Source organism: Streptomyces cynarae, assembly GCF_025642135.1.
Lineage (GTDB): Bacteria > Actinomycetota > Actinomycetes > Streptomycetales > Streptomycetaceae > Streptomyces > Streptomyces cynarae.
In genome coordinates, this window is the sequence record NZ_CP106794.1 from 230,687 (window position 1) to 288,357 (window position 57,671).

Genomic DNA, 57,671 nt, shown 5'->3' on the forward strand with positions numbered 1-57,671 from the left:
GGGTTCCCGGGTGGCACTCTTGAGCGATGCAACCCGGGACCCCCGCCACTGAGAACGACCTGCGGCACCTGCTCAATGAGTGGGACCCGATCGGTGTAGCCGACGTTGTGCAGGACGAGTACGACTGCATGCTCGCCCCTTTGCTCCAGCGGCTCCGTGGTGGCGCTGACCAGACGGAGATCGGTGACTTCCTGCGGCACGAACTCGGGGATCACTTCGGCCTTGACCCACTGGCTTCGCAGCCGGAAGCAATGGCAGCCCGCGTGATCGCCTGGTGGACAGCTGTCGGCCGAGCCGATACCCCAGGCAGCATGTAGCCGCTCCCTGTTGGCCCTTGAGAGCCCGCATCACTACCTGTGGTCCGCCGGCGACTGATCCCCGTCGGCGGCCCGATGTGCCAGTCTCGGAGCCATAATCGGATGGTGGCCAGAGTGATGGTGCCGCCGAAGACTAAGGGCTTGCAGATCATCAACATGTCGTCTTGATCTTGCTGGTGGGGGCGTCTTTTAGGGAGACGACCTGGGCTCGGAGGACAGCGAGGGCGGCCGGTGGGGTGGTGGCCGGTGGGACGCTGATGCCATGCGCGTCGAGCAGTCTCCTGGTCTTCAGCAGGGTGCGGTGCATGGCGGTCCGGCTGCTGTTGAACAGTACGGCGAGGGGTTCCGCGGCCAGGTTGACGCGCAGGTGCAGCACGGTGGCCAGGACCTGGTCGGGGAAGGCGAGCCGAGGCGGGCGACCACGTCGCGTATCGCCGTCCGTGGCCAGGGTCTGGGTCAGATCGTCCAGCTGATGTAGGGACAGCCCGGTCAGTGCGGGATCGGACAGCAGGGCCGGGTCCCATGACGGTGCGGGTGTCTGAGGGGCTCGGGGTGTGGGGATGGCCGCGGTTGGCTGGGGGTGCAGGGCGTAGTTCCAGTCGCCGTGGAAGGCGTGGCGGGTCAGTGGCAGGGCCGCCATCTCCACGTCGTCGATGGCGACTCCGGTCGGATAGGTGTTGGTGTCCAGCTGGGCGGTGACGCGCAGTCCGGTGCGGGTGGTGGTCGCGGCGATGGTCTCGACGATGACTTCGTGGCTGGTCAGCGGTCGGCCGCGCCAGTTCATGGTGATGTGGGAAAAGAGCCGGTGCTCGATCTTGTTCCACTTCGATGTGCCGGGCGGCAGATGGCACACCGTGATGGTTAGGCCCGTCTCGGCAGCGAGCCGGGCGAGTTCCAGCTTCCAGGCCCGGGTGCGGTAGCCGTTGGAGCCGCCTGCGTCCGCGCTGATCAGCAGTCGTGTCGTCTGCGGGTAGGCGTTCTGGCCCTGACCGTGCCACCAGCGGCGGATCGATTCCACCGCGAATGCGGCGGTGTCGTGGTCGGTGCCGACGTTGACCCAGCCGGTGTTCGCCGCCAGGTCGTAGATCCCGTAGGGGATGGCCTTGCCCAACTCGGGATCAGCGAAGTCGTGGATGTGCACCGGTGCTGGCTCACCGGCAGGCCGCCACTGCCGGCCGCTGTTCTTGAACTCTCCGACGAGCTCTTTCTTTTTGGTGTCCACGCTGATCACCGGCTGGCCGGCGTCCCGGTGCTCGCGGGCCTGCTCGTTGAGATAGCGGAACTGGGCATCGCGGTCCCCGTGCTGGCTGCCCTCCAGGGTTTTGGCGTTGGCCTGCAGGCTGAAGCCTTCCTCCCGCAGCAGAGCGGCGACGGTATCGGCGCTGACCTTGTGTCCGGTCCGGGTCAGCTCCAGCGCCAGGGTGCGGGTCGACTTCACCGTCCACCGCAGCGGCGACATCGGATCGCCCCGCTCATCCGGTTCGACCAGCGCCAGCAGTGCGGGGCGCAGCCCTGGATCGAGGTCCGCGACCCGCTTGCGGCCTCCGCCTGGCCGCCGCACCCGTCCCAGCGGGGCCTCGCCGGCCTCCAGCTCAAACACGCCCTTGCGGACCGTCGTCTCGCTCACGTCGGCCGCCCGTGCGACGGCCCGGATGCCGCCGTGTCCCAGCAGCCGGGCCTCAGCTCCCATCAGCAAGCGCCGCTGCCGCTCGTCGAGATGCGGGAACAACACATCAAACTTCACTGCGAGTTGGGCACGAGCCTCGTCCGGGATGCGCATACCACACCAACGAGCTCCAGAACGGGAAGCAACACGTTGATGATCTGCAAGCCCTAAGGGCTGTCTCGCAATGATCACGGAGTCCGTGGCAGAGCTTCCCGATGGGCTGAGGACAGGGTCAGCCGGTGGCTTGTGAAGTACTCAAAGAACGGGCGAAGTCGGCGAGAGTCCGGAAGTCATCCTCGCGCAGGCCGATCCGCGGGTTGACGTGGTGCAGAAGGCCACGTGCGCGGTGGTGGGTGGTCACGTACGCCTGGTCCAGGTCGCTCTGTTCGTCGTCCACCCACGCGAAGGGGCGGCCGTTGGCGTAGTCGACCAGGGGAGCAGTCTTCCAGTGAACTCCGTCGGGGCGGTCTTGTAGCAAGACGTCACCGAAGTCGACGAAGGGGAGTTCGGGGAGGCCGAGCACCGGGGCAATCCATCGATTGGCATCCGCCATCCATGTGGTGGCCCAGCACAGCTCGTAGTCGAGCCGGAGCAGGTCTCGTCCGTGCTCTGGGTTGAGCCAGACCCGCAGGGGCCGCCGACGGAATGAGAGTGCTCGATGTTCCTCTGGGGTCCCGCCGTCTTGGGGCACTCTGAGGGTGGTGTAGCCGGCGGGGCGCTTCTCCGGCTTGCCCGCGTAAGGGTTGAGGGGCCCATCCACGTCGAGGAACAGTAGTGGTCGGCTCACGGTCTCCCCCTTGCCATGCTCATCATCGGCTGCGCCGTTGGAAGCGTAGCTGCGGCGATGGTCTCGTCAACGCACCTTGTCCGATGTGGTGATCACAGGATGGTGGGTGTGATCACGGCCTCGGAGCCGTCCTAATCCGTAGTCGTGCGCGTCCCGATGGAGCGAAAGCATCTGGGAATGTTCGAGTAGAGGGCTGCGATGCCTACGGCGAACCGGGTCTGCTGAGACCTCCGCATAGACCGGCGCGCGGACGGCACTGACACATCAGGACACGCAGAACCATGGAGGGATCTTCCATGAACGCCGCGCTCGCCCGCCTCACACAGCTGATCCCCCCGCCGCCCGAACCGAGGAACACGGACTGGGACACGGCGGAGGGACAACTCGGCGTGGTCCTCCCCAGCGACTACAAGGAACTGATCCACACCTACGGAGGCAGCAACTGGGACGACTACCTCTACCTCCTCGAGCCGGGCTGCCCGAACGACAACTACGACCTCATCGAGTGGGAAGACCAGCAGACCGAAGCGCTTCAAGGACTCTGGGAGTTCGAGAAAAAGCCGGACGAACTCGCGGATACCGAAAGCCGGGTCACCCCCTGGGCCACCACCGACAACGGTGAGTGCCTCTACTGGCTCATCCGGGCAGGCCAAGATCCCGACCAGTGGACGGTCATGGTCAACGAGGCCGGCGGCGACCGCTGGGAGCACTACTCGATGAACTGCACGGAGTTCCTCGTCGCCGCCCTCACGGGAGACGTGCAATCCGCAGTCCTCTCCTCGCGCTTCCCGTTCGACGAGCACACATTCCGGCAGCTGGTAGCCGTCTGAGCCGTTCACGTAGGGGCATGAGGTGGGCGTGCTTGGTAATGGGCCGGTCACATAGTGGAACCTTTTTGGCGAAGGCCAGCACCCCGTACGCCGACCAGACCGAGAGCGACCACGTCGCCGCCGGGAAGAAGCCAGAGGCCGCGCACCGGGCTGGTGCGTTCGACCGCAAGGCGACGGTCACGGGTACCGATCTCGAGTTCCGGCCGCAGCGACCCTGCAACTCCTGTGAGCACTCGGGGACGGGGAGGCGGAAAGCCATCACCACCGGATCAGATCACGCGGGTGCGTGTGGATCCTCGCGTCCCAGCACGTCGGCGAGAGAGGCCCCGGTTCGTGCCGCTGTGATTCGACGTGCTCGCACCCGGGCCCGGCTACGGGGGCGGAACTTGGGGTCCTTGCCGCAGCCGCAGGGTTCGCGGCCCTCGTAACGCAGCCCGGCGTCCAGCACTGCTGCTACGACGGTCCACGCCTTGGTGGCTCGGCGTCGCGGTGCCGCGAAGTCATGGCCAGCACAGACCATTGGCTGGGAGCATCGGGGGCATCGGTGCCCGCCGGGCCCGGGGTGCCGCTTGAACGTGACGCGGCAGGGCGCGCACACGTAATGCAGCTTGTAGAGCTTCTCGGCGTAGTGACACACGAGGTGAACCTACCCGGCATTGTGGTGGCTGGCGAGACCGTTTCCATAGCGCCGCTCATGGCTGGATGACGATGCGGGTTCGCAGGAGTCCTGAACGAGGTTGGGCCTACGCCCTCGTCCACGGGTGCCTCCCTGGCCTTGGCGTCACTTACACGTCAGTCATCGACTGTCGCTTCCAGCTCGGGAGTTATACCAGTGACCGTTACGGTCCTGCCCTCGGCGATCACGGGGCCATATTCCGCGCCCTGCGCGAACTCCGCACCCTACGATCACCCGGTACAGCTGCTGGAGGGGGCGCAAATGCTTGAGGACATCGAGGACGCGACAGCGGCAGCGATGCTGCTCGCGGGAGGTGCGTCGCTGCGCAGCACGCTTGATGTCGCAGACCCCAGTGACTGGCTTGCGCTGGACGCAGGGGTGCGTGAGGTGGCCTGGTATCACTCGCAGTTCCTGCCGGAGTGGGAGCGCTCTGCCCCGCTGCCCGCCGACTTGACTGAGCTCGGCGAGTCTCGACTCGCACTCGCCCTCTGCCACCGCGACGGGCGGATCCGTCAACAGGCGGTGCGCCAGTCTGCCCGATACCCCGGTCTGCTGCCGTTGGTCGTCATCCGCTGCGCCGATTGGGCCGGCCCGGTGCGCGAGCGCGCCCGGCAGCTGCTGCACGAGGCCCTGGATGTGGACTTGGCCCTCGGCCTCGCGCCGCTCATCCTCCGCGTCGGCCGCCGCGACAGAGGTGCCTTCGGCGTCGAGGTGCTCGGTCAGGTCCTGCGCCGGGCATCCCCCAGGCAGCTCGATGCTCTCTTCGCTGACCCCGACCGCACCGTCCGGCGGTTCGCGTACCGGCTGGCCGTCGAGGGCGGGCTGCTGCGTGGCGGTGAGCTGGCACGCGCGGCTGCCCGGGACGAGGACACCGTGGTCCAGGACCTCTGCGCCACAGCGGCGCTCAAGGCTCTGGGGGATGAGGAGGCGTACGAGGATGTGCTGCCTCCACTGCTGTCCGCGCGCAACCCGCGGACCCGTTCGGCCGGCGTCACCGGACTGCGGCGGGCAGGGTGGTCACAGCAGGCGGAGTCGTTTCTCAGTGACCGGTCCGCGCTCGTGCGTGCTTGCGCCCGGTACGTCGTACGACAGCACGGAGGCGATCCGGCGGCCTGGTACCGGGACCGCTGCACGGCACCGGACGCCCTCGAGTTGACGGCCGGTGCGGTCATCGGACTGGCCGAGTGCGGCAACCGCGCAGACGCCGGACTGCTGCGGCCGCTGCTTGCACACCCGGCAGCCGGGGTGCGGGCGCGGGCGGTGGCAGGACTGCGGGCACTGGACTGCGTGGATGCCAAGCAGTTGCGGCCGCTCCTCGACGACCCTGCCGCTGGTGTCGTGCGCGAGACGGCCGTCGCCCTGCTGCCCTCGGCATCGGAACTGCCCACCGACTGGCTGCTGGAGCGCACTGGCTCCGATCAGCCGCGGCACGTCCGCGTCGCCGCATTCCGGCTGCTCGACGCGCGTGGCGGCATCGTCGCGCTACGGGCCGCAGTCGGTCTGTTGGAAGACCCGGATGTCAAGTTGCGCACCTGGGCCGGGCAGTGCGTGCAACGCTGGCATCCGTCAGCGGACATGCGGCGCGGCGACACGGAGGTGGGGGAACTGCTCGACCGGAGCCGACGCCTCTTCAGCGACCACATGCTGCGCCGGCGCAAGTGGGAGGCCGGGGCGGACACCTGAGTACGCCTGAAGGCTCACAGGGATCAGCAAGCCCCGATAGGCAGCAATGCTGGATAGCCGGTGCTGCCCGAGGCCACTTCATGAAGATGCCGCGCGAACTGCTCGGGGCATGGCACAGTTGCTCCCGCCGGGTCCGTCACTCCCCCCGTGGTGACGGGCCCTCTTTACGTTGGGCTGCCCGACAGGTGACGGCATGGCTGAGGCGGTGCTGCCTACGGAAACACAGCGCTGACACCGCGTCCCTACGGAACGACCGCGGCCGCGTCGTCGAACGCCGCCTCCTCGAGCCACGACCTCCGGGGCTGGCATCGCCACTGACCTCACGGCCGGTGCCGGATGACGCCAGCTGTCCAGAAAACCTGCAGGTCGTCTCCCCGGTAGCCGGGGGAGAGCACCTGCGGCGTGTGGCGGACTACTTAAACCAATCGCGGACGCCGTGGTGGTGGGAGCAGGTTCCCTCGGAGTGCCGCGAGTAGGACAGGGAAGCGTCGTTGCACTTCGCGGTCTCGTACTTGTCCTTGGGCCTTTGCTGGTGCGTCCAGCCACACAGCCCGGTGGCGTGGTGGATGCAGTGGTGAGCGGTGTTGGTGGACGGCAAGGTCGCTGCTGACGCCGCTGGTGCGCTGAAGAAGACACCGGCGAGAGCGACAGCCACCGCCGAGGCAGCAAGACGTACGCGCAAAGGAATCCCCCCTTTGAAGTGGAACAGTGCAGCGGGAGTTATAGCGGTTTGAACGACATGCCCCCCACTTCGGACAGTCGGCCATCGACCCGGTGCGGTCCACGACCGTCGGCCTGAGTACTGGGCCGCCGCCGGCCAACAAGACGAGGGGCACAGTCCCGGCCAGCGTTAGTTTCGCGAAGGGACGGCCGGAAATGCTCGCAGGGGTGGTGGGGGGCAGTGGCGGGGTGAGGGTGAGACCAGAGAGCGTTGACACTGGCTCTCCCGTTGGAGCCACTTCCCGCCTGGCGGGCACCTGAGAAAAAAGTTCCGGCGCTGCTCCCGCCTGGCGGGACGTAGAGGCAGCGCGCCTTGGTAGACGAGACACGTTCGTCGCCGATGGTTCGGGGAGCCGAAGAAGGAAATAGGGCCGCGCGGCCGTCGCCGCGGCACATAACCTGCGCGGATGGAGCGGATTCAGCGGGCCGCTGGCGCGGTCGTCGGCTCAGCGGTGGGTGACGCTCTGGGCGGCCCCTTCGAGTTTGGTCCCCAGGGAGCGTTCTCCGCGTGGTTTCCCGTGCCTGGTGCCGGTGGCGAGATGTGCGGAGGCGGTGGCTGGGACCCCGGCGAGGCCACTGACGACACGCAGATGGCCGTCCTGGTCGCGGAGTCGCTGCTGGAGCGGGGCGGACTGGATCTGCCGGACATCTTCGCTCGCTTCCAGAGGTGGGCGGCATCAGAACCAAAGGACATCGGCTTGCAGACCGAAGACGTCCTGACCAACGGCATGCCCTGGGACCTCGCCGCCGCGATCCATTTCCAGGTCAACCAACGAGCAGCAGGAAACGGCTCCTTGATGCGGGCATCGACCTCTGCGGTCTACTTCGCATCCGCCGGCCAAGAAGCCACCATGGACGCGGCCCGCCGCATCGCCGCCCTCACCCACGGTGACCGCGCGGCCTGGGAAGGCACCGCGATCTTCCACGAACTCATCCGCGTCACGCTCGAGGAGACCGACCCCCTCACCGCGCTCCCGGACATCCTCGCTCTTGTCCACGCCGACCACCGCGGCCGCTACGCCACCGTCCTCGCGCCCGACTGGCACCCCGATCAGGCAACCGAGTTCAACGGTGCCGTCTGGCCCTGCCTGGGCTCCGCCGTCTGGGCCCTGCGCACCACCACCAGCTTCGAACACGCGATACGCGCGGCGATCGACCTCGGCGGCGACACGGACACCGTCGCCGCGGTCACCGGAGCCCTCGCGGGGGCGCACTACGGGCTGGACGCAATCCCCGCCCACTGGACCCAGCCCCTCCACGTCCCCCTCCCAGGATTCGACGGACGGGTGCTGCATCTGTCAGATCTGCTCCACCTGGCACACCGCCTCGCAGAGCGCCGTTGATGAGACAGGTGTGGTAGCCCGCATAAACGGCGAGGCCGTGATCTACGCCCAAGGGAAGATCGATTTCGCGGCGGCGAAGTCGCGCGCCCTCTCCCCCCCCAGCCCGGGCGCGCCGTCTTGCCGAGGACCTGCCCGCCTACTTCGTGGCCTGGGACGTCCTGCTCCGCCCCGAGCACGGCGATGTACGAGCACGTCCGTACGACGATCCGCTTGCTCTGCTCGTCGACCTGGTGCAGGAGTACGACGTCCAGCCGCCGCTCCAACTGGTCCCGCTGACCGACGACCCCACGGTGGCCATGACCTGGCACCAGCAACTCCCGGAGCAGGGCATCGAGGGCATCGTCGCCAAACCGGCCACCTCCGACTACAAGTCCGGCAGGATCTGGAAGAAGATCCGGCATGCCGAAACCGTGGAGGCCGACGTCGTCGGCTACGCCGGGCCGGCGGCGCGGCCGCGGGCGCTCGCGGTCCGCCTCCCTGCCGGGCGTATCGCGCTCAGCCAGTCCCTGAAGGCGCCGCTCGCCGCCCAGATCGCGGTGCACTTTGCGGCCAGTGGGCCGTCCCGAACCGCACGGACCAGAGCGGGGGAGGCCTACGCAAAGACTGCTCCCGGGCTTGTGGTTGAGGTCCTGGCCGGGACGACCCGGCACGCCGTGGTGACGGTGACCCGACTGCGCAGTCCGTTTCAGTACGCTGGCCTTTGTGGGGCTGGACATCACGGTGCTGATCGCGGACTGGTCATGGCTGGAAAAGGCGCCATCGCGAAAGCGGCTTGAGCGGCTGCGGGATGCCTGGTACGCCGACGAGACGGGGCTGTGGGACTACGGCGCTCCAACGGTGGAGGGCGACTGGGTTTGGCCGCGGGGACGGAACGGTGCCTTCTTCGGCGTGTACGAGTTCCTGCGCACTTGCGGTTCCTTCAAGGCGCACTTCTGGGCCGGGGAGCGGTGGGAAGCCTTCCGCGACCACGTCGACCCGCCGTTGCGGGCCGAGTTGGACACCTTGCTCATGGGGCTGATCTGGAACGGGCCGGACAACGAGGCGGAGCACACGGATCCGGGCTTCTTCACCGACAACCCCAGCATCTTCTACGGCGTGCTGCTCGCACGGTCACCGGAAAGCGTGCGTCAACTGGCCGCCGCCTGGGGTCGCATACGGCCGCGTCTGGACGAGATGCGCAGGCCTTTCGCCGAGCATGCCGCCAGCCACGGGGGATGGGTCGGCACCTTCGACTCCTTCACCGACCTGTTGGAGGACTGGGGTCGTGTCCTCACCGAAGCCACCCGACGGGGCTGGGGCGTGGTGGGACTGAGCGAGTAAGACACCGTTTCTTATAGTGCGTCTGAACACGCGCGCTGGAGGACGACGAAGGCCGCGCCGGCGGAGTCGGCAGGGAACAGTCGCAGGACGGTGGCCCGGTTCGGCGTCGTGATGACGTAGTGCCGAGCCAGGTAGGAAAGATCGCCCCAGCTTTCTCGGGCATGGGCGCGCATGAGGATCTGGCCGCAGTTCGTGCAGCTGATCCAGGGGACGAGGACGAGACCGGCCAGGTCCTGTTCGGCCGCACCTATCGCCTCGGGGACGGTACTTCCGTCGCCTTCGATCAACTTCATGGGGCCCGGTGTGCCTTCATCACGGCACTGAAGGATCTGGGGTGTGAGGACCTCCCGCTCGCCCCAGGTCTCCGCGAGTACGGAGATCTGGGCCCTGACCGTCTCACTGACCGGCACCTGGTAGCCGAGGATGCCGGAGACGAGCAGGCCAAGCCCCGCCTCCTGTTCTCCGATGTCCCAGCAGTCTTTGACTTCCTGGGCTTCGGCCTCCGGTAGCAAGGCAGCGAGCCGGTTCCAGATGACGGCGTCGTCGGTCACCTGGCAGACGCTACCGGCTGGCTGGGCGCTTGGGTTCTAGCGGTCGTTGCAACACTCTGGGGTTGCGAAGCTCCTAGCCAGTGCCGCATGAGGTGACGGTGCCCTGTAGTCCGGACCGCGTCTACGAGTGGTCGTGGTCGGGGAGGGCGGGCGCTCGCTCGCTGAGGTGGATCCAGATGAGGCAGTCGTGCCAGGAATCGTGTTCCGTGTTCTCGGCTGACCACTCTCGACAGTGCCGGGGAAGGCGTTGTTCGAAGTGGTAGCCGACGCGCTGAGCAAGGTGTAGCGAGGGCTCGTTGCGGGGATTGATCTCCAGCCAGATCCTGGCGGCGTCGAGGGCGTTGTGTGCCCAGAAGGTGACCGCGTGCACCGCCTGTGAGGCGATGCCACGGCGTCGTTCCTCCGGGCGGATCCAATACGCCATCTCCATGCTTCTGGGGCCGTCCGGCATCAGTCCGACAGCGCCGAGCAGACGTCCTTCGCGCAGAATCCCTATAGAGAACTGTCCTTGTGCGGCTGGGTCCCACAGCGACAAGGCGGCCTGCGCGTCCTGAAACGCGTAGGGTCCCACGGGTCGGGCTGCCCACAAGGACGGTGCCGTCTCCCGATGGGTGGCTTCGACCAGCAGCGCTGCGTCGTCCACGGACAGGATGTGCGCGTGCAGGCCATCTCCGAGGCTCAGATCGAGGTCCATGGCCTGTATCCAAGCTCGACGGCAGTGGCTCGGGCGAGCAGGTTTCCCCGCTCGCATCACGCCGCGAGAAGCCTAGCCAGACGCTCGGCTGGAGTTTCCCAGTCCAGCGTTTTGCGCGGGCGTGAAGCGCTCCGGGTGTGATGGAGGCTCGATTCCTTGAGAGGATCGAGTCATGGCACGTCCGTCTCCCTATCCGTCCGAGCTTCGTGAGCGTGCGGTGCGCATGGTCGCGGAGATCCGTCCCAACTACCCGACCGAGTGGGCCGCGATGAAGGCAGTCGCAGCCAAGCTGGGCATCGGTGCGGCTGAGACGGTGCGGACCTGGGTCCGCAGGGCCGAAGTCGACGCCGGCCATCGGCCCGGCACGACGTCCGAGGAGGCCGCGGAGATCAGGCGGCTGCGGGCCGAGAACGCCGAACTGCGGCGGGCCAACGAGATCTTGAAAGCGGCGTCGGCTTTCTTCGCGTCAATGACAGTCTCTGGGACACGGGCCTACGGGTGGTGACACAGTGACAGGCACCGGCGGGGCTGGCTCGTTTCTTTGCTGCCCCAGCGATGGTGGCTTGTCGGCGATGTGCCGCCCCGCCGGCCCGGGCCTCTGCCCCGGAGTGGCCTGATAGGAGCGTGCCGCGCGAGCCCGATTGAGGCGTGCCCCCGCGGTGGAGGCGTCGATCAACTCTCCACCGGACTGCGGAGGTTCCCTTGCACGTTGTCGGCATCGACGGTCACAAGAAGACGCATACGCTGGTCGCGGTCGACCAGCTGGGACGCAGGGCGGACGAGATCACCGTCAAGGCCACTCCGTCCGGTCATGTCCAGGCGCTCAAGTGGATTGCCCGGTTCGGGCAGGTCCTCCTGGCTATCGAGGACTGCCGCCATCTGACCCGGCGGTTCGAGGCGGATCTCCTGCTTGCCGGCCATGCGGTGGTGCGGGTGCATACGCGGCTCATGGCCGGGGCTCGACGCTCGGCCCGGGAGCGGGGCAAGTCCGACCCGATCGACGCCGAGGCGGTCGCACGGGTGGCCCTGCGAGAACCCGAGCTGCCGCGCGCCAGCCTCGCCGGACCAGCGCGGGACGTCAAGCTGCTGGTCGACCATCGCCGGCGCCTGGTGCGGAGCCGGACCGCTGCGGCGAACAAGCTGCGCTGGTTCCTGCACGAGATCGAGCCGGAGCTCCCGGTTCCTTCCCGGGGATTACGCCGCCTGTGCGTGTTCGACATGCTGGCTGCGGAGCTCGACGGTCGCGCGGGAGTCGTCGTGGAGATCGCCCGTGACCTTGTGAGTGAGTGCCGCAGGCTGACCGAGCAGATCAACGGTCTGGAGGCACGCCTGCGCAGGCTGGTGGAGACGCTGGCGCCCTCGCTGCTGAATATCCCCGGGTGCGGGGTGATCAGCGCGGCCGTCGTCATCGGTGAGACGGCCGGTGCCGCCCGGTTCAAGTCGAAGGATGCGTTCGCGCACTTCACCGGCACGGCTCCCATTCCCGTGTGGTCGTCGAACAAGGTCCGCGTCCGCCTCAACCGGGGCGGGAACCGTTCGATCAACCATGCACTGCACATGATCGCGGTGACCCAGGTCCGGCGCGGTGGTGAAGGCGCCGACTACTTCGCCAAGCAGCTGGCTCGCGGCAAGACCCCCAAGGAGGCCGTCCGCCTGCTGCGTCGTCGCGTCTCCGACCGCGTCTTTCGGGCCCTGCTCGCCGACGAGGCCGTCAGCCAGCCCACCGTGACGCATGCCGACCTGCCGGTTTCTGCCGCGGCTTGACATAGGAGCATCGCCGAGCTCGACCGGCCGTCGAAACGCTCGTAGCGTTCATCGACGCACACCGCCAGGTGTTCGGAGTCGAGCCGATCTGCCGAGTCCTGACCAGCCACGGACTGTAGATCGCAACGAGCACCTACTACGCGGCAAAGAACCGCACCCCCAGCGCCCGGTCGGTCCGGGACGCCGAGCTGAAAACGCAGATCAGCCGCGTCAACACGGACAACTTCAGCGTCTACGGGGTACGGAAAGTCTGGCGGCAACTGCACCGCGAAGGCATAACGGCGGCCCGCTGCACCGTCGCCCGATTGATGCGCGATCTCGGCCTGGAGGGCGCCCGCCGCGGGAAGAAGATCCGCACCACCATCCGGGACGACGGCCAGGAACGGGCTGGTGACCTGCTGCAACGCGACTTCACTGCGTCCCGTCCGAACGAGCGGTGGGTGGCCGACTTCACCTACGTTGCCACGTGGTCCGGAATCGTCTACGTCGCGTTCGTCGTGGACGTGTTCTCCCGCGCGATCGTGGGCTGGTCCGCCGCCACCAGCAAACGGGCTAAGCTCGTCCTCGACGCCCTCGACATGGCGCTGTGGCGCCGAGACCGTGCCGGAACTCCTGCTGGACCGGGCCTGGTTCACCATTCGGATGCGGGCAGCCAATACACATCTTTCGCGTTCACCGCCCACCTCCTCGATGCCGGCATCGACGCCTCGATCGGCACCGTCGGCGACGCCCTGGACAACGCGCTCATGGAATCCCAGATCGGCCTCTACAAGACGGAGCTGATCAAACCCCGCAAGCCCTGGCACGGCCTCTCCGACATCGAACTCGCCACCGCGGAATGGGTCGACTGGTCTAACAACCAACGCCTCCACACCGCGATCGGAGACATCCCGCCCCACGAGCACGAGACCAACTACTACGCTCAACACCAGCCCCAACCGGTGGCTGGAGTCAACGCATAGAGCCTCCACCGATCCCGGAGCGGTTCACTCGGGCAGGATGAGCTCTCATGACGGGTGGGAGAGACAAGCTCATGGAGCTGCTCCAGCGGGCTGGGCTGGAAATAGCGGGAGACTGGAGGACTGAGGAGGTACTGCCGCCCCGAGCCGCGTGGCGCCTGATCGTCGCGGGCGAAACCACACCGACCGTGAGCGTGCGGGGAGACCAACCTGACCTGGTCGCCGAGCTCAATGGCCAGTGGCACCGACTCGCAACCGAGAGCGGGATCCTCGGTGAGGACGGCGTGTTCCTCATCGACGTTGCCGGCGACTGGACAGGCTGCGCGCCACGGCGTTGGACGCGGGTGCGACTCACCGGCCGGTGGGACCTCGCCGGAGTGCTGGGCGAGCGGCCCGGGCAGCCGGAGTTTGTCACCGTCTCGATGGACGGGAACACATTGCTGGGGGCGACCACCGAAGAAGACGAGATCTGGCTGATCGCCGTGGACCACATCCGAGAGCGGCAGAAGGCGGCCGCGCAGGTGGCGGCCCAGGAAACCCGGCAGGAGCGGGCAGCCGCTTGGGCATCGCTGCTTCAGGGGCCAGGGCCTTCTAAGAGGTTGCGTGAGATGTGGGCGCACGGGCTGGCTCTCAACCCGGCCACCCCCGATGCCCTGCGCGCCGGCCTTCTGGGCTTGTCGCATTTCCTTCTGTGGCGCCGCCTGCCAGCGGCGGTCATCGAGGCGGCCATCGTCCACCCGGAGTGGAAGGTTCGGCAGTTGCTGGCCGAAGCCCAGCCGGACCTCGCAGCTGAGCAGTGGGCACGCCTGATCCTGGGTGAACAGGAATCCCGGCACCGCTGGATCCTCACTATGCTCGCGGCGGACCAGCGCGCCGAGCTCACCGACACCGCGTACGAGCAGCTCGCCGCCGATCCTTCCGCCCGGGTCCGTGAAGAGACGGCACGCCTTCCCGGACTGCCCATACGGATACTGACCGCCCTGGCTGCCGACGTCGATCCGTCCGTACGGGCCTCGGCCTGCCGAAGGGCTTGGCGTCATTTGGAAACCTCGGCTCAGCGCGAGCTTCTCAATGACCCGTCCGGCAAGGTCCGCGTTGAGGCGCTGCTCCAGTACCACCAAGAGGAGCCGATGACCCGATCGGTCTTTGACACCGCGGGACTCAAAGACCGCGCGGTAGATACCTGCCGCCTGGAACGCGGCCTCGCCGAATACCTGGTCCACCACGGCGAGCCAGCCGAGCGCCGTTCCCTCGCGGGCAACCCATACCTGGACCCGGACCTGGTCAACGTCCTCGCCCAGGACCCCGACGTGAACGTCCGTTCCTCGGTGGCCACACGCTCCGACCTCACCGAGGAACAGCGGGCTGGCATCCACATCGACTTCGACCCGCGCGGCCACTACAACCCGCTCAACTGGGTCATGGCGCTGCATGAGGATCCCAGCGCCATGCGCCGCTTGGCCGCCTCCTCCCACCCCCTCGTACGCAGAAGCGTCGCTCGAGCGCGGCATCTCCCGCCCGACGTCGTTGCACTCCTCGCACGCGACGACGACCGGGTCGTCCAGCTCTTTCTCGCGGAATCCTGCGACGACGCGCCCGCCGACATGCTGCTGCGGGTGTGGCAGTGGTGGACCGGCAGCCTCAGTAACCCCGACCGCCCCCACGGCCACCCCAACTTTCCCCGTCGCAACCTGCTCCGCTACGCCGACGATCCGAACGCGAGAATGCGCCAACTGGCCTTGGACGACCCAGAGTCGACGGCAGAACTGGTGGAGAGGTTCAGCTGGGACAGCGATGAGGAAGTACGGCACCGGGCTGCATCCGACCCACGGCTGACGCCCGAATCGGCAGTACGGCTGCTCGACGACCCGCACGAGCGCGTGCGCAGCGCCGCCGCTCGGCATCCCAGACTGCCCGCAGGGGCGTTGGTCCGACTGTTGCGGGACACCGACACCGCACAAACCGCGGCCCAGCACCCGGCGCTGCCCACCTCGGTCATGGAACACATGTTCCGGCGGATCCAGCCTCCGACCAGCGCCACACCGGAGCAGTGAGCCCGTAGACCGATGCCTATTCCGCAGCTTCTGATTGCCCGGGTTACCAATACTTACAGTGATCACCCAGCGCTTCCCTGACTCCGGTGGCCGAGTCGGCGCAGGTCCGCCGAGCGGGTGCTGGCGGGCAGCAGGTCGGCGTATGGGTGCAGGCGGGCTCCGGCGGTGCCGTCGGCGAGCGTGCGCTGCGGGGTGGCCGTCTGGGCCGGGGTGGGGGCTGGGCTGGTGCGGCCGAGGAGGTCGAGGGCGGCCTGGGGTCCGTGGTCGCGGCGGGTGGCGGCCACCTCGTCCAGGTCCCAGGCCATCTCGCCGACGACGGTGCGGCGCGGGCCGCGGGCCTCCACCGTGCCGCGTACGAGCAGCAGCCCGGAGTGGAACACGGTGTGCGCGACGTGCTCGTGGGAGTTCTCGAAGAAGGCGATGTCGACCAGGCCGGAGCCGTCCTCCAAGGTGCAGAAGATGATCCGCTTGCCGGACGGGATGGGAGGAGTCTGCGTGGAGGCCCGCACTCCGGCGACGAGGACCTTCTGTCCGGGCACCATGGCGCGCAGGTGGGCGGCGTCGGTCGCGCCGAGTTCGCGCAGCAGCCGGTGGTGGTGCTCCATCAGATGCTGGCTCACGTCGATGGAGAGGGTGTCGAGTTCGGCGCCGAGCTTGTCGCGGCTGGGCATTTCCGGCAGCCCGCTCGGTCCGGCGGTCACGAGCTCGCCGGCCAGCGGCAGCTGCCCGTCGGTGGCGGTACGGTTGCGGGATTGCCGGTGCAGTTCGGTGGCCTGCAGGAGCAGATCCCGGCGGGTCAGGCCGGGGGAGAGGGCGTCGAGGGCGCCGATACGGATGAGGCGCTGTGCGAGCGGGAGGGACGGGCGGGCGCGCAGCCACAGATCCTGCAGACCGGTGTAGGGCTGGCCAGCTACCAGGCGGGCGGTCTCCGCCTCGCTGATGCCCTTGACCGTGGAGAACGCCAGGCGCACCCCCCAGCCCTGCCCGGTCTTCTCCACGCTGTGCTGCCCGCTGGAGTGGTTGACGTCGACGGGCAGCACGCCAACGCCGTGGCGTCGGGCGTCGGCGACGATGACCCGGCGCGGCCACATGCCCGGATCGTGCTCCAGCAGCCCCGCGTACAGATATGCCGGGAAGTGCGCCTTCAGGTACGCGGACTGCAGGGCGGGGACGGCGAAGGCCACCGCGTGGGCGCGGCAGAAGCCGTACGCGCCGAAGGAGAAGACGGTCTCCCACACCTCGTCCAGCACGTCCTTGGTGTAGCCGCGCTCGCCGGCCGTGCGACGGAACCACGCCTCGACTTTGGGCAGCCGACCGGGGTCGGCCAGGGCGCGCCGGGCGACGTCGCCGGCGGCACGGTCACAGCCGGTCATCGTGGTGAGGATCGCGATGATCTGCTCGTGCCAGATGACCACGCCGTAGGTGTCGTTGAGCACCGGCTCCAGGTCCGGATGCGGGTACTTGGGGGCGGCGCCGTGCCGGGCGGCGATGTACAAGGCGGGCATGCCCCCGGAGACGGGGCCGGGGCGGAAGAGGCTGATGTCGGCGACGACGTCCTGCATGTGCCGGGGCTGGAGACGCCCCACCAGGTCCTGCTGACCGGGACTTTCGAGCTGGAAGAGGCCAACGGTGTCCGAGGCTCGGATCATCTCGAAGGCCTGCGGGTCGTTCAGGCTGACGTGGTCGGGGTTGTCGAGATCGAGCAGGCGTCCGGTCGTGCGGCGGATCTCGGCGACCGCGTACGCCATCGCGGACTGCATACGCACGCCCAGGACGTCGAGCTTCAGAAGACCAAGATCTTCGACGTCCTCCTTGTCGGCCTGCACCATCGGGTATCCGGCCCGTGTCGGTTGCACCGGAAGCCGGTCCAGCAGCGCCGCGTTCGACAGAATCACCCCGCACGGGTGCATGGCGTAGCCGCGGGGCAGCGCATCCAGGCCTTCAGCGAGCTCCCACAGCGGACCGAATTTCCCCGCCTTGGAGGCGAGTTGCCGAAGCTCCGGCAGTTCGGCCAACGCGCCGCGAATGTCCCGGGCCCGCAGGTGCGGAAAGCTCTTGGCGATCTCACCGACGACCTGCGGCGGAATCCCCAGGGCGAGGCCGGTATCGCGCAGAGCGTGCCGCGCCCGGTAGGTTTCGGGCATGCCGGTGACCGCGGTCCGCTCCCGCCCGAACCGCTTGATGATCGCGTCGTACACCTCCAGCCGACGCTCGGACTCCACATCGAGGTCGATGTCCGGCAACGACGTACGCCGCTCGCTGAGGAAGCGCTCGAACAGCAGCCGGTGTTCGAGAGGGTTGGCCGTGGCGACGAACAGCGTGTGGTTGACCATGGAGCCGGCGCCGGAGCCGCGCGCTGCGACTCGGATACCCAGTGCCCGGGTGTCCGCGACCACTTGGGCCACGGCCAGGAAGTACCCCTCGAAGCCCAGCCGGCCGATGACCTCCAGCTCGTAGTGCAGCTGTCGTACGGCACGCTCATCCCGCTCCAGACCGCGAGCGACCATTCCCGTCTCACACCGCTGCCGCAGCAGCCGCATCGCCGACCCGCTCTCTGGGCCGGCACCGACGACGGCAGGTTCGGGGAAGTGGGGCCGCCCGAGCCCGAGATCGACCGGGGTGAGGGTGCACGAATGGCCGGTGGCCTCGGTCTCGGCCAGCAGGCGGATCGCCCGGGTGGAGTCGTCGCCGACGGCCTGGGCGATGCGGTCGGCGGCCGCCGCCATGTCGTCCGGGTCCTTCAGCCAGCGTTCGCCGCAATCCAGGTGGCGGCGGTCGACGGGCCGCAGCAGCCGGGCCGCATCCAGCACGTCGGCCAGCCGGTGCTGGTCGGGGTCGGCGTAGCGGACCGCGTTCGTCAGCACCGTACGGACGCCGAGCTGGTCGGCCAGGCCCACGGTGCGCGCGGCCAGCCGCAGCGAGCCCGCGCCGGTGCCCTGCCGCCCCAGGTACACGGCTTCCAGCCGCAGCTGCTCTCCGGCCAGCTCCCGCCACGGCGCGAGCAGCTGCTCGGCAACGTCGGGGCGGCCAGCGGACAGGGCCCGCACCGGTTCGGAGGCCGGGCCGAGCATCACCACCAGGTCCTGGTCGGCGTACGCGCGCAAGACGGGCCAGGACACGACCGGCGCCGCGCCGCCGTCGGCCTCGGCGTGCGCGGCGGACACCAGACGGCACAGGCGAGCCCACCCGGCCGCGTTCTGTGCGAGCAGGGTGATCCGCAGCGGTGGCTCGATCACGTGCGCGCCGCCGCGCACGGGCGTACGCGGCCGTCCGGCGGCCCGATCAGGCGGGATGAGTGGGGCGACGGCGACGTCGACACCGAAGACGGGGCGGATACCGGCGGCCGCGGCGGCGGTGGCGAAGCGGACCGTGCCCGCGACGGTGTCCCGGTCGGTCAGCGCGAGCGTCGTCATCCCGCGCTCGGCAGCGCGCTGCACAAGAGCGCTGGGGAGAGAGGCGCCGTAGCGGGCGGAGTAACCGGAGGCGACTCGCAGATGAGTAAATCCACGGCTCGAACCTCCCGGCTGTCGTTCGCCCCTCCCTGACCTGTGTCCTCTCCAGGTATCCACCATAACGCGAAATCGCACACGCGTGCGAATGAGTGATTCGATGCTGTCCCAGGTCGCGCAGCGACTGCAAGAAGGGGGACGGCCTTGATTCGGTGGTCCGGGACGCACGTGTGACGTGCGTCTCACTTCTCGTTTCGGTCCTTAGGGCGGCCTGGTTCTCGGCGGAAGGGGTGAGCCCGGCGACCGTCGCTTGGCCCGGAAGGGCAGTGATGCCCCACCTGCTCAAGCACCGCGCGCTGCTCGCGGCGTTCATCGTTCTCACGGCGATCGCCTCACGTCGCTCGCTATCGACGCCGAGGACGAGCTCTACGTCGGAGGACAGACCGCTGTCACCGCTCGGGTCCATCGCCAGCCGCTACTTCGGCGGCTCCGACCTGGTCACTGGAGAGACATGGGGATGATCCGATGACCGAGGGGATCGATGATCCTGTGGTCTTGCGGTCAGGCTGTGCAGCCCGCCTTCAGCATGGCAGTCATCGGATTGGCGCAATTCATGACTGTGGCTGGGGGCGGATCCGTCGGTGGTTGAGCGCGCTTCGCGTGCGGCGTCAACGAAATGCGCGGGTAGTGGACAGCACCAGCGGTTCCGAGTCTCGGGTGGTGAACGCCGCGACGCTTCAAGAGTCAAGGCGTGGTTGATCTGAGTGGTGGGTGTCGGCGGCCTCCGTCCGTCCGTGCGTACGTCAACGACCGTAGGGGCTGGCTTTCGGTGGCACAGGTGGGACATGGGATGTGGGGTGCAGCGCCAGGTGTTCGGGCACAGGCCCAGGTCGGTCCTTAGCCCCTTGTGAGTGGCTGGGTAGGTCGGGGTGCTCTTTAAAAAGAGGCGCGCGGGTTTTTTGCGCCTCTGACCTGCGCTTCTGGGGGATCCATGTTGCTTCGGGGCGCACATTTGCGAGCTCAGAATGTCACTACGGCGCGCACATCTTGCTCCAAAGATCCACCCAGGGTTGATTTTTGGAGCGCAGGGGTGCGGATGGGGAAGTCGCAGGTCACAGGCGTGCGGCCTGAGCTGCCGAGTGGCCTTCTTGAGTGCGGACCGCGCGACGAGTGTGCCGCAATAGCGACACAAGAAATCAACCACAGCTTGATGTCAGGCGCCTGGAAGCATCAAAGATCAATCTGTGGTTGAGTTTCTGGGTCGAGGCGAGGCAGGGTGCCCCGTCGCGAGGCGTCGTCGGCGCGTCGTCTGACCAAAAGACAAGCGGTGATTGATTTTTGGGCTAGTCTCTGGAGCGCCTGAGTAACAAAGGAGGTTCCGTGACATCTGATCCACCAGCACGTCGGCGGCCCCGAGCCGTCCCTGATGCGGCATCCGACGAGGCTGGCTTCGACGATCTGCTGCACATCTTGGGCGAGCAACTCGGGGAAGCCAGCGAGAGCGCCGACCCGCGTACCCGCCGCAAGCTCAAGAACGTCACCTTCGAGTTCGAGCCGGACCGTACGGCCGTGCACGACATGGCAGGGGACGCCGGCTACAGCCTGGCCTCCAACTGGTTCACCCAACTCCTCGCCCAGCTCGCCGTCGCCAATTCCATCACCAAGTCGCAGCTATGCGTGTTTCTGTACGTCGCCGGCGGCCAGGACCGCGGAACCGGCATCGCTCAGTACACCCAGCAGGAGATCACCGACGGGCTGAACCGTCTGGCTGCCAAGAAGGGTGGCAAGCGCATCACCCGTTCGACCGTGAACCGCGCGATCCGTGCACTCGTCGGGTACAAGTGGGTCGAACAGCTCGGCAACGGCATGATCCAGCTCAACGTGCGGCTGTGGTTCCACGGCAACAGCAACGCCCAGCATGCCGTGCTCGAACAACTCGCCGTCCAGCACGACCGCGATCCTGAAGCCTTCCCCAACTCCATCGGACCCGACGTCCACCAAGAGGAACTCGACCTGGGCGTCACCCAGCCCACACACTACGAGAGAGGGAAGCGCACCGGGTGATACACCTCCGACCGCCCCGCTGCACATCACGAAGGGATACTGATGGCTGAGGTCATGTCGCCGGTCGTGTCCGAGCGCATCTGGGCCCTGCCGGTCTCCGGAGCTTCGGTGAAGTTCCTCCAGTACCTGCTCTACCGCTCCGACTTCGGTGGCCAGCTACCGATACGGCAAAAAGACATGGCCCGCGAGTTCCGCGTCACCCCGCAGGCCGTCAGCAACCTCATCGCCCCGCTATGTGAGCTCAATATCGTGCTCCGCCCGCGGAACGAAGACGGCCGCAAGAGCAACTCCTACCGGCTGCACCCCCTCGCGGCCAAGTACGCCAGTCCCGAGGACATGGAGGCTTCCTTCCGGAAGGCCATCGCCAGCATCAAGGCTGGCGACCTGCCCACCCTCAAGCTGCCCGCCTACGCCGCCGTACCACCCGCCGCCGACGGGCGCCCAGACCTGCATGTCGCCTGACCACCAAAACAAGGGCCCCACCGAGATCGGCGGGGCCCTTGTGCCTGAGTAAGAGGTCGTGCTTCCACTATACCCACCTTTCTGGTTCCACACCCGATGAGAGTGACCGCCCCGCCCGAGCGAACGGTGACGGCGGCAGCCTTCGACCGCCACCGCAGACCAAGACGTGGACGGCCTCGGCCGAATGCTCGCCGACTACCTCACAAAGGAACTTGATCGCACCGGTCACATGGTGCCCGGCCTCGCCGTCGCCGGATTTTTGTGGACCGCGATTGTCAAGGTTGGCGGCCAACCCCCTGGGTTCGTCTCTATCGACGGCAAGCGTTACTCCATCGAGGTCATCTACGTGACCCCAGAGCACCGCGGTCACGGCGTGGCCACGATGATCCTGGTCGGCGTGGCCCGTGCGTGTCCGCAGCAGCTGGCCCTCAAGGCACCGCTGAGCCCGGGCGGAGAAGCCCTCGGCGCCCGCCTCGGTCTGCCCAGCGTGGAATCCACGCCCGAGGAGATCCGTGAGATGCAGGAGACCATCCAGCACGCGGAGATACCATGGCCGACCTCGGCGGGCCGGAGGGGCTCATGCCGGAGGAGTTCCTGACGGCGATGGACGGCTACAAGCAGCGAGATCCATAGATGGCGATCCTCCTGTCCGCGATCAAGGCGACCGTCAAGGGCGGCATTGGCAAACTGACGGAGCGCCCGCGCGGCGGCGGATGGCGCCCCGGCCGGCCGTGGCCGGCACTGTCCCGGCCGACATGGCGCCCCGACATCCGCGCCGCCGTCATCTCCCGGGCCCGCATCAACATGCACCGCAAGATGCTCGCCCTCGCCGCAACCACCGGACGCTACCCGGTGGCCGTCCTGTCTGACTGCGCCGTCTACGCTGCAGACGGTCCCAGCCCGCTGGACGTCCTGCCCTACCAGGGCGGCAAGACCGTGCCCGGCAGCTCCCGGCTCGGCGTCCTGCCGGGGATGGTCAAGCATGAAGGCTCGCAGACAACCCTGTGGGCCGAAGCAGCGCGCGAGCAGTACGGCCCGGACCAAAACCTCGCCCGCTACATCAAGGATGGCCACATCACCGCCACTGACGGCGAAGAGTAAGAGAGGGACGGGTCGATGGACACGGTCGGGGACGGCCTCGAAGAGGCCCTCCAGAAGGCGTTTACCCGCCCGATCCCCAGGAGCGCGGGCGCGCAGATGCGCTACCTCGTCAAGCAGCTCAAGGGCACCAGACCGGTGGCCGAGCTGCTCGGCATCACCCAACGCACCGTCGAACGCTACGTCAAGGACCAGATCCGCAAGCCCAGACCAGAACTCGCGGAGCGGCTCGAGCGCCAAGTCCGCGGACGGTGGCAGCCCCAGGTCCGCGCCCGGGCGAAGAAGTTGGCGGCCACCACCACCGGCATCGTCATCGACACCCGCGCCCGCTTCGGCTACACCGCCGCCCCCGGCACCACCGACGACCCCCGGCTGCGCCACCTCACCGTGGCCCTGCCCCCCGAGTACGCCGCCCGCCTCTTCGACGCCCAGGAAGCCGGCGCCACCGAACCTCAGCTACGCGACATCGCAGCCGAAGGCCTCGGCGAGATGTACTTCCGCGACCGCGGCCGCCGCGCCCAAGGCCTCGATGTTGAGTTCACCGACGTCGAGCACGTCGAGTTCGACCTCTGAGCTTGTTCTTTATGGTCTGAGCTGCCTTGAAAGCGTGTGACGAGGCCCGAGCAGACGCTGAGTAGGGTTGTGGCCATGGCCAAGGGAATGGGGCGGCGGCCCAAGGTGGACCTGGACAGCGGCGTCGAGGACTCGACGCCGCTCATCTTGGAATGGCTCGGTGAGCAGGGTGTCGGTGCCATGATCCGGGTCGACGCGGAGCGCATGCGTGACGGTCAGCCGGCGTGGACTTTTGCCGCTTCTGGTGGGCCGCTGGACGGTGGGATGAGGGCCGACGGGGCCTCGGTTGCCGAGTGCATGAGCAGGGCACTGCTTCGATTGCGGGAAGCGGGGCTGGCCGTCCCCTTCTGAAGCCGTGTTCAGCGTCTGAGTTGATCGCGTTCGGTGATGCTTTCGGGGCGTCTGGTGGTCTTGCCCACGTCGTAACGGGTGGCGAGGTGCCGGTTCCTCAAGCCAAGTGGGCGTCCTAGACCTGGAGTTGAGGGTTTGGGCGCACGGGCGGGACAGTGCAAGTGGGGGCGGATGTTCCTGAACCCACGGCGGACGCGGGCTGGGGTGAGCCGTGCGGGCTCGACCGGCTTCTCCCAGGGCCGACGGAGGTCGGCCGCGGCCTCTCGAGTGAGGCGGAGCTGAGTGTGGGCGGCGATGACGATCCATGTCCATCGGTCCGCCGCCTCGGGAGTACGCAGCTTGGGACGCGTCCAGCCGAGCGTCTGCTTTTCAAAGCGGAAGGTGTGTTCAAGATCGAACCTGCGGAGGAAGGCTTGCCAGCGCAGGTCGACGTCTTCGCTGGTCATGCCGGTCTTGGAGGACCACAGCCACAAGGGCAGGGGCTCACGGTCACCGGGCAAGTGGTCGACCTTCAGCCGGATCAACGTTCCTTCGATGACGGGGAGTTCACCGTCGTGGTCGATCCACGCGGAGCGGGTGGTGAGGCGAGGGTGGATGCGGTCCCAGGCCATCGCCTGTGCGGTCCCGTAGCGGTCGGTGACCTGCACCGTTTCGGCGTCCGGGGCGCCCCAGGTGTCGGGCTTGGCGAAGCGGAACTCCCTGCCGTGCTTCGGCGGTCGCCCGCCCTGGGGGTAGGCCAGGGCGTACTCCTTGAGCGAGGGTGTCGGACGGCGCATCACCCGGTCCGAGCGCATCCGCCCGAGCACCTCGACGGGGAGCCCGTCGAGGAGGTAGGCCATGCGCGGGGCGTCGTAGCCGGCGTCGAAGACGACCATGACGTCCGGGTCCCCAGCCTCCCACTGGCCACCGTCGATCAGGTCGGTGACGACACGGCGGACCTGGGCCGCGGTGACCTCGGCGACATCATCGTCGGGGCCGAGCCGGACCGCATCCAGCAGCTGGCACCACGAGGTGCGGCCCGTCTCCAGGGCGGCGACGACGAGTACGGCCAGCCGGGAATGAACTGGTCCGAGGAGCGCCCCGAGCGTCCGTAGACATGACAGAACAGGCGGTTGGGGCTGGTCGGCGCGTCGGGCCGCAGCCACGCGGAGACATCAACGGCCAGAACGATTCGGTTGTCGGCGGCCTTGGGCTGCGGCAGCACGGCCAGCGCCTTGCGCAGCTTGTCCGCGTCGATGCGGCCCTGGTTGAGCGCGTCGTACATCGCTCCGTGCCCACGTCGGTGCTCGGCCAACAGCGTCAGGTCGACCGGTGAGGTCACCGGGCCGTCCTCGCAGAGCATCGCGTCCGTGAGCTCGAACAGCGTGTCACCACGTGCGGTCAGGCACGTGTAGAAGTCTTCCCGGAAGTGTGACGTGAAGTCGAACGCATCCCGCCGGGCATCGTGGTCCAGCACACTCACCTCTGCGGCCTTCGTATGAACGTGATTCCGTGGCGGAACGCATGGTCATACGAAGGCCGTCAGCGTGCCCGGCGAATCCCCAGATGAGCGAGCCTGTACGAGGCAACGTTCGAGGCCAGAGGTAAAAGAACAAGCTGAGTAGGTGTCTTTCAACCCGCTTCCTTGTGCTGCGTCCCGCTGACCTGCGTGGACTAGATTTGGTGAGGGGCGTGGGCTCGGTTCGTTGAGACAGACGACAGCTGTCCGTCTCACGTGATCTCAGTTGCCCCCGGCTTGGGGACCGGCGTCGATAGAGTGTCGCCATGCCGTATTCGCCGATGCCGCTCCAACTCGACACCGCTCGGCTGACGTTGCGTCCGTGGACCGAGCCTGACATCGACGCCCATCGGGCGCTCGTCGCCGAACGGGGTGGTGGCATGCCGTCGATCGAGGACAACCGGTGCATGATCGAGGATCAGCGCGCTGCGTCGGCACTGACAGGGATTGCTCTGCTGCCCGTCATCCGCCGAGATGTGGGCGACTTCATCGGGTATTGCGGGCTCACTGTCAGTCGGGCGTCCGTTGACGAGCCGGAGATCGCCTACGAGCTGTTCCGGCGCGTGCACGGACAGGGCTATGCCACCGAGGCGGCGTCCGCGGTACTCGACGCGGCGATCGCGACTGGGCGGAAACGGCTCTGGTCGACGGTGCGTCCCTGGAACGCGCCATCGTTTCGCGTCCTCGAAAAGCTTGGGTTCCAGCGCGCCCACGCCACGACAGAAGACAGTGGCGAACTGGTGTGGCTCACCCGTTCCCTACCGTAAGAGACGCGCTGCGGTCAGTCCGAAGTGGCTCGACAGTTCCACCCAGGAGCTCGTGTACGTGGCCGGGCACGCCCTCGCCATCGCGGTGGCCACCTGGTCCTCCCCAGCCGCAGCCCTGGCCCTGGCCGCCGCCGCCACACTTGGCGGGACCTTCGCCTTCGCCTTCGCGCCCCCAGTCCGGACCTAGCGCGCAGAACCCCGCCGCCACGACCGGCTCGGCGCACTGCGCCCGCCTGCCATCAGGTCCCTGCTCACCGCCCTGGTCGCACTCGGCGCCGCCGTGGGGGCACTCGACGTCGCCGCGATCGCCGCGGCCACCCACCACCACGCCGCCTGGCTGGCTGGGGCCCTGCCCGCCGTCTTCTCCGCCGCCGGACTCCTCGGCGGCGTCCTGTTCTCGTGACCCGCTGGCCGCGGCGGGTACGCAAGGGACTGATCCCCGGCACCGGGCGGGGACTGACCAACTCTCAGTCCCTTTCGTGTTTTTCCAGGTCAGCGCCCATCTCTGCGCATCCGTAGGGACTCAAGGGACCCAACTTTCCAGTTATGACGCAGCCATACGCCTGCTCTGTGTATGCGCCCGCGCGTGTGACACACATACTTGGTTCAGCTCATAACTTTCAACTTCCGGTCCCTTCAGTCCCTGCATTCCAGCGGGCAGGCTCCGGAACTGCGGTGATGCCCAGGGGCTGGAAGGCCGCGCCCGTCCCTGGGCGGGGCCGAAGACAGTCCCTGCCCGGCGGCCGCCCCCGGCTGGGCACTGCGGTACGGCGTCTGCGCGCCCCGGAATCCGGGTCCCTCCGGTCCCTGGGCAGCAGCTCTCGCTGAAGCTGCTGGTTTCGCGGATCAAGTCCCTACAGTCACTCGCAAAAACCCCAAAACGGGCAGAGTTGCGGTGCCCCCCGCCCCCAGGCAGGGGTTGAAGGGACTCAAGGGACCGAAGAAAATGAAACACCGGCACGCTGGGGAATGTGACGGGCAGGGTTCCCGAAGGGGCCTACACTTTCTGCGACCCAGTCCCTTCGGTCCCTGAGGTGGCATCATCCAGGCGCGTGGCCTGCTGTTTCACCGTCAGGGACCGTACGAGAACCGACCGAGAACCGACGAGGACGACCCGCGTGCCGCGCCCTGGTGAGACCCGCTCGCCCGCCGCCCCGGCCAGGCCGGTGTCGCCGCATGCCGTCGCCCGCTCGTGCGCGACACAGGGCTGGCCTGTGCATCCGCTGGCCCCGGGCCGCAAGACACCGGCCGCGAACTGCCCGCAGTGCAGGGACCGGAACCATTCAGTGAAGGGGTGTCCGTGCCTTGAGGCAGGGCGGTGGTGCCACAGTTTCCATGCCGCCACGCTTGACCCGAAGCGCATTGACGCCTGGTGGGCGGCGGAGCCTTCGGCGGGGGTGGGCATCGCCTGCGGACCGGCCAACCTGGTCGTCATCGACGTCGACGCCCACCAGGCGTCGGTGCCGGACCGCAGCCGCCTGCTGAGCGGTATCCCGATCCATGACTCGGTGAACCTCGAAGGACTGACCTCTGGTTTCGACACGCTGGCCCTGCTCGCGGCGCTGCGCCGCCAGCCCGACCCGGTCACGGACAGGGACACGCTGCGCGTGCGCACGCCCTCGGGCGGACTGCACATCTGGTACCGCAACCCCCGCCCGGAGGTGCGCTTCCGCTGCTCCACGGGCTCCGGCAAGGTCGCACTGGCCTGGCAGGTCGACGTCCGCGCCCACGGCGGCTACATCGTCGCCCCGACCACCCGGACTAAAGACGGCACCTACCAGGCTGAGGAAGGCGCGCGGTTGCCCGCGCCGCTGCCCGGCTGGCTGCACGACGAACTCGTGCGCACCGGCCACGTGATGGACCCGCCCCGTTCGGCCCCTGCCCTTCCTGCAGCCCGCCGCCGGGGCAGGAGCCGCCCCAAGGCCGCGGTGCGGGCGCTGGCTCCGCTGCTGGAGCAGGTCGCGCAATGCGCGGCCGCCCCCGAAGGGACTGGCTTCACCGAGAAACTCAACCGCGCCGCCTACACCGCCGGCGGCCTGGTCGCGGCAGGCCACCTCGACGAGGCCACTGTTCGCGACCAGCTGCTGCAGGCGGCCAACTGCGCTCGCCCCTGGCAGACCACCCGCAACGAGAACATCATCGACACCGCCCTGGCCGCCGGAGCCGTCCGCCCGTTCCGTCTTGAAGGACCCTGACCCGATGAGCAGCGCCGAGAGCACGCCGCGGTTTGATCCCCAGGCCGCCGCTCAGCAGATGCTCGAGCTCGACCTCCCCCCGGGCACCGGGCAGCCTTCCTCCCTGCCTCTGCTGCCCGCACAAGCCACCGCCGCCCCCACCGCCGGGACCAGCGTCGGCTGGGCACCGGCCGCACCCCTGCCGCCGTCCCTGAGCGACCGCGGCAACGCCCGCTTGTTCGTCCAGCGCTACCGGGACCAGTTCCGCCACTGCGAGGGCTTGGGCTGGTTCGTGTGGGACGGCTATCGCTGGAAGCGCACCGGCGGCGAGAAGGCGGCATTGTGGGCGGCCGGAGAGATGGCCGAGGACCTCCCCACCCACGACCCTCAAGGCCTCTACACCGACCGCGAGCTGGCCCGCCACAAGCGTCGCACCTTGTCCACCACCGGTATCCAGGCTCTGCTCACCCAGGCCAAGGCCTCTCCCGACCTGTCCGTGGACCCTGACACCCTCGACGGCGACCCCTACGCCCTGTGCACGCCGGCAGGCGTGGTCCGCCTCCACACCGGTCAGCTCCAGAAGCCAGACCCCAGCAAGGACTTCCACTCCCGCGCCACCAGCGTCGCTCCCCAGCAGATGGACACGCCTCGCTGGCACCGCTTCCTGGCCGACACCTTCGGTGACGACGACGCCGGCCGCGAGATGATCGACTTCCTGCACCTGCTCCTCGGCTACTCCATCACCGGAGACGTCGGCGCTCAGGTGCTGCCCTTCCTCCACGGCGAGGGCAAGAACGGCAAGAGCGCCTTGCTGGATGTCATCCTGCAGATCCTCGGCGACTACGCGGACGCCGCCCCGCCCGGCTTCCTCATGGATCGCGGCGCCTACTCCGAGCACTCCACAGAACTCACGGAGCTGCACGGTCGCCGCCTGGTGGTGTGCAGCGAACTCAAACCGGACGACAAGTGGGACGAAGCGCGTGTCAAAATGCTCACCGGCGGCGACCGGATCAAGGCCCGCCGCATGAGGCAGGACTACTTCTCCTTCACCCCCACCCACCACCTGTGGCTCCTCGGCAACCATCGCCCGGAGGTCTCCGTCGGAGGGTTCGCGTTCTGGCGTCGTATCCGGCTTCTGCCGTTCACCCGCACCGTCCCCGCCGAACGCCGGATCGACAACCTCGCCTTCGAACTGGTCCGCGACGAAGGCCCGGGCATCCTGCAGTGGCTAATCGAAGGCGCCCGCCGCTACCTCGCGACCCGCGATCCCCTCGACGGCCCCGATCAGGTACGCCTGGCCACCACCACTTACGCCACCACCGAGGACCACATCGGCCGCTTCCTCGAGGAGCGCTGCACCCGCGACAGCCATGCCGACCTCCGGGTCGAACAGGGCCTTCTGTATGCCGAATACCAGAACTGGTGCAACACCGAAGAAGGCGTCCGCGCCGCGACACCGCGCGCCTTCGCCACCCGTGTCCGCTCCGAACTCGGCCTCTCCTCGCCCACCGACATGATCAAGTCCAACGGGCGCAAGTTCTACCCGGGCTTGGCCCTGTTGGAGGCCGAATGACCAGCCACAATCGGCTCCGGCCCACGCCACGCGCCCTGCACGCGCCGCCCCGGCCGCTCTACCATGAACGCCAGGCCCCGTACCCGGCGGTCACCACACCCGCGGCCACGGGCCGCAGTATGGACAACAGCATCACGCACACACGCCAGGCCACGCTCCAGGACAGGAGCCAGCTGACGAAGGAGGGGCGGCAGCCATGAGCTCGCTGTTGACCGAGAGCGACCTCATCCACGAATCCGACGTGGTGTGGCTGGAGCCCCTCGACGGTCTCGACTACGTCCGCCAGGCCCTCGACAAGACCAAGCGCCGCAACAACCGGCCCCCCTACGCCCGCGACGGCCGCATGGTCGGCTACGCGCGCCTGGACGACAGCGCCGAACCCGACCCCGACAGTGGCCTGTACAAGCGCCGCGTCTTCTACCTCCTGCCGCACGACCGCGACAGCATCCCCGACGGCCTCTACCACGAAGGCGCCCCCGGCGAAGCCGTCGACCCCCGCACCATCGCACCCAAGAAGCCCGGCACCAAGACCGACCGCTCCCAGCGCGGACCCGCCGCCATAGCGTCCGCAAGGCTCTAACTTCCCCCTCACCGCGGAACTCGAGGGCAGAGGCGCCGGCTAACGAGCTCGTGCACGGTAGGCAGTGAGGCGTAGAGTTTCTGATCGTCGATCATGGTCGTTGTGGTGGGGATCGTGCAGTCCCGAGCGGTTCAGCTCGTCGAGGGTGGTCTCCAGCACTGCGGGAGACGGAGGTACTGGTCCCGGCCCGCACCGACCTCAGGTCGAAGGCCGCGCGCATGGCCGCCGAGGACGTCGGGATGAACGGCTCGGCGTGTCTTGTGCAGCGATCATCAGCGACCGGAGGATCACGGGCTTGTCGGCCGATGTGATTGCTGAACTCGTGGCCGAGTTGGGCGCGTTGTGGCATGAACGGCACCAGGCCAAGCTTGCGTCCAGGCCGCGGAAGCGGGCGGTGGGCGCCGGAGCGAAGCATCGGCTGGTCTTCGTCGACCGGCTCCTGGCCACCCTCGTGCACCTGCGGGCACGGAGTCACGCACGACGTGCTCGCCCGCTGGTTCGACATGGACCGCTCCACTGTCACCCGCGCCATCGGCGAGATACGACCGCTGCTCGCCGAGCGAGGCTGCACGGTGAGCCCTGGCCTTCGGCTGCGGACTCTGGCCGAGGTCGTCGACCATCTTCGCGCCAGCAGGAAGGCCGGCATCGTCGACGGCACCGAGATCCGGGTCCGGCGGCCGGCTGCCGGACGCAAGGACCGGGACAAGTTCGTCTCCGGCAAGAACAAGCAGAACGCCGTCAAGACCATGGTCGTCACGGGCGGCGACGGCCGGGTGCTGTTCTGCAGTCCGACCATGCCCGGAAGCTGTGCGGACATCACCCACGCCCGCCAGTTAGGGCTGGTCAAGCTCCTGGCCGACGGTCCCGCCGTGGAGATCCTCGCCGATGCCGGCTACCAGGGCCTGGGAGCCCAGACCGGCGGACGTGTGGTCACACCTCCGCATCGCAAGTTCAAGAAGAACGCTCCGGACTGGTACGAGCAAATGCACGAGCGGCAGCGCAAGGCGCATTCCTCACGACGCATCCGCGTCGAGCACGGCATCGCGCACCTGAAGAACTGGCGGGCGCAGGCCCGCCACCTCGGCCGCCGCGAGCACGTGAGCGACATCGTCCAAGCCGTCGCGGGCCTGCTGTCCCACCAGCAGACCGCGGACCTGACGTCGGCACGCGAGGTGTGAACACCGAGCCCCGCCGCCATCCTCGACGCCTCACTGCCTACCGTGCACGAGCTCGTTAGGGTCACCTCTCCGACGAGGAACTGGACAACCTGCTCGACGGGGCGGTCAAGGCCTTCGACACGAAGGCGAGCAGCAGCCCCGTCACTACTGACGACCTGACCAAGCTCCGCGAGCTGGCTGCTGCGGCTGAGGCAGCGCGGGCGGCACGCCTGCGGTCGCCGTCCGGGACTGGCCCACCGTCGACCTCGGTCCGTGCGGCCGCGGACGGCCATCGGCGTGTGATGCCTTCGCGCGGCCAAACCAGCGGATGATGAGCAGGCGGGTTCCGCGTCGATACCCGAGCCGACGCGGGACCTGCTGGCGGGACCTGTCCCCTCATCGCCGACCCGGTGATCCGCGAGCAGGCGCAGGCCGCCCCCAGCACTCCGGCCCGCTCCAGGCCCCGGCCCTGTCGCTGCCGCCGCCGCTAGAGGACCCAGGCCGAAACGGAGCCTGCGGTGGATCCCAGCGCCCCAGCGCCCTGCTGAGCGCCTCTCTCACCCCGTCGGCCAGGTCCTCGGCGGTCTCCTGGTGTCTCGCGTCGCTCCGCCTCGCCTCTCGGATGGCGTCCTGCGCTGTGCTTCGGGCCTCTTCCACCTGCCTCTTCAGAGTGATTCCGAATCCGGAGACCTCGGAGAAGAAGACACCCAGGAGCACTAGGATCACGAGACCGGTGACGACCATGGGCGGATCTGTCATCTGGGGATGATGGCACACCCTGACGACTGTGCCGTTCGATGCCAACTGCTGGTCGCACACTTCGGCCGTGAAGAACAGGACGACGGCCGCACCCGCGGCGAGGACCACCAACGAAGCCGCCATCCCGGGTGCCCGCCGCCACAACTACGGCACGCATGTCACCGAACCCCCGCCCCAGACGAGCCCGCCGGGCCGGTCAGCCGGTGGTTTACCCTGCCTCGTCCACGGATGCACCTGTACGTGCTCGACATCGTCTCGTCTGGGCCGGGTAGCCGGCCTACACCCCACCCTCCCAAGGCCCTCGCTCCGCCGGACTCCCCAGCCGGAGCGAGGGCCTTCTCGCGTCTGCCGGACGTGGCCTGTCCTACCGCGACGCAGCTCTGAGGAAGATTTTTTTGGATCCCTTCTCACACACCTCCTCGCCCGCGGCTGAGAAGTCTGTGCGGTCTCACGATCGGCCCGCAGGGGCAGAGCACGGACTGCGCCTTCCGATACCGACGAACAGAGAGGGCCAGGCATGATCGGCGGCGAGAAGAAGCGGAAAGTGCCGCGCCAGCGTGGCCTTGCCCCTGGTGACCTATGCCCTGAAGAGGTCTTGTGCCCTGAGGCCCAGCGGCAGTGGGAAGCCGGGCTGAGCAAGACACCCGCGCTGCGCAACCTGGTCTGGGCCTACACAAACGCGCAGGGAACGCACACCGACGACGTCATGTCGAAGGTGATGATGGCGTTCTTTGCGCGGCTCAGGTCAGGTCCCTTGGACGGGGACGTCGAGGCCTACCTCAGGACGATCACCAAGCGCCGCGCGTGGAACCACCTCAAAGAACTCTGATCCTCGGCGTGATGCCCCGCAGGATTGATGACGATCGCAGGCAGGCGGATCAGGCCCGTTGACATGGTCATTTGGCGAGCAGGACGCGCTTGCGGAGGAGCTCGAATCCTGCGCGGCCGAACATCTGGCGCTTGAGCATCTTGATCCGGTTGACATGGCCTTCGACGGCACCGGAGCTCCACGGTTGGGAGAGGCCGGCGACGACGGCGTCAAGGTCGTGTTCGAGGTGGTGGGCGAACCGGTTGAGACTGGGCAGGCCGGTGGATGCTCTGGCTGATTCGATCCACTCTGGCAGTTGGTCGCCTTGCAGGTCGGTGACCATGTGGGCGAAGGTCCGCACGTGCTTGGCGAGGACGTCCAGTTCGGGGCAGTTGGCCAGCACGGCCTTGAGCTGGATCTGGTCGCTTTCGACCAGGGCGTCTGGGTGGGTCAGGAGCCAGCGGGTCACGGCGCGGGCCGATGGCGGCCGGGGTCCGACCGGCTGGGGTTTGCCGCGCAGAGTCCTGCTCACGTAGTTGCGGACGTTGCCGTAGCCGTCCGGGTAGCCCTGCTCTCTGATCTCCTCCCACAGCTTCCAGGCGTTGGTGCAGCCTTCCTGCCAGCGCAGGTCGAGGTAGGGCTTGTAGGCGTCGAGCTTGGTCGCGCGGCTTTGCCACTGGCCGGTGAACAGGTCCTCTGGTGTGGCGGCCCGGGAGAAGCGCAGGATCGTGTTGAGTGTCATGCCGAGCTGCCGGGCGACGGACCGCTTGCAGTGGCCGGCCTTCAGTAGCGCGTGGATGGTGGCGTGCTTGGCGCGGGTGCGTTCGGCGAACCGGTGGCCCGTCGGCCAGGGCGATGACGCGGCCGGCTCCGCCTCCTCCGGTGGTTCATCAGGCGGTGCTGGTGCGGGGCGCAGGCAACCGCGGTGTCGATAGACGCACTTCTCGGCGGCTTCGCCCAGGTTGTGCCAGAGGTGCCACCGGTCCGCGATCTGAATGGCCTGTGGGGCGCCACGGGTCGCGCCCTCGGCGAAGAAGGGGGCTCGGTCGCGGCAGACGATCTCGATGCCGGGCCGTTCGGCGAGCCAGGCCGCCAGCGTGTCCGCCTCCCGGTCCGGCAGGAGATCGATTGGGCGACGTGTCTCGACGTCGACGAGCACAGTTCCGTAGATGCGGCCCTTGCGCTGGGCGTATTCGTCCACGCCGACCACGCGGGGCTCCGTGACCGGAGGATCGGGCAGCGAGGCGATCAGCCGCAGCAGAGTGTTCCGGCTGACCGGAACCCCCAACGCGTCCGTCATCCGGGCGCCAGCCCGACCCGCGAGCGCGAGACCGACCGTGACCAACGTGGATCGCAGCCGCTCGGTCCGTCGGCCGAACTGGCGGGTGAGCCCCGGAACCTGCTCGGCAAAGGTCTTGCGAGGACAGGAGCTCTCCGCACAGACGAACCGCCGAACCCGTAACGACACCACGACGAACTTGCCCGCCGTCGGCAGATCACGAGGAAACCGCAGATAGGAACCATGTACTCGCCCCGTCCAGCGCCCGCAGCCCGGACAAGCCACCCGCATGGCCGTGCTCCGGGCCTCGACTTGGACACCCGCGTTGGCCATGTCGACGGACTCCAGGGACACGCCTTGCACTGAGGAGAACAGCAGCTCATGCAGCTGCGGCCGTGCTTCGTTCACGCCGCAGCACTGTCGACCACGCAGCAGTCCGGCCCGGCGATTTTCGGGCGCTCTCAAGCTCCGTCCCATGAAGACCAACAGTCACGCTCCGTACGCGACCACAAGAAGTGGACCAGAGCCCATGAAAAGTGACACAGCCACGTTGGACCACCGCGTTGCTAGAGATGGCATGTAAGTAGACCTCCACCGCAGGACGGCCGATCACGATCGGCGGCCTGGCCGTAGAGGTTCTCGATGCTGTCCCGGTTGTCAGCCTGGCCGCCACGGCAGTGGGCAGCCCGTTCACCGACCGCGAGCAGAAGTCTCCCGACCAGTGGGCCGGTGCCGCCAGCTGAGGCATCTACGTGCCCGTGCGCCGCGACCTGGTGACCGGATCGTCCTGGCGGAGGCCCGGATTGCCCTCCCGCGCCGACGATCCGGCCGTCCTCGTTCCGCTTCAGGTGCACCTTGCGCGCGTGCTGCCCCGGGGTGGGGCACTTTCAATCGGCGAGGCAACAATGTCGGTGGCGTGCGGCAGCATCAGGGCATGACGCAGATGAACAGGGATTGGTCGATCGGGAAGCTCAGAGGCTTCCTTGTCACGGCATCGATCTCGTACGTGCCGGATCCTCCCGGCGCGATTGGGCGGCTCCAGCTCCGGCGTCCTCAAGCAGCTCGCCACCCTCGTCGGCACCAGCGCACACATCTGTTTGAGCAGGCCCTCCCGCGCGTGCAGGCATGGTGGACCTGGCGCCTGGACCGGTGACCGCCGCGGTCGAGCCCGCCGCGCGCACGGAACTGACCGACACCCTCCCCGCGCTGGCCGCCAGCGGGGGGCCTCCCCGACGAGTGGATCCTCCAGAGTTCCGCGACCTGCTGCGCGCCAGCGGCCAATTGCGCCCGGACGCCACCACCTTCGCCTACCGCACCCGCACCGTCGGCACTCACACCGAGCAGGTCCTGCTCCTCCTCAAAGACTGGATCATGACCCTCGGCCCCCACGACCAGATGCCCCGCTTCCGGGAAGTCGACATCCGCACGTTTCTACGCACCGGCCTGGACGACCCGCAGCAGACCCCGCTGGCGGAGGAGATCATCAACCGCGCCGCAAGGGGCGGGCACGCCCAGTTCCGAGTGCTGCTGCGCGAAGCTGAGGTCGGGGAGAAGGACGCGCCCTGACCCCGCTGCCCCTGTCGCGCGACGCAGAAGGACGCTCCTGGCTCGGGGCTCGTTCACGGCGTGGTACGGCGTCGCCGGTCCCGGTCGTGCAGCGGGTTGCGTGCGGTCATGCCGGGGTGGGATGCCAGGCGTGGACGCGGACGGGGTCGAGGTGCAGTTCGTTGGGGCCCATGCAGTCGGCGGCCCAGGTGGCCAGGCGTGAGCCGCAGGCGCAGGCCAGGTTGGGGCCGGCTGCGCCGGTGGGGCCGCAGCAGCCGGTCTGGTTGTCCCCGCAGGTGAATGGAGCGAGGCGGGGGAGGACGTCGTCGGGGTGAACGACGACCGTGTTGCGCGGACCCGTGGAGACGGTGGACCCGGTGTCGGGCCAAAGCAGTTCACGGCCCGTGCTGCGGGCGTGCTGGCGGGGTGCGGTGGCCGGGACGAAGGGCGCGCCCCACGGGTCGGGGTCGATGGCATAGTGCCCGCGCGGGACGGTGGAGCGGGCCAGCCCAGTCTTCTTGTCCCGGCCGTTGTCCGGATCGTCGACGTCCGGGACGGCGGGCAGGGCCGCCAGGTCCCCGGTGAGCGCGGTGCCGCACTTGGTGCAGAAGAAGACGGTCACAACACGGGTTCTACCGTGGGCCAGGCCGGCCCGGCACGCGGATTGCGCTCCCGTTACCCGCTCAGCCGTTGGCCAAGGCCCTCAACAACCTTGCGACTGGGCTGAACCTCACGGTCAGGAACGTCGCGGCTCACACTCGCGATGAACTGACCGAACAGGAGGGCATGGAGCGGCTGGCGGCCTACAGTTACTTGGCCCGCCTGCTCGACCAGTGCGAGATCCGGCGCGCAGAGGAGCCCGAAGGCACGTGAGCCGTTTCCGTCAGTCGATCCGCTCCGTAGAGCGGCTGAAGCCGTTCCGGCCCGGCTCCTAAGCTCTCGGCATGACGATGACACCGGTTGAACTCGAGGCGCAGAAGGACACGCTGGAGCTCCTCAACAACGAGGCGACCTCGCGCTTGACGCGCCAGTCGGATTCACTGGCGAAGATCGACACCAAGGCGGTGTTCCTGATCGGTTTCGCGGCAACGGCCGCCCAGTTCTTGGCGACGCACAAGCACCATGACGTCCTGGCCTACTGTGCCTTCGCCGCGTACGCCATCGCCCTGTTCACGGGAGTGCTGACGATCCGCGTGGCGGAGCACAAGGAACTGGAGCCTCGGCGGATGATCACTGATCACGTCCACTTGCCCAAGAGCCAGGTTCTGGCCGCACTAGCGGCGTCCCGGGCGTCGATCTTCGAGGTGAACGAGCGACGCCAGAAGCTGAAGGCCCGATACTGGGGGGTCAGTCTGTGGTCGCTGGTTGCGGGGCTTGGCCTGTCGACTGTCGCACTCCTGCTGCACACTTGAGCCCCATGAGCAACGGACAGAACCAGGGGAACGGCCAGTCCGCTCCCGCGCCGGCCTCTCCAGCCGCGGCACCGGCGCCCCAGCCGGACTTCGTCGACACCTTCACCAACACGGCGATGATCGGTTCCGACAAAAAGAGCGACACCAACCCCACGCTCAACAAGGCAGTGCGGCCGCAGGGGAACACCGAGACCCGCTGAAATACCGCCTCTACAGCCATCGAGCCCGGCCCTCCTGTCGGAGGATCGGGCCAGAGGTGAGACACTGGGACTCCCGCAGGAACTGGCCAGGAAGCGGTCCGGGCGGGTCATCAGCGCCGGTGGCGCCAGTGCTGGTGCGCCTTCAAGACCTCGTAGCTCCACGCGGTGCGCTGCTGGGAAGCCGAGTGGCCCGTAAGGAGGCCGAGCTGTTCGGCGATCGCCGGGAACCGGGGGTGCATCTGTCGGTCGCCGACCGTGACCAGCGCCGACAGCAGCGGTTCGCCTTCCTGACGGTCCTCGTCCACTAGCCAGAGGATCACGCTTTCATCGTCGCGGTGGAGGCGGGCCAGCCCCGGCAGGCGCTTGCGGATCGCAGGCCAGCTGGTGGTGGCACCGGCGCGGGCAGTCTGCTCAAGCAGCGGCCGTAGTTCGGTCGCGATCTCCCACAACTGCCCGGCCTCCAACAGCGCCGGCTGCGCCGTACGCGAGGACGGCCGCGAACCAACGACCGCAGGCGCGGCCTGCGTGCCCGGGCGGCGCGCGGGCGTGGTCACCGCTGGAAGTTCGGGGTTGGCATCTGAGGACCACACTGCCGCCGGAGGCGTCGGAGCGGGCCCCGCCGCCCGCCGGGGCCGGGGAGCCACGTGCCGCTCCGGACGCGGTGGGGCCTTCGGCGATGGGCTTGCTGTCTGGCGCCGTTCCTCCTCCTGCCAGCGACGGGAGCCCAGGATGTCCTTGTACGACGCCAGCTGTGCGCGCTGCTCCCTGGTCTCGCTCGGCGGCGCCTGCGCTGCCTGCTGCCAGGCCAGGGCATATAGGTCGGCCGCCTCCGCCACCCTGTGGTTGTCGATGGCCCGCTGCAGCTCGGTCAGAGTGTGGTTCAGCGTGCGGCGGACCGTGGCTATTTCCATGGCCGTGCGCACCGGGCGGCCTGTGGTCCGGCGCCGAAAGTCCATCTGCCACGCAGAGCCGCCACTGAGCCGTACCCGAGCCTTCGACAACAGCGTTCCCCTCTCAAACCGGCCGTGAGCCACCGGCGCCCCACGGCGTAAAGCCAACATCGGGCACGGCCGGGCGCGGCACAAGGGCACCGGACAACGCACGACTTCATCCGAGATGCGCCAGCGGCCACGATCACGGTCAGGCCTTCTGCGCCAAAGGAGCCGACGGCATCGGCGTGACCCCGCCTCAACAGGGCCTCTTCTACCACTTGGTTGCCTCGGGCGCCGGGGATTGGCTTGCATCGGCGAATGTTCCGGGCGACTGGCGACGGAACGCGAGGCTGTGGCCCCAGCGACCTGCGGGAAGTGTCGTTTTGCCGGGGATTGACGGCATTCGTTTTTCGCACAGCGTGTCGCTAGGGTCACGCTCAGGCGCGCGCAGGTCCTCGCACGGTCGCCAAACCTACATCCGAGGGCCTGCGCGCGTTCCCTAACAACAACTCCAAGGAGATGCGATGTCTCGATCCCCTCGGCGCCGTGGCGCCAAACCGGCAGCTGCCCGTCCGGCGCCTGGAAGGCAGGCTAACAGGGGCGACAAAATTCGTGCCGTTGTTGCCTCTGCGGGAAAGGCAAGGTTCGTTGCGTTCCTAGCGGTTCCTGCCCTGGCCATTGTGCTCATCAGTGGTGCATCGCTCGGCGCCCGGGCCAGGGCCGATCTGGTCGGGCAGGTGCTGGGCAGCGTGCTCGCCGCAGTGGTGACGGCCGTGCTGAGCAGCAACAGGCGGCGTAAGCGGCACAGCTAGCCGCGCGGTGGGCGGGCCGCTGCGACAGCGCCCCGCCCACCGAAAGGGTGTTCCCAAGCAGTTGACGAAACCCCGCCCGGCCCGGATCCGGGGACGAAATACCCGGGCATCAACGACCGGTCGGGTCACAAAAAGTAGCGAACGAGTCCTTGACCCAAAGGAAGAATCTCCGTGGACCGCTGCGCCTTCTGTCACGCTCCCTTCCCACTGGCCGGCCCCAGGGTCGGACGTCCTCAGAAGTACTGCTCCGCCGCATGCCGCCGGTCGGCTCACCGAGCATCACGCCGCCAGGCCGACGCTCTAACCGCGCCGCAGGTGCACCGCCCTCGCCTGACTCGCACAACGGCGTCTGCCGCGCCGAACGCGGCTCTGCCGCCCCGCACCACCCCCGGCCGTCTGGACGAGATCCTCGGAGAAATCATCCGCGACCTCCAGGACGACGGCAGGGTACTGCTGCGACAGCTGGGAGACGACGACACCGAACAGATCCTGGAACAGGTCCAGCAGATGCGCACCCGGCTGGACTGCCTGACCGCGGGCCTGGTCGGGCGGGCACGGCTGCGCCAGGGCACCTGGGCCCGTATCGGCCTGGCGCTGAGCGTCAGCGAGGACACCGCCCGGCACCGGTACACCGACGACTACATCGTGCGCCGCCTGAAACAGGTGGGACACCTGCCATCCGTGCCCACCTCGCTGCGCGCCCTGTATGAGGAGCCGGCCCGGCACGTCGCCGCCGGCCCGGCGGACACGGGCGAGGAAATCCCCGACGAGGTCGAGGCCGTCGGCGCGGCCTACAACCGCCTGGCCCCCGTGCTGTCCATGCTCGCCCGCGCCTCGGAACTCCCGCTGCACGAACTGGCCCGCCAATCACGCTGCTCCGCCTCGTACCTCAGCCGCATGCTCAGCGGGCACCGGGTGCCCTCCTGGAAGATCACCGAACGGTTCGCGCGGGCCTGCGGCGCCGACCCGGTCGTGCTGCGCAAAGTGTGGGAGACCGAGCAACTGCGCCGGCGCCAGCCCCGCCGGCCGACTGCGGACCAGCACGAGATCGACTCGCTGGACGGCATCAGCACCCAGGCACAGGCACTCCAGCGCCTCATGGCCGCCCTGCGGACCCTCCACGTGCGAGCGGGACAGCCCACCGCCCAGCAGATCTGCATCACCTCACGCTGGCGACTCCAGGCGGCAGAGGTCACCGACGTGCTCGACGGCGCCGCCATGTGTGACTGGCCGACATTGTTTCAACTGGTGCAGGCCATGGGCGGATCCGTCGACTACTTCCGCCCCCTGTGGCAGGCCGCAACCGAGTACCGCGATCAACCAACCGAACCGCCACCCACGGCGACCACAGTGGACCAGCCGTCCGCTGACGCACGGCCTGCAGGACCAGCGGACAACGCACACCACCTGATCAGCCAGTTCCGCGACGTCCTAGGCAGCGCACCCGCCCTCGACCTCGGGCAGCGAGAAGCCATCCGACGCCGGATCGCACAGCGCGCCGAGCGCCAGGGCCACAGCTGAAACACGGAGGAGCGGTAGCTGGCACCTACTCGCCCCAAAAACATCGGTGACGCTCATGAGGCGATACCGGGGCACACGGACCCGGCACGGTCCGTAGGGGTGTCCGGCGTCCGGCGGCTTCGAGCACCCTCGGTGCCACCGTCGACGGGTCGCCGCCGGCCACCCACCGGAAGCGCAGCGCGCGGCCTACCGCCTGGGACCGCTCCGCGAGGTGCTCGCGTGAGCAGCCGACCAGCATGTACTTGCGACGGCACTTCACCTGGAAGTCTCCGCAAGGCCGCGCCTTCTTTCCGGGGATGCCCACGCAGCTGGGGTATGACCACAACCCTGCCGCCCGGCCCTGCCCTCCCGTTTCGGAATTACGTGGTGACGGCCCGGTGACCCCGTTTAGCGTGATCTAGCTGACGGTCGTCAGCAGCATGTGCGAACACCCTGGAGCACCGATGGCTCTGCCGGCCCGGCTCACCGCCGCCCTGGGACGACACCCCGATCACCTCACCGAGGACGATCTGCAGCGCGCGGTCGACAACCAGATTCCCGAGAGCGTCGACCTGGACTGGAAGAAGGACTTCTACCAGGGCACCGACGCGGGTAAGAAGGAGCTCGCTAAGGACGTGTCCGCCATGGCCAACACCGCCGGCGGCATGGTGGTCATCGGCGTCCACGACGGCAATCAGGACCACGCCCACGACCTGGACCCCGTCGAATTGGTGCCCGGACGCGGTGAGGAGTGGATCCGCTCGGTGCTCGCGAACTGGATCCAGCCCGTCGTGCCCAATGTGGGCGTCCGGGTCGTGAAGTCCGCGGCCAAGGCGGGCAAGATCTACTGGGTGCTCACCGTGCCCCCGAGCACTCAGGCCCCGCACGCGGTCGCGGCTCTGGGTAACGACTACAACTTCCGCGTCCACGTCCGGCACGGCACCACGACCCGCACCCTCGCCGAATCCGAGATTGCCCAGCGGTACCGTGACCGTTTCCAGGCAGCCTCCGACGACGCCAACCGCCTGCGTCAGGTTGTCGACGCGGGCCTTGGCTACCTGTCGGACTATGTGAGCAGAACCGTAGATGGTCGCAGCGCTCCGGTGACCTACTACCCGGGCTGGGTCAGCCTCGCCGTAGTTCCGGCCGTACGCGGCACCTATCCCTTGACCACCCGGGCCGATCGCGACGCTGCCTTCAACCGCTTCCACGACCTCGCCTGTCACGCAGTGACGCTCAACGCGCGGCCCCACCACCCCCAGCTGGTAGGCCGTCGGCAAGTCCGCTTCGAGGGCCTTCCCACCGGCCAACTCCATCAAGACGGCAGCTTCTACGCCGCACAGACCATCAGCCTCCACAACGATCAGCGCGACGCTGACGGCCCCCAACAGATGTCCCAGCGCGCATTCGAACTCGACCTCGTCACCCTGGTGCAAGCAGCCGCGGCCTGGGCAGCAGAGACCGGAGCGGCCGGCGACCTGATGCTGTCAGCCGCACTGCACCGCTACGACGGCAGTGACAAGACCGTCCGACTGGTCGTGAACGAAAGTGCCTTCCAACACGCCCCGGCGCTACCGCTTCCCGCCACTCCTGCGCAGACCACAGGAGACCTCGCCGCCATCGTCACCGACAAGCGGGAAGCCGTTGTCGTGGCCTGTGCTCTCGCATCGGACCTGCTTGCCGACATGGGAGCCCACCAGCCGCGCTCCGCCGCGTTCCTGTGGTGGGCCAAGGACCAGCCTGGACGGTTGCCGTAGGCGCCCACTGACGTCACTGAGCCGCTGTCTGATGTAGCCTCCGGGCGATCCCGGAGCGGTTCGCGTCACCGCAAGGATCTCTTGTGCAACGAGATCGGCGCGTTCAGGATCGGCCCTTGTCGACGGCAAGGTTGTCCTTCGAACCCCGGTGACACGATGGCCGGCAGACCTGCCCCAGGCGCTGTCGAGCCGGGTACCGAGGTCAGCGCGCGTGATCGGCCAGTGAGAGAAGCAGGTGCGCTGACGGGGGGGGGAGGTAGTCGGAGTGCGTGCCTTCGATCCGTAAGGGTGAGCTGCGGTGGCACGCGCCAGCATCTCCGTTGATGAGCCGGGTGGCGCGGAAGGCGTAACTGCCGGTGATGCAAGGGCACGGTGTGCAGGCGCTCCCAGTTCAGTGCGCTTCGCTGTGCTGGAGAAGACGTTCGCGTCAGGTGCGGGTGACCGTGCCGCACACGTCGGGACGGTTCGGGTCGAGGTTCTTGCTGCGGTCGTAAGGGTCTGTAGCCGGGCCGGTCGCCGGCGCTCCGCTCGCAGCGTCCGTGGTGAACTGCGGATGGAAGAAGCCGTCGTAGATCTCGCAGGCGCTGTTCGCGATGTCCTCGTCGTAGCTGATCACACCCAACTTGCCGGGTGTGACCTCGTATTTCGTCGGATCGAGCAGCTGCGTGTCCAGCACGCGACGCACGATGGTCCGTTGCACCTCCGTGGAACCACCCCCGGCCTGGGCGACGGGATAGACGAAGGTGTAGTCGGCGTGCACCATGACGGAGGCGCCCTCGCCCCGTTTGAAGGTCATACGGCCGCGGACCTTGACCACATCGCCGACGAGCCGGAGTTCGTGCGGGTCGAACCGGCTGAACATCGTCAGGGGGTCGTGGCGCTTGTCCGGCTTGCGCAGCGCGGTGTCCAGCAGGTCGAGCAGATCGGTCTGGTGCGGGTCGATCACGTCCAGCGCCGCCTGCGGACGCTCGCCGCGCAGGGTGCGGGGATCCACGTTCGCCGCCACGAGGAGTTGCTTGGTCTCCTTCAGCGCGAAAGCGACCTGTGCCCTGCTCAGGGTGCCCACCGGGGTTGCATTCGGCAGCACGATGGCGTCGGCTCCGTCCGCCCACCCCTCGGCGGGCGAGCCCGCGAAGGGCCGCTTCAGCGTCGGCACGCTGGGCTCCCTGGCGGACGGGGCCGTGGTGGGCCGGGTCGTCTCCGGCGGCAGGGGAGTGGGCACTGAATCCGCGTCGCCGGAAGACGCGAACCGGTCTCCCAGCCCGTCGGGCAGATGGGACAGCGCCCAACCCGGATGGACCGCGATGACGGCCACGGCCACCGCGACGACTACACCGACCGCGCTGAGCATCCGGCGTCGCCGCCCAGCCCGCCCGTCCAGCTCACGCCATGCCGAACCGGTCCGCCAGCCTTCCGGCTGCCCTGGCTGAACGGCCGCGCCGGCCCCACCCTTCTTCCGGAACCGCCTCTTGCGCCCGCCCTGCTGAGCCGTGGCCCGCGCGTCCTGTTCCCGCAGCCGCGCGGTGACCATGCGGGCGCGGGCCGAGGGCTCCTTCGGCGCGGTGGACCGTATCTCACTCTCGTGGTCCCGGAGGAACTTCTCCCACATCTCGTCGGGTACCGACGATTCCTCCCCGTCCTTCGCCGGTCTGCCGTCGTCCGGCCCCTTGGTGCCCATGGGCCCCCTCCTTGTCGTTCACCGTTCCTCGCCCGCGCGCGTGCCTGACCAGGGCGTAACGCCTGCAGGCTGTGGCGATCAGCGGTAGCAGGCGCACATCCAAGCAGAGGCCACCGACACCGGGGGACAGGGGGTGCCGTTCTACGGGCGTCGGTCAGGGCGTATGGACACTGCTCGTCGCTTCCAGCTCACGGCCCGGAAGCACCAGAAGTGACGCCCATGGTGTCGACGATCACGCAATTCGGCTCTGTCGGGGATCTTGTGACGATGAGGGGGCCGAAGCCTACTGATTCGCCTCGGCATGAGCGTCGGCACCGGCCTCGCGGAGTTCGGCCACCATGGCGGTGGCGACTTCTTCCGGCACGTTCTCGAGGATGGTCGCGGGCAGGTGGCTGATGAGGGACTTGCAGCGCCACAAACTCTGCCTGGTTCGCTGGTGCAGTAGCTTCACGATCTCGATGGCCCGGGGGCCGACGTCAGTCAGGACTACGGTGTGCGGCAGGTCGTCGCAGACCAGCAAGAACGATTCGCTCACCGTGTCCGATCCCTCCGTTCACTCCGCAGATGGCCTGCAGCATATGGCGAGCTCGGCGATCACGTCCTGAGGAGGATGCGTCTACGGAGGAGGTCGAGGTTGGCCCGGCCGAAGCCCGTGCGCTTGAGGAGCTTGGCTCTGGTCACGTGGCCCTCGACCTGGCCTGAGCTCCATGGCGTCGACAAGCCGGCGGTGACAGCGTCCAGGTCCTGTTTCATGCCGTTGACCAGGGAGTGCAGGGCGGGTAGGTCGTCGGCGAGGACGCGGTCCATCCAAGCGGGCAGGCCATCGCCGCGCGGGTCGCGCATCATGGCGGCGAAGTCGCGGACGTGGCCTGCGGTGGCGTCGAGGTGCGGGCAGGCGGCCCGAATCTCTTTGAGTTCGGCCGCATCGCTCTCGGCGAGGTGTCCAGGGTTGGTCAATGTCGGGCAGGCTGCCGTCGGCTTCGACCAGGTCCGCCAGGACGCGGTAGTGGCGCTGCCAGTCCAGCGGCCACGGGCAGTCCCAGTCCGGGTCGATGGCGGTCAGCTGCGCCGCACGCTGCTCCGCCCGCTTGGGGTCCTTGCCCAGGCCGTTCTTCGCGCCCTTCCGCCGGAGGTTGGCCATGTGCTGCCCGATGGGCACAGGGTCGCCGCCGGCCGGGTCGTCCCACATGGCGTCCTGGCGGGGGGCGAGGTGCCCGGTGTCCCGCCGGTAGGACCGGAGCGCGGCGAGCTTGGCTTCCCAGGCTTCCTCGCCGGGCTCCCACACCATCCCGGCCTCGGGCGCGTCCAGCAGCTCCTTGCTGTGACGGAGCATTGATCTTGAGTGGGCTTGGTCGTTCGGGTCTGGTGTCCCGTCTTTGGGGGTGGGACTCGGGACGGCTGGATCGGCTGCGTTTGGGCGGGATGGGCGTGGCCTGGTGCCGTGTTCGGTTTGCTTGTTCGGGCGTTTGGCCTGTGGTCCGGTAGTTGTGTGGGAATGATCTCGGGTTTCCGGTGGATGTAGTGGTGCGTCCATAGGCGGCTGGCGTTAACGCCACGACCACGCCTGTGTGGCATCCGACGTAGGCGGTTCGTCTCCGAACCGCACGGCAGACACGTCAGCCGCTCCAGATGCGAGCTCGCCCAGCGGCACCCCGTCGAGGGCCGACAGGCACCGCACACCTCCGAGACAGAACCAACCACCCGCTGGCTGCCCCGGGCCGACCACCCCCACACCGCAACCGCCCGAAAGCCGCAGATCATCGAGCTACAGCGCGGTTCACCACCACGCTCTCACTTGCCAGGCTGAAAGCGAAGATGGGGCCGGGGAGCATCAGTCAAGATGTGATCTCCGGTGTTCCGGGAGAGAGCTGGTCGCCGTGCAATGTCCAGGTGGTCACTGCGGTGCCGGTGGCGCAGCAGGTCATGTCCGTGGCGCGGTACCAGTTCTCGTGGACGATCACGGAGCCGTGCTGTATTTGCACGCCGGCCAGGAGGGTGACGTGGACGTCCGGCGCCTGCTCCTGGGGAGTGATGCTTCCGAGGGCGACGAGACGGCCGTGCCGGGAGGCGAGGATCACGGCCCCGAAGCCGAGCTGGCCGTCGGCGGTTCCGCCGTTGTTGTCGCATTCGACCTCCAAGGCGGCCTCGGGCCGCCCGTCGCCGTCGATGTCGCCGTAGGTGACTTCCTGCATGCTCCCCAGGTGGACCCGGCCGAACCGACGGGATGTGGCCATGGCTTCCCCGGCCTGGAGCGCGATCACTGCGGGGATTGCACAGAAGTCGCCGGGTACGTGGACGGAGGCCCAGTCCAGTTGGTGAAGGTCTGCGGGCGCGGAGCCCAGATCGGCGGGGTGTGGCGCGGTGGTTGCTGATTGCGTCATGGAGGGAGGGGCGATGCCGGGGGGTGTGGTCTGCGACTGGGTGATCGGGGGGCCCACCGAGGGAGCGCACCCGGCGACCGCCAGTGTCAGGCAGACGAGAGGAGTCAGTAAGCGGCTCGGACGGGGCAGGGACGTCCACACGGGCGCTCCTTCGTACGGGGGCGATGGCAGAGCTCTCACGCGCATGGCCCGCCGGCGGCGCACAGTTCCGGTCATGACGCGCAAGGCGGGTCGTACGTCATCTGCGGTAGGTACTGCTTCCACTGGTCGGGGGTGATGTGGGGGGACTGGGCGCACAGCCGTCGCAGGATGTTCGGTGCCTGGGCGTCCCATACCTGTACCTCGGTGGCGGTTTCGGCGGCCAGTTTTTCGCCGTTGGGGCTGAACGCCAGCAGGGCCGGGTCGAATGCCCCGCCGACCTGGAGGCTCGCCAGCACAGCCGGGTGTGAGGGATCGCTCATGTCCCACAGCAGCAGGTTCCCGTCCTCTCCCGCACTTGCCGCGAGGGGAGCCTGCGGGTCGTAGGCGAGTCCTCCTATGCTGCCGACATGGCTGATGGGCGAGGCCAGTTGTCTGGGATGTGCCACATCATGCACGTCCCAGGTGGTCAGCGCGCCTGCCGAACTGCCCGCGAGGAGGGTGCGCCCGTCGCTGGTGAAGGCAACGACGTCTTCGTTGCCATGGGCGGCCTTGATGGTCGCCCGCTGCACGGGCCGGGATGGTGTCGCGATGTCCCAGAGCTGGATCTTTCCGGCGTGGTCGACCGATGCCAGGGCCTTGCCGTCAGGGCGGAACGCCACGTCGTTGCCCTTTGATCGGGAGTCGTTCAGTTTGGAGAGTTGAACCGGTTTGCCCCGGTTGCGCACGTCCCACAACTGCACTTCGTCCGCGCCGACTGCCAGCAGGGAGCCCGCCGGGGCGAAAACCACCGATGAGGCACCGGTGACCGCCTGGCCGCCGGGGACGAGCGGGCGGGGGTGCGCTCGGTCCCGCACGTCCCACAGCGCCACGGACGCCCCGGCCGCCAGGGTGTCTGCGTTGGGGCTGAAGGCGACGGCGTTGCCGCCCTGTCCGAATGAGGGCACGGTCGACAAGACTGTCGGCGCTCCGCCGGTGGTGTCCCACAGCCTGGTCGGGTAGCCGGCCGCCAGGGTGGCGCCGGTGCGGTCGAACGCCGGGACCGTCCCCGTGCCGCCGGACAGTTCCCACTGGGCGGCGGAGCGCGAGGCCCCGTCGATGTTCCACAGCCGCACCGTGCCGGGCTGCCCGGACACGCCGTCGGTGCCGAGTGCCGCGCCGTCCGTGCTAGCCGAGGCCAGCGTCCTGTCGTCACGGCTGAACGCCAGTTGCGCTATACCGGATGAGTGGCCGGTCAGCTGGGATCCCGGGACCGGGTGGAGCGGGTCGGAGACCTGCCACAGCTGGATGGTGCCGTCGTCGGCGCCGACGCCGAGCGTGGATCCGCTGTGTGAGAAGGCGACCGCGCTGATGCCCAGACGCTGGCCGTTCATGATGGAGTCCTGCCGGGCATCCTTCGGCTGGGTGACGTCCCACAGCCGGACGGTGTCGTCCCTGCCGCCGACGGCGAGCAGGTGTCCGTCTGGACTGAACGCCAGCGTTTGGCCGGAGCCTTGCACCTGCTCGCGCAGCGTCGGCCGGTCCGGCTGGGATACATCCCACAACTGCACGATGTTGTCCCCGCCGGCTGCCAGCAGACGCCCGTCCGGGCTGATCGCCAGCCCATCGGAGAGCCCGGTCGTGGGGGATCCGGTGAACGTGGCGGCAAGCCGGAGGGTGTTCGGTCCTCCGATGTCGAAGATGAGGACCTGTCCTCCGTCGATCCCTACGGCCAGATGCCGGGAGTCCGGGGTGAACGCCGTGTTGTCCACGATGGCGCCATGGGCCTCGGCGGAGGCGAGCAGCCGTGGACGGGTCGGGGAGGTCACGTCGAAGAGCCGGATGTATCCCTCCTGATCGCCCACGGCGAGCATGCGGTCGTCGTCACTGAGTGAGAGGCCCTGGGCGTATCCGTGCTGCCCGGTCAGATGCGCGAGGACCGCTAAGCGGCCGGGGTCGTACAGGGTCACGCCGGAGTTCCCGGCGATGGCGATCAGGTTGCGGTGGGGGCTGTAGGCGACGCCACGGGCCAGGCCGCCGACGGAGACCACCCTGGGGATGGCAGCGCTGGACAGGAGCGCGCCCAACACTCCGCCGTGGGGGTCGAGCCGATAGGCCTCGACGAGCAGTTGGCGTGCGAGGTCGGGTTGGGTGTCCTGCAGGTTCTGTGCGTCGGCGATGAGTTGGCGGGAGGTCGCCTGGTACTGCCGTGCGATGGCGGTGCTGCGCTGCTGCAGCGCGATGATGCCGCCGGAGGCGGCCAGCACCAGAAGCACGGTCAGTGTGGCCAGGGTGCCGCGGACCCAGCGCTTCGTGCGGCGGCGCTGCCGCACGTGCTCGCCGATCAGTTCGTCTTTGCTCATTCCGCGGATCGGTGCGACAAAGTCGGCGGCGCACTCGATCATCCGCGGATCGGCTCGGTTGGCTTGCTCTGGTGTGTGGAGCCAACTCAGGTCCACCCAGCGTGGCTGGTGACGGAAGACGCCTTCCAGTTCCTCGCGTGGCAGGGCATTGGTCCGGTTCCAGTCGAAGTCGGCGGCGTCTTCGTCCCAGAGCAGTGTCCCGTCGGTTAAGGCGATGAGGATGGTGTCCGGGCTTCGGTGGGTGAGCCACCACCGGATCTCCTTGCGTACCCAGAAGGACCCGGCCGCGGCAGGCGATGCCATGACGACGAGCCACTGCGACTGGCTGAGTGCCCTCTCGATATCGGGCCACAGTCCCGGACTGGCAGTGAGGTTGGTGACGTCGCGGAAGGTACGCAGCATCCGCCAGCGATACCAGGGACGGGCCATCGACTGAAGCTCGGACTGGAAAGCCGTCGCCACCGCGTTGTCCCACGAGTGGCTGTAGGAGATGAACGCGTCATAGTGCGGCGCGGCGTCGGAGCTGTCCGTCACGGCCTTCCGGCTCCTCCCCCTGGCCCGCGAGCGGCGCCACCGGAGACATCGAACCCCGCCGTCGCTCTGATGATGTCCGCCGCATCACGTACACCAGCGAGACGGGCGAAGCTATGGGCGTAGCCGGCCAGATGGCGCTGCACCGCGCGGAGCTCGGTCCGGCAGGTGCCGCACTGCGGCCAGAGCGATTCCGGCTGGCCTGGGTGTTCCTCCTCGTAGACCCGCAGCCTGGGATGCCAGGCCGATAAGAAGGGCCGCAGCTCCCGGTTGAGCATCGCGATGGCCAACTGCTCGACGGTGTGCCCGCCGGATACAGCGATCGAGGGCCTGCTGGCCTTGAGGGTGTCGCGCGTGGTGGCGAACAGACCGTACAGCGAGGTGAGGGCCTCACGGATGAGACCGTCACCGTCCGCGAGTGGCTGGGTGGAGACACGGGTGACAGTCTCGACGAACAAGTGCCATGCCACCTGACGCGCATCATCGTTCACGACGAAGGTGAACTCGCTCAACTGCGGGACTGTGACCTTCACTTCCGAAAGCCGTGCCGTGCTGCGGTAGAAGTCGAGGACAAGGAGCACAAGTGCCCCGGCGAGGCCGCCGACGACCGCGTAGAGTACCCGGCCGGACATGCGGGTCACAGCGAAGACGACGAGGCCGACGAGGGAGCCGGCGATGACAGCGGCTGCGCATCGCACCGACCGGGCGGACGCCCAGTACCGTACTGCTCGCCCTTCGACCACTACACCCCCCGGTGTGATCATTCTCCCTACAGCGGGGCCAATCTATGCCCGTACGGGTCCTGTCATGGGGTGATTTCAGTCTTTCGATACCGTTCGGTGACCGGCCGTTCCCTCAACCGCGATGGCCAGGACGAGCGCGGCGCTCACGGCGCAGGCGATACGCCCGTCCCGCGCGGCCGAGACGACCTCAGGCAGCGGTACGTGATGCACCTTCAGGTCGGCCTCGCCCGGGTCGCCGCCCTGCGGCCGGCCGGCGCTCAGCCCCGCCGCCGACCACAGGTGAACGCGGAGAGGGCTGAGGCCGGGCAGCGGATGGAGGGCGCCGTGCGACGTCCAGCATCCGCCGTGGTACCCCGTCTCCTCGCGCAGCTCCCGCTCGGCGGCTGCCCGCGGGCCGAGGTCTTCCGGGGCGACGTCACCTCCCGGGAGTTGCCATGTCATCCCAATGAGGTAGTGGTACTGCTCCACCACGAGAAGGCAGCTCTCGACGAGCGCGGCGACCCGGACGAGGTCCGGCGCCTCCACCCAGTCGTAGGTGTCGGCCTGCCCGTCCGGACGAGTGACACGGTCCCGCCTTACCGATAGGTGCGGTGTCTCGCACAGCACATGTCCGCCGTGCCGCCTCCACGATCCCCTGCGTTCCATACCCGTACGCTAGAGGACATGTGCGTGGTGGGCTCAAGGCGGTGCTGCGCCCGCTGATCGACGGCCGCACCGTCGACCTCGCCACACCCCCCCGACGCAGGCCTCACCAAACCGATGTGACGATTCATAGCGGCGTAGTGGCGTTGCCAGTCGGCCGGCCACTTGGGGTCCCAGTGCTCGTCCACGGCCTCCAGCGCCGTCTTCTACTCGGGGTGGTCGTCGAGCGCGTCGGGTGGCGCAGGCTGGACAGCCACTGTTCCACCGGCCGGTCCAGCATCGTCGCGTACCGGGGCGCGCGCAGCGTCCAGTGCTCCCCGTAGGAGCCCTTCGGGGCCTGAAGGTTCTCCTTGAACCGCTCATCGGCCAGCGACCAGACCTATGCCCAGTTTCTCCAGCCGCCGGGCGCGCAGGCCACTCCTGCGTGCTGCTGGGCGTGCGCTGGGCAGCGTGTCTTCGTACGGTTTTCAGTGCCCGGCTCGGACAGGACGGCAGGGCTTGGCGGTCCCGTGCCCGGTCGCACGTTGCATGGGACCGCCCCCTGAGGAGTAACTGGCCGCGGCAGGGTGGGGTGCCCCTGTCGTCCCTCCTTCCCGATGGCCCCGTGGCGGTCAGGCGAGCCGGCTGGCGGTCAGTGCCTCCTGGGCTGCGCCCTGCTGCCCTTCGTCGTGAGCATCCCGACGCACGGCGGCCACCATGGCGCCTCCCGAAGCGCTGGGCGCTGTTGCGTGCAGAGGTCGGATGGTGCGAGCGGTGCGGTAAATCCCTGCAGGTGTTGGCTTTGTTCACGAAGTTCGGGTCCTGGCACAGATCTTGGGGAGTGGTCGCGGAGTGTTACCTCGATGTTCGATTGCGAGGGGACATTTCGCGTGAGACCGCGTACGCCTTGTCGTCCGACGGTTGAATGTGACGCAACCTCAGATGCCTGCTGGCGGCTGCTGTTGTCGGCTGTGGACAGTGATGGTGCTGGTCATGCAGACCGATGCACCGTTTTGGGAGTCGCTGGTCTTCGATGGGATCGACGATGTGGATGTCGAGGCGGTTACGGCTGCATTCGGCACGGTCGAGGTGGTGGCGAGAGGTCGCGCGGCCGGGGCTGTATGTCCGACCTGCGGCCGCTTCTCGGATCGAGTCCACGACCGCTATCTGCGCAGGCTGAGAGACCTTCCGCTCGCTGACCAGGGCCTTCTGATCCGGCTGACGGTCCGGCGCTTCATCTGTGGGTCGGCGGACTGCCCGCGTCGGACGTTCGCCGAGCCGTTCTCGCGGCTGGCCGCCCCGCACGCACGGTTCACCACTCGGCTCAACCACGTCCTGGCGCGAGTGGGGCTCGCGCTGGCCGGACGGGCCGGTGCTCGGCTGGCTGCCGAGCTGAACTTCGGCGCGGGAAGGATGACCTTGTTACGCAGGGTCATGGCATTGCCCGATCCACGGTTCAGCACGCCGCGTGTGCTGGGCGTGGACGACTTCGCGATCCGTCGCGGCCAGACCTACTCAACCGTCTTGACCAGCGTCGAAGACCATCGCGTTGTCGATGTGCTCCCGACTCGCGAAGCCGGGCCGCTGGCTGCCTGGCTGATGCGTCACCCCGGCGTGGAGATCATCTGCCGGGACCGCGCCAGCGCCTACGCCGAAGGTGCCCGCCGCGGTGCCCCCGATGCTCTGCAGGTCGCCGACCGGTTCCATCTGTGGCAGGGCCTCGGCCGAGCCGTGGAGACCTGCGTCGCCGCCCACCGCGACTGCCTGCGCAGTCCCTCGCCCAGCGGCCTGCTACTGGAGGCCACCGGACTGCTTTCAGGACGGCCGCAGGACGACTCGGCGCCCGTCGGCCGGCGGGCCGAGCGGAAGAAGGCAGCGCACGCACTGGTCCACGAGCTGCTTGCCCAAGGCCATTCACGCCGGGCGATTGCCCGGCACCTGGGCTGGGGCCTCAACACCGTGCTCCGGTATGCAAACGCCGCACGCTGGCAGGACACCATCCGCGACAACCGGCCCCGACCCAGCAGGCTGGACCCCTACAAGCCCTACCTGGAGCGTCGATTCGCCGCAGGATGCACCAGCGTCACCCTCCTCCACAACGAACTCGTTGCCGTCAACGCGCCCGTCACCTACCAGATGGTCCGCGCCCACATCGCCACCCTCCGCGAGTCTCCGGTCGGCACACCGCACCGGCCTCCGACGGTACCCCAGGTGACAGGCTGGCTCACCCGACACCCCACCGCGCTGAGCGAGGACGACCGTGCCGGTCTGAAGGAGGTCCTGGCCCGCTGCCCCGAACTGGACATGGCCGCCGGGCATGTCCGCGACTTTGGCGAGATACTCACGGGTCGCCTCGGCTCCAGGCTCCCTGCCTGGATCGACGCAGTCGATGCCAGCCAACTGCCCGGCCTCACCGGCTTCGCACTCCACCTGCTCCGGGACCTCTACGCCGTGATAGCCGGCCTCACCTTGGACTGGAGTTCCGGCAGCATCGAAGGCGCCGTGAACCGCATCAAGAAGATCAAGAGGCAGCTCTACGGGCGAGCCGGATTCGAACTACTCCGCAAGATGATCCTTCTTCAATAGCACTCCGAGACGATCCCCAAGAGCTGCGCGAGAACCGGATAGTAGGAACCCTCTGCTGCACGGCGTATAGCCAGTGCATGCAGGTGCCCAGCCGTGGCAGGATGGCCTCATGTTGATCCGAAAGGGCGATGCCGCGTAGGCGTCCCAAGGCCGTCCGTGCACAGCGGTGGCGGCCACGACGGCAGTATCCGGTCCTGAAGGTCCCCGGTGTCTCCGCGCGGACTCGTGCAGCGATCCGCCGGGTGGAAGACCAGGAGCTGTGGCCCAACGCGGTCGCCAAGGCACTCTCGTGTTTCGAGTGGGCTTTTAAGCAGCCCGGACGCTACCTGGACGCCTCCGCGTTTGATTCGCCCGGGGTGGGAGATGCCCGCGATGACCTGGAGTGGGCGATGCTGTACCTTCCACCCGGAGCCAAACGGGACTTGGGCCGACTGATCACGCGTATCGATGAGGAACTCGAGCGCCGCACCTTGCCGGAGCCCAACTACAGCGAGTGGGCGACGATGTGCTGGTGGTGGACCAGAATGCGTGAACGCTAACTGTGCCTGGGGTCGAGCCCCTCCCTGCAATCGAACGAACCTGTCACCCTCCGCAACGATTCCCCAAGATCTGTGCCAGAACCGAAGTTCGGCAGCAGCTGTTCAGCAATTTGGGAGGCACCCGAACCACGCTGTGTTCGATGTTCACGAGATTTGACAGCGCCCAACCCGGTCGAGCGCGCCTTCGCTCTGGTCCCCGTGGGCAGCGTCCGCTTGGGAGTGGCCGGCATCGGTCAGGCGGTCAGGCCGAGCGTGGTCAGACGGTCAGGATCGGTGAGGATGTCGAGTCCGGTGATGCGGCCGTCCCAGATGGTGAACGACATGACGGACAGCGGTCGTCCCTCGACGAACGAGACAACGCCGGGTGTGCCGTTGACCAGCACCAGACGCGCGTCCGCCGCGAAGCGGGCGAAGGTGATCGCCTGGGACGCCACGTCGGCTGCGCCGCGCCGCAGGATGCTCGGGACGAGCGTGCCGCCATCGGAACGCGCGACCACGTCGGGGTCGAGAATGCCCAGAAGCGCCTCGAAGTTGCCGCCGCGGGAGGCGGCCAGGAAGGCGTCCACGACGCCGCGCTTGCGGGCAACGTCTGTGTCGGCCGCCGGGGCGGCGCCCTGGACCCGGCGGCGGGCGCGGCTGGCGAGCTGCCGGGTGGAGACCGTGGTCCGGCCGAGGATGGGGGCGATGTCGTCGAAGGGCACGTCGAACATGTCATGCAGGACGAAGGCCAGTCGCTCGGCTGGGGAGAGGGCCTCCAAGACGATCATGAGTGCAATGCCCACCGAGTCCGCAATCAGGATCTCCTGCTCGGGGCCGACACGGGTCAGCGCGGTGACCACCGGGTCCGGAAGCCGGATGGACCCGTCCTGCTCGGGCAGGGGACCCTCCCGTCGCGAGGTACGCGAGCGCAGCATGTCCAGGCATATCCGGCCCACGACCGTGGTGAGCCAGGCCCCCAGGTTCTTCACGTCGCTCACATCGGCGCGGCTGAGCTTGAACCACGCCTCCTGGACGGCGTCCTCGGCCTCGGCGAGCGACCCCAGCATCCGGTAGGCCACCGCCCGAAGCCCGGGCCGCTCCGCCTCGAAACGGTCGGCCAGGAAAAAGTCTTCGCTCACCTGTCACACCCCCGCGTCCGGATCCGTCGGTCCAGTGACAGACGCTAACGGATCACCAGGAGAGCATCAGATGAACGCCGCGATCACCACCACCGCCCGGATGAAGAACCCCGCTCTGGTCCTGCCGGACGCCATGAAGGGCATCCAGAACATCTACAAGGCCATGTACCAGGGCGGCGTCTCCCCGCAGATCCTGGAGCTGGTCCACCTGCGGGCCAGCCAGATCAACGGCTGCAGCGCCTGCGTGTTCGCCGGCGTGGCGGGCGCGAAGAAGCACGGCGAGACTGACGAACGCCTCCACGTCGTGGCCGCCTGGCGCGAGGCGCCGTTCTTCACCGACGAGGAGCGCGCGGCCCTGACCCTGACCGAGGCCGCCACCCGGATCGCCGACCGCTCCGGCAAGGCCGTCCCCGACGAGGTGTGGAACGAGGCCGCGGACCACTTCAACGAGGAACAGCTCGCCGCGATCATCCTGATGATCGGCCTCACCAACTTCTTCAACCGCATCAACACCACCATCGAGGAGCCCGCCGGAGCTACCTGGTAACCGGCGTCGCTGACGTCTCATCAGAACCCGACGTGCATGCCGTCCTCAGCAAAGGTGCTGGTAGCAGAGGAGTTCTGCCACCAGCACCGCCTCGGGCCCCCAGGCGAAGTCACACGCGAGACCGACGCTGCCCGAACTCGTGAACAGTTCGAATCCCGCCTTGGCTCCATCCGCCTCTCAATCCGGGGTTCTGGCTCAACTTCTGTGACGCGGCCACTCTGAGTGACATTCGGACACCTTCGAGACGTGCGCGAAGTCGCCCGAAAATGGTCCGTGGACGAGGCAGTCGGGCCGACAGTTCGAGGCTGTGGAAGAGGTCACGCTCCGGCTGAAGGAGTTGTTGTTCCCGTCGATCGCGGACGTCGCGGTGCTGTCGGTGGACGTGAACATCGAGATAGTGCGCGTTGACGCGCACTGCATCGCGAACGGCGCCCCGTGCCCGGTCTGCGGCGTCTGGTCGAACCAGGTTCATGGTTCCTACCTGCGGTTTCCCGCTGATGTGCCGAGCGGTGGCCGAAGCGTTGTTCTCCAGCTGAGGGTCCGTCGGTTTACCTGCGGGAACTCGGGCTGCGCACGCCGTACCTTCGTCGAGCAGATACCCGGCTTGACACGCCGACACGGTCAGCGGACCGAGCGGTTGCGCTCCACCCTGGCCGCGGTCGGCCTGGCCCTCGCGGGCCGGGCCGGAGCCCGCATGCCCGCGTTCTCGGGGTGTCCGTCAGCCGCAGCACGGTGCTCCGGCTGGTCGATGCGTTGCCCGAACCCGAGGCCCCCGCGCCGCGGGTGGTCGGCGTCGACGAGTACGCCACCCGCAAGGGCCGCCACTACGGCACCGTCCTCGTCGACATCGAGACCCGCCGTCCCGTCGACCTGCTGCCGGACCGGGAGGCGTCCAGTCTCGCGGCCTGGCTCGCCGAACGGCCGGGCATTGAAGTCGTCTGCCGCGACCGTGCGCCGTTCTTCGCCGAAGGCGCCTCCGCCGGCGCCCCGCAGGCCGTCCAGGTCGCGGACCGGTGGCACCTCTGGCACAACCTGAGCGAGGCCGCCGAACGGACCGTCGCCCAGCACCGCCGCTGCCTGCGGGCCCTTATCCCAGCCACCCTCGAACCCGAGCCTGAGCCCGCCCCGCAAGAAGAAGAACCGCCCGGTTCACCATGGCCGACCGGACACCGGTTCGCCGACCGGACCAGGTCCCGGCACGCCGCCGTTCACGCACTCCTGGAGGCAGGACACAGCCGGCGCTCGGTCCAGCGGCAGCTCGGCATGGCCTGGCACACCGTCAAACGGTGCGCCGACGCCGCGAAGCCGGAGGACCTGTTCACCGGCCAGTGGCAGAACCGGGCCTCGGTCCTCGATGACTACAAGCCCTATCTGGACGACCGCTGGAACGAGGGCTTCACCAACGCATGGAAGCTGTGGGAGGAGATCGTGCCGCTCGGCTACAAGGGCAGCTACCAGCGCGTCCGCGCCTACCTGCACAAGAAGCGCACCTCACCGCGACCGTTGACCGCCCGGCCGCCGTCGCCCCGAACGGTCTCCGGATGGATCCTCAGACGCCCGGAAACCCTCACCGAGCCCGAACAACTCCAGCTCAAGACCGTCCGCACCCAGTGCCCCGAACTCGACGCACTCACCCGACACGTCCGGTCCTTCGCGGTCATGCTCACCGACCGCCAAGGCGAGCGTCTCCCGAACTGGCTCGACGCCGTCCGACAGGACGACCTGCCCAGCCTCCACACCCTCGCCGCCGGCATCTACCGCGACCTCGACGCCGTCACCGCCGGACTCACTCTGTCCTGGAGTTCAGGTGCGGTCGAAGGTCATGTCAACCGGATCAAGATGCTCAAGCGCCAGATGTTCGGGCGGGCAGGCTTCCAACTTCTCCGCAAGCGCGTCCTACTGGCGTGACGGAGGCGGCCGCGTCACGGGCGTTGAGCCAGAGTCTTCGCAGTGAACAAAGCCAATGGGGTCAGGTGTCGGCGCATTCGTCTATGACGGCGCAGGCGAGGCGGATGCCGCCGACGTAGGCGGAGATGCCGTCATCGCCGTGCATGTGGGGCGCGTCCTGGAACCACTGCCGCCACAGGCCACCCTCTTGGAGGAAGTGGCTGGCCCGGTCGCCGTGCAGGACGGAGTCGGTGTAGGCCAGGGCGCCCATGGCTGTCGGCTGGTCGTAGGCGAGGTCGGGCCGACGCAGGTAGCGATCCAGGTAAGCGGCAAGCAAGTCGGCGTCCCGTGCGGTGCCGAAACTCGCCAGTGCCACACAGTAGGCCCCACCCGCGCAGCAGACCTCACTCTCCAGCAGCAGCGCTCCCAGACGCTCGCGGAAGTGG

50 protein-coding genes and 6 pseudogenes (1 of these 56 cut by a window edge) are annotated in these 57,671 nt (G+C 68.2%); 36 read left to right on the plus strand and 20 right to left on the minus strand.

The window, feature by feature from the left end:
- Positions 1-26: 26 nt before the first annotated feature.
- Entirely contained in the window at positions 27-317 is a 291-nt protein-coding gene (locus N8I84_RS42195; protein ID WP_263235341.1) for a hypothetical protein, read from the plus strand.
- A 151-nt stretch (positions 318-468) separates the two neighbouring features.
- On the opposite strand, the gene N8I84_RS42200 is transcribed toward N8I84_RS42195, so the two are convergent.
- Both N8I84_RS42200 and N8I84_RS42205 read right to left on the minus strand, forming a co-directional pair.
- Positions 469-2,097 carry an ISAzo13 family transposase gene (locus N8I84_RS42200; protein ID WP_263235344.1) on the minus strand — a complete coding sequence of 543 codons (1,629 nt, stop codon included), beginning with the start codon at positions 2,095-2,097 and terminating at the stop codon, positions 469-471.
- Between the two features lie 118 nt (positions 2,098-2,215).
- Entirely contained in the window at positions 2,216-2,770 is a 555-nt protein-coding gene (locus N8I84_RS42205) for a hypothetical protein (protein ID WP_263235346.1), read from the minus strand.
- A gap of 296 nt (positions 2,771-3,066) precedes the next feature.
- Between N8I84_RS42205 and N8I84_RS42210 the strand changes: the two genes are divergently transcribed.
- Together N8I84_RS42210 and N8I84_RS42220 are read left to right on the plus strand one after the other, a co-directional pair.
- Positions 3,067-3,600, plus strand: coding sequence for an SMI1/KNR4 family protein (locus N8I84_RS42210; RefSeq protein WP_263235348.1), 534 nt, complete (start codon positions 3,067-3,069; stop codon positions 3,598-3,600).
- A 937-nt stretch (positions 3,601-4,537) separates the two neighbouring features.
- Positions 4,538-5,959 (plus strand): hypothetical protein, encoded by a 1,422-nt coding sequence (locus tag N8I84_RS42220; RefSeq protein WP_263235352.1) that lies wholly within the window; start codon positions 4,538-4,540, stop codon positions 5,957-5,959.
- Between the two features lie 412 nt (positions 5,960-6,371).
- On the opposite strand, the gene N8I84_RS42225 is transcribed toward N8I84_RS42220, so the two are convergent.
- Positions 6,372-6,614 carry a DUF3761 domain-containing protein gene (locus tag N8I84_RS42225; RefSeq protein ID WP_263235487.1) on the minus strand — a complete coding sequence of 81 codons (243 nt, stop codon included), beginning with the start codon at positions 6,612-6,614 and terminating at the stop codon, positions 6,372-6,374.
- Between the two features lie 472 nt (positions 6,615-7,086).
- Here N8I84_RS42225 and N8I84_RS42230 point away from each other — a divergent pair, with 472 nt between their 5' ends.
- The 3 genes from N8I84_RS42230 (at position 7,087) to N8I84_RS42240 (ending at position 9,342) form a co-directional block, all read left to right on the plus strand.
- Complete coding sequence (locus N8I84_RS42230) at positions 7,087-8,022, plus strand: ADP-ribosylglycohydrolase family protein (protein ID WP_263235354.1); 936 nt, start codon at positions 7,087-7,089, stop codon at positions 8,020-8,022.
- A 62-nt stretch (positions 8,023-8,084) separates the two neighbouring features.
- Positions 8,085-8,798 (plus strand): ATP-dependent DNA ligase, encoded by a 714-nt coding sequence (locus tag N8I84_RS42235; protein WP_449334056.1) that lies wholly within the window; start codon positions 8,085-8,087, stop codon positions 8,796-8,798.
- Positions 8,725-9,342 (plus strand): hypothetical protein, encoded by a 618-nt coding sequence (locus tag N8I84_RS42240; RefSeq protein ID WP_263235359.1) that lies wholly within the window; start codon positions 8,725-8,727, stop codon positions 9,340-9,342. Before N8I84_RS42235 ends, N8I84_RS42240 begins: the two co-directional genes overlap by 74 nt.
- Before the next feature lie 11 nt (positions 9,343-9,353).
- Here the strand turns inward: N8I84_RS42240 and N8I84_RS42245 are convergent, their stop codons facing one another.
- Together N8I84_RS42245 and N8I84_RS42250 are read right to left on the minus strand one after the other, a co-directional pair.
- Entirely contained in the window at positions 9,354-9,893 is a 540-nt protein-coding gene (locus N8I84_RS42245) for a hypothetical protein (RefSeq protein ID WP_263235362.1), read from the minus strand.
- 121 nt (positions 9,894-10,014) lie between these two features.
- Positions 10,015-10,587 carry a GNAT family N-acetyltransferase gene (locus N8I84_RS42250; protein ID WP_263235365.1) on the minus strand — a complete coding sequence of 191 codons (573 nt, stop codon included), beginning with the start codon at positions 10,585-10,587 and terminating at the stop codon, positions 10,015-10,017.
- A 172-nt stretch (positions 10,588-10,759) separates the two neighbouring features.
- Between N8I84_RS42250 and N8I84_RS42255 the strand changes: the two are divergent.
- The 4 genes and pseudogenes from N8I84_RS42255 to N8I84_RS42270 all read left to right on the plus strand — a co-directional run.
- Positions 10,760-11,047 (plus strand): annotated as a pseudogene (locus N8I84_RS42255) (transposase); the annotation flags it as partial.
- Positions 11,048-11,289: 242 nt separating this feature from the next.
- Positions 11,290-12,351, plus strand: a complete 1,062-nt coding sequence (locus N8I84_RS42260) for an IS110 family RNA-guided transposase (RefSeq protein WP_263235369.1) — start codon at positions 11,290-11,292, stop codon at positions 12,349-12,351.
- A 119-nt stretch (positions 12,352-12,470) separates the two neighbouring features.
- A complete protein-coding gene (locus tag N8I84_RS42265) occupies positions 12,471-13,313 on the plus strand; it encodes an IS3 family transposase (protein ID WP_263235489.1) in 843 nt (280 codons plus the stop codon).
- A 71-nt stretch (positions 13,314-13,384) separates the two neighbouring features.
- The gene (locus tag N8I84_RS42270) at positions 13,385-15,364 is read left to right on the plus strand and encodes a PE-PGRS family protein (RefSeq protein WP_263235370.1); all 1,980 of its coding nucleotides are present in this window, start codon (positions 13,385-13,387) and stop codon (positions 15,362-15,364) included.
- A 62-nt stretch (positions 15,365-15,426) separates the two neighbouring features.
- Here N8I84_RS42270 and N8I84_RS42275 read toward each other — a convergent pair whose 3' ends face one another.
- Positions 15,427-18,936 (minus strand): DNA polymerase III subunit alpha, encoded by a 3,510-nt coding sequence (locus tag N8I84_RS42275; RefSeq protein WP_390899096.1) that lies wholly within the window; start codon positions 18,934-18,936, stop codon positions 15,427-15,429.
- Between the two features lie 1,257 nt (positions 18,937-20,193).
- Between N8I84_RS42275 and N8I84_RS42280 the strand changes: the two genes are divergently transcribed.
- The 6 genes and pseudogenes from N8I84_RS42280 to N8I84_RS42305 all read left to right on the plus strand — a co-directional run bounded on the left by N8I84_RS42280 (position 20,194) and on the right by N8I84_RS42305 (position 23,361).
- On the plus strand, positions 20,194-20,877 hold the full coding sequence (locus N8I84_RS42280) for a hypothetical protein (protein WP_263235371.1): 684 nt from the start codon (positions 20,194-20,196) through the stop codon (positions 20,875-20,877).
- A 42-nt stretch (positions 20,878-20,919) separates the two neighbouring features.
- Positions 20,920-21,339 (plus strand): hypothetical protein, encoded by a 420-nt coding sequence (locus tag N8I84_RS42285; RefSeq protein WP_263235373.1) that lies wholly within the window; start codon positions 20,920-20,922, stop codon positions 21,337-21,339.
- Positions 21,340-21,568: 229 nt separating this feature from the next.
- Positions 21,569-21,937 (plus strand): GNAT family N-acetyltransferase, encoded by a 369-nt coding sequence (locus N8I84_RS42290; RefSeq protein ID WP_390899100.1) that lies wholly within the window; start codon positions 21,569-21,571, stop codon positions 21,935-21,937.
- A pseudogene (locus N8I84_RS42295) lies at positions 21,886-22,440 on the plus strand (telomere-associated protein Tap); the annotation flags it as partial. The gene N8I84_RS42290 and the pseudogene N8I84_RS42295, both read left to right, overlap by 52 nt.
- A 15-nt stretch (positions 22,441-22,455) precedes the next feature.
- On the plus strand, positions 22,456-23,010 hold the full coding sequence (tpg, locus tag N8I84_RS42300) for a telomere-protecting terminal protein Tpg (RefSeq protein ID WP_263235377.1): 555 nt from the start codon (positions 22,456-22,458) through the stop codon (positions 23,008-23,010).
- 75 nt (positions 23,011-23,085) lie between these two features.
- Positions 23,086-23,361: a hypothetical protein gene (locus N8I84_RS42305; RefSeq protein ID WP_263235379.1), complete on the plus strand. Its 276-nt coding sequence runs from the start codon at positions 23,086-23,088 to the stop codon at positions 23,359-23,361.
- An 8-nt stretch (positions 23,362-23,369) separates the two neighbouring features.
- On the opposite strand, the pseudogene N8I84_RS42310 reads toward N8I84_RS42305, so the two are convergent.
- Positions 23,370-24,817, minus strand: a pseudogene (locus tag N8I84_RS42310) (NF041680 family putative transposase).
- A gap of 308 nt (positions 24,818-25,125) precedes the next feature.
- On the opposite strand from N8I84_RS42310, the gene N8I84_RS42315 reads away from it, so the two are divergent.
- From N8I84_RS42315 to N8I84_RS42350, 8 genes and pseudogenes are all read left to right on the plus strand, one after another.
- On the plus strand, positions 25,126-25,626 hold the full coding sequence (locus tag N8I84_RS42315; RefSeq protein WP_263235381.1) for a GNAT family N-acetyltransferase: 501 nt from the start codon (positions 25,126-25,128) through the stop codon (positions 25,624-25,626).
- A 58-nt stretch (positions 25,627-25,684) separates the two neighbouring features.
- Entirely contained in the window at positions 25,685-25,813 is a 129-nt protein-coding gene (locus N8I84_RS42320; RefSeq protein ID WP_263235382.1) for a hypothetical protein, read from the plus strand.
- 93 nt (positions 25,814-25,906) lie between these two features.
- Positions 25,907-26,029 carry a hypothetical protein gene (locus N8I84_RS42325; protein WP_263235384.1) on the plus strand — a complete coding sequence of 41 codons (123 nt, stop codon included), beginning with the start codon at positions 25,907-25,909 and terminating at the stop codon, positions 26,027-26,029.
- Positions 26,030-26,840: 811 nt separating this feature from the next.
- Positions 26,841-27,821, plus strand: coding sequence for a bifunctional DNA primase/polymerase (locus tag N8I84_RS42330; protein WP_313884368.1), 981 nt, complete (start codon positions 26,841-26,843; stop codon positions 27,819-27,821).
- A gap of 4 nt (positions 27,822-27,825) precedes the next feature.
- Positions 27,826-29,373, plus strand: a complete 1,548-nt coding sequence (locus tag N8I84_RS42335) for a DNA primase family protein (RefSeq protein WP_263235386.1) — start codon at positions 27,826-27,828, stop codon at positions 29,371-29,373.
- 196 nt (positions 29,374-29,569) lie between these two features.
- Entirely contained in the window at positions 29,570-29,953 is a 384-nt protein-coding gene (locus tag N8I84_RS42340) for a DUF6009 family protein (protein WP_263235387.1), read from the plus strand.
- Positions 29,954-30,206: 253 nt separating this feature from the next.
- A pseudogene (locus N8I84_RS42345) lies at positions 30,207-31,131 on the plus strand (transposase family protein).
- Positions 31,132-32,386: 1,255 nt separating this feature from the next.
- Positions 32,387-32,698 (plus strand): RNA polymerase sigma factor, encoded by a 312-nt coding sequence (locus N8I84_RS42350; protein ID WP_263235389.1) that lies wholly within the window; start codon positions 32,387-32,389, stop codon positions 32,696-32,698.
- Between the two features lie 67 nt (positions 32,699-32,765).
- Here N8I84_RS42350 and N8I84_RS42355 read toward each other — a convergent pair whose 3' ends face one another.
- Positions 32,766-34,364: an ISL3 family transposase gene (locus N8I84_RS42355; protein ID WP_263235392.1), complete on the minus strand. Its 1,599-nt coding sequence runs from the start codon at positions 34,362-34,364 to the stop codon at positions 32,766-32,768.
- A 717-nt stretch (positions 34,365-35,081) separates the two neighbouring features.
- Here N8I84_RS42355 and N8I84_RS42360 point away from each other — a divergent pair.
- Positions 35,082-35,522, plus strand: a complete 441-nt coding sequence (locus tag N8I84_RS42360) for a hypothetical protein (RefSeq protein WP_263235393.1) — start codon at positions 35,082-35,084, stop codon at positions 35,520-35,522.
- A 106-nt stretch (positions 35,523-35,628) separates the two neighbouring features.
- Here the strand turns inward: N8I84_RS42360 and N8I84_RS42365 are convergent, their stop codons facing one another.
- Complete coding sequence (locus tag N8I84_RS42365) at positions 35,629-36,123, minus strand: hypothetical protein (protein ID WP_263235395.1); 495 nt, start codon at positions 36,121-36,123, stop codon at positions 35,629-35,631.
- A 68-nt stretch (positions 36,124-36,191) separates the two neighbouring features.
- Here N8I84_RS42365 and N8I84_RS42370 point away from each other — a divergent pair, with 68 nt between their 5' ends.
- From N8I84_RS42370 to N8I84_RS42380, 3 genes are all read left to right on the plus strand, one after another.
- Entirely contained in the window at positions 36,192-36,374 is a 183-nt protein-coding gene (locus N8I84_RS42370) for a TIGR02391 family protein (RefSeq protein ID WP_263235397.1), read from the plus strand.
- A 71-nt stretch (positions 36,375-36,445) separates the two neighbouring features.
- Positions 36,446-36,913 carry a hypothetical protein gene (locus N8I84_RS42375; protein WP_263235399.1) on the plus strand — a complete coding sequence of 156 codons (468 nt, stop codon included), beginning with the start codon at positions 36,446-36,448 and terminating at the stop codon, positions 36,911-36,913.
- Positions 36,914-36,918: 5 nt separating this feature from the next.
- Entirely contained in the window at positions 36,919-37,113 is a 195-nt protein-coding gene (locus N8I84_RS42380) for a hypothetical protein (RefSeq protein ID WP_263235401.1), read from the plus strand.
- Between the two features lie 110 nt (positions 37,114-37,223).
- On the opposite strand, the gene N8I84_RS42385 is transcribed toward N8I84_RS42380, so the two are convergent.
- A complete protein-coding gene (locus N8I84_RS42385) occupies positions 37,224-38,024 on the minus strand; it encodes a hypothetical protein (protein ID WP_263235403.1) in 801 nt (266 codons plus the stop codon).
- Positions 38,025-38,725: 701 nt separating this feature from the next.
- Between N8I84_RS42385 and N8I84_RS42390 the strand changes: the two genes are divergently transcribed.
- The 3 genes from N8I84_RS42390 (at position 38,726) to N8I84_RS42400 (ending at position 42,114) form a co-directional block, all read left to right on the plus strand.
- Complete coding sequence (locus N8I84_RS42390) at positions 38,726-38,857, plus strand: hypothetical protein (RefSeq protein ID WP_263235404.1); 132 nt, start codon at positions 38,726-38,728, stop codon at positions 38,855-38,857.
- A 315-nt stretch (positions 38,858-39,172) separates the two neighbouring features.
- Complete coding sequence (locus N8I84_RS42395; protein WP_263235406.1) at positions 39,173-40,378, plus strand: helix-turn-helix domain-containing protein; 1,206 nt, start codon at positions 39,173-39,175, stop codon at positions 40,376-40,378.
- Positions 40,379-40,821: 443 nt separating this feature from the next.
- Positions 40,822-42,114, plus strand: a complete 1,293-nt coding sequence (locus tag N8I84_RS42400; RefSeq protein WP_263235408.1) for an AlbA family DNA-binding domain-containing protein — start codon at positions 40,822-40,824, stop codon at positions 42,112-42,114.
- Positions 42,115-42,541: 427 nt separating this feature from the next.
- Here the strand turns inward: N8I84_RS42400 and N8I84_RS42405 are convergent, their stop codons facing one another.
- The 8 genes and pseudogenes from N8I84_RS42405 to N8I84_RS42440 all read right to left on the minus strand — a co-directional run bounded on the left by N8I84_RS42405 (position 42,542) and on the right by N8I84_RS42440 (position 50,572).
- A complete protein-coding gene (locus N8I84_RS42405) occupies positions 42,542-43,792 on the minus strand; it encodes a hypothetical protein (RefSeq protein WP_263235410.1) in 1,251 nt (416 codons plus the stop codon).
- A 283-nt stretch (positions 43,793-44,075) separates the two neighbouring features.
- Positions 44,076-44,327 (minus strand): ribosomal protein L7/L12, encoded by a 252-nt coding sequence (locus N8I84_RS42410; protein WP_263235412.1) that lies wholly within the window; start codon positions 44,325-44,327, stop codon positions 44,076-44,078.
- A gap of 59 nt (positions 44,328-44,386) precedes the next feature.
- Positions 44,387-44,749, minus strand: a complete 363-nt coding sequence (locus N8I84_RS42415; protein WP_390899097.1) for a transposase — start codon at positions 44,747-44,749, stop codon at positions 44,387-44,389.
- Positions 44,748-45,110, minus strand: a pseudogene (locus tag N8I84_RS42420) (helicase associated domain-containing protein); the annotation flags it as partial. The pseudogene N8I84_RS42420 and the gene N8I84_RS42415, both read right to left, overlap by 2 nt.
- A 517-nt stretch (positions 45,111-45,627) precedes the next feature.
- Complete coding sequence (locus N8I84_RS42425; protein ID WP_263235414.1) at positions 45,628-46,173, minus strand: hypothetical protein; 546 nt, start codon at positions 46,171-46,173, stop codon at positions 45,628-45,630.
- 212 nt (positions 46,174-46,385) lie between these two features.
- The gene (locus tag N8I84_RS42430; protein WP_263235417.1) at positions 46,386-49,187 is read right to left on the minus strand and encodes a TIR domain-containing protein; all 2,802 of its coding nucleotides are present in this window, start codon (positions 49,185-49,187) and stop codon (positions 46,386-46,388) included.
- Complete coding sequence (locus N8I84_RS42435; protein ID WP_390899101.1) at positions 49,184-49,816, minus strand: hypothetical protein; 633 nt, start codon at positions 49,814-49,816, stop codon at positions 49,184-49,186. The genes N8I84_RS42430 and N8I84_RS42435 overlap by 4 nt, the downstream gene beginning before the upstream one ends.
- A gap of 186 nt (positions 49,817-50,002) precedes the next feature.
- Positions 50,003-50,572, minus strand: coding sequence for an NUDIX domain-containing protein (locus tag N8I84_RS42440; RefSeq protein WP_263235421.1), 570 nt, complete (start codon positions 50,570-50,572; stop codon positions 50,003-50,005).
- 957 nt (positions 50,573-51,529) lie between these two features.
- Between N8I84_RS42440 and N8I84_RS42450 the strand changes: the two genes are divergently transcribed.
- Together N8I84_RS42450 and N8I84_RS42455 are read left to right on the plus strand one after the other, a co-directional pair.
- Entirely contained in the window at positions 51,530-53,134 is a 1,605-nt protein-coding gene (locus N8I84_RS42450; RefSeq protein ID WP_263235494.1) for an ISL3 family transposase, read from the plus strand.
- Positions 53,135-53,376: 242 nt separating this feature from the next.
- Positions 53,377-53,673, plus strand: coding sequence for a hypothetical protein (locus tag N8I84_RS42455; protein WP_263235423.1), 297 nt, complete (start codon positions 53,377-53,379; stop codon positions 53,671-53,673).
- A gap of 233 nt (positions 53,674-53,906) precedes the next feature.
- Here the strand turns inward: N8I84_RS42455 and N8I84_RS42460 are convergent, their stop codons facing one another.
- On the minus strand, positions 53,907-54,791 hold the full coding sequence (locus N8I84_RS42460; RefSeq protein WP_263235425.1) for a sigma-70 family RNA polymerase sigma factor: 885 nt from the start codon (positions 54,789-54,791) through the stop codon (positions 53,907-53,909).
- A gap of 70 nt (positions 54,792-54,861) precedes the next feature.
- On the opposite strand from N8I84_RS42460, the gene N8I84_RS42465 reads away from it, so the two are divergent.
- The 3 genes and pseudogenes from N8I84_RS42465 to N8I84_RS42475 all read left to right on the plus strand — a co-directional run bounded on the left by N8I84_RS42465 (position 54,862) and on the right by N8I84_RS42475 (position 57,246).
- The gene (locus N8I84_RS42465) at positions 54,862-55,338 is read left to right on the plus strand and encodes a carboxymuconolactone decarboxylase family protein (RefSeq protein ID WP_263235427.1); all 477 of its coding nucleotides are present in this window, start codon (positions 54,862-54,864) and stop codon (positions 55,336-55,338) included.
- 397 nt (positions 55,339-55,735) lie between these two features.
- Positions 55,736-55,837: pseudogene (locus tag N8I84_RS42470) on the plus strand (hypothetical protein); the annotation flags it as partial.
- Positions 55,838-56,121: 284 nt separating this feature from the next.
- A complete protein-coding gene (locus N8I84_RS42475; RefSeq protein ID WP_449334055.1) occupies positions 56,122-57,246 on the plus strand; it encodes a transposase in 1,125 nt (374 codons plus the stop codon).
- 61 nt (positions 57,247-57,307) lie between these two features.
- Here N8I84_RS42475 and N8I84_RS42480 read toward each other — a convergent pair whose 3' ends face one another.
- Positions 57,308-57,671, minus strand: the 3' portion of a protein-coding gene (locus tag N8I84_RS42480; protein WP_263235433.1) for a DUF6000 family protein. The gene runs 239 nt beyond the window's last position; 364 of the gene's 603 nt are visible here — the last part of the coding sequence; its start codon lies off the right edge, out of view; it ends in the stop codon at positions 57,308-57,310.

Bases quoted from the DNA above. Each gene is read 5' to 3' on its own strand.
- N8I84_RS42220 (WP_263235352.1), top strand. From the start codon at position 4,538: ATGCTTGAGGACATCGAGGACGCGACAGCGGCAGCGATGCTGCTCGCG.
- N8I84_RS42360 (WP_263235393.1), top strand. From the start codon at position 35,082: ATGGTGGACCTGGCGCCTGGACCGGTGACCGCCGCGGTCGAGCCCGCC.
- N8I84_RS42200 (WP_263235344.1), bottom strand. From the start codon at position 2,097: ATGCGCATCCCGGACGAGGCTCGTGCCCAACTCGCAGTGAAGTTTGAT.
- N8I84_RS42440 (WP_263235421.1), bottom strand. From the start codon at position 50,572: ATGGAACGCAGGGGATCGTGGAGGCGGCACGGCGGACATGTGCTGTGC.
- N8I84_RS42335 (WP_263235386.1), top strand. From the start codon at position 27,826: ATGAGCAGCGCCGAGAGCACGCCGCGGTTTGATCCCCAGGCCGCCGCT.
- N8I84_RS42270 (WP_263235370.1), top strand. From the start codon at position 13,385: ATGGAGCTGCTCCAGCGGGCTGGGCTGGAAATAGCGGGAGACTGGAGG.
- N8I84_RS42285 (WP_263235373.1), top strand. From the start codon at position 20,920: ATGGCTGAGGTCATGTCGCCGGTCGTGTCCGAGCGCATCTGGGCCCTG.
- N8I84_RS42210 (WP_263235348.1), top strand. From the start codon at position 3,067: ATGAACGCCGCGCTCGCCCGCCTCACACAGCTGATCCCCCCGCCGCCC.
- N8I84_RS42435 (WP_390899101.1), bottom strand. From the start codon at position 49,816: ATGTCCGGCCGGGTACTCTACGCGGTCGTCGGCGGCCTCGCCGGGGCA.
- N8I84_RS42315 (WP_263235381.1), top strand. From the start codon at position 25,126: ATGCCGTATTCGCCGATGCCGCTCCAACTCGACACCGCTCGGCTGACG.
- N8I84_RS42450 (WP_263235494.1), top strand. From the start codon at position 51,530: ATGGTGCTGGTCATGCAGACCGATGCACCGTTTTGGGAGTCGCTGGTC.
- N8I84_RS42425 (WP_263235414.1), bottom strand. From the start codon at position 46,173: ATGACGCAATCAGCAACCACCGCGCCACACCCCGCCGATCTGGGCTCC.
- tpg (WP_263235377.1), top strand. From the start codon at position 22,456: ATGGACACGGTCGGGGACGGCCTCGAAGAGGCCCTCCAGAAGGCGTTT.
- N8I84_RS42465 (WP_263235427.1), top strand. From the start codon at position 54,862: ATGAACGCCGCGATCACCACCACCGCCCGGATGAAGAACCCCGCTCTG.
- N8I84_RS42230 (WP_263235354.1), top strand. From the start codon at position 7,087: ATGGAGCGGATTCAGCGGGCCGCTGGCGCGGTCGTCGGCTCAGCGGTG.
- N8I84_RS42375 (WP_263235399.1), top strand. From the start codon at position 36,446: ATGACGATGACACCGGTTGAACTCGAGGCGCAGAAGGACACGCTGGAG.
- N8I84_RS42195 (WP_263235341.1), top strand. From the start codon at position 27: ATGCAACCCGGGACCCCCGCCACTGAGAACGACCTGCGGCACCTGCTC.
- N8I84_RS42380 (WP_263235401.1), top strand. From the start codon at position 36,919: ATGAGCAACGGACAGAACCAGGGGAACGGCCAGTCCGCTCCCGCGCCG.
- N8I84_RS42250 (WP_263235365.1), bottom strand. From the start codon at position 10,587: ATGGACCTCGATCTGAGCCTCGGAGATGGCCTGCACGCGCACATCCTG.
- N8I84_RS42275 (WP_390899096.1), bottom strand. From the start codon at position 18,936: ATGGTGGATACCTGGAGAGGACACAGGTCAGGGAGGGGCGAACGACAG.
- N8I84_RS42350 (WP_263235389.1), top strand. From the start codon at position 32,387: ATGATCGGCGGCGAGAAGAAGCGGAAAGTGCCGCGCCAGCGTGGCCTT.
- N8I84_RS42290 (WP_390899100.1), top strand. From the start codon at position 21,569: ATGGTGCCCGGCCTCGCCGTCGCCGGATTTTTGTGGACCGCGATTGTC.
- N8I84_RS42400 (WP_263235408.1), top strand. From the start codon at position 40,822: ATGGCTCTGCCGGCCCGGCTCACCGCCGCCCTGGGACGACACCCCGAT.
- N8I84_RS42405 (WP_263235410.1), bottom strand. From the start codon at position 43,792: ATGGGCACCAAGGGGCCGGACGACGGCAGACCGGCGAAGGACGGGGAG.
- N8I84_RS42305 (WP_263235379.1), top strand. From the start codon at position 23,086: ATGGCCAAGGGAATGGGGCGGCGGCCCAAGGTGGACCTGGACAGCGGC.
- N8I84_RS42340 (WP_263235387.1), top strand. From the start codon at position 29,570: ATGAGCTCGCTGTTGACCGAGAGCGACCTCATCCACGAATCCGACGTG.
- N8I84_RS42385 (WP_263235403.1), bottom strand. From the start codon at position 38,024: ATGGAAATAGCCACGGTCCGCCGCACGCTGAACCACACTCTGACCGAG.